Genomic DNA, 54491 nt, shown 5'->3' with positions numbered 1-54491 from the left:
GTTGATCGGTCGTCCGACAACGCCGCTTTCTGCATCAGTGGCCGCTGCGCTTGCTGAAGCCAAAGGCTGAAGGTATGGCTGGACTAGACCTATCGAACGCGAGTGCTGTCGGGGCGATTTAATAGTCAGATCAGCGCTGCAGCTATTTGCAGGGCTGGCCTTTATGACAACGCGCTAGGAGCGCGTTGCCTGAATCGAAATCGCAAGCAGCCGTCAATGTCTGCTTGCGATTTGTGTGGTGCGACAGAGCGATCGGCCGCTTGCGGCCAAAAGGTAAATCGTCTGCGTCGTTGCCCAACGTTCGCCTCCCCCCCAGAGCGGAACACGGGGTGCGCCACCCGATAACGGTCACTCACCGAAGCCCGCTCCTGGCCCAAAGCAAGCACAGAGGTGGTGCACCAATATTCAGGTGCTCTCTCAGAGCATGGTCTACCAGCACATGATCGAGCGACCGCAATCGCCGGTCTAAAAACTCACAGGGGGTAGTGCTTCAATCCCCACAGCAGCGCATTCAGCGTGAAGAACGAAGCGATCGTGGTCGCCAGCAGTGCCGCGGCGCTCACGTCTTCGTGGCCATGGCGCTGCGCCAGGATGGGGTAGATGCCCAGCATGGGCATGGCAGCAAACAGCAGGGCTGCGGTGCGCAGCTGCGGGTCACTGATGGGCACCACCCACAGGAGTGCGATGAACACGCACAGCGGGTGCAGCAGCAGCTTGCCGATCACGATCTTGCCCACCATGCGGCGTTTGCCCTGCATGCGCAAGCCGACCAGCGCGCCGCCAATAACAAACAGCGCCACGGCGGTGGTGGCCTGCGAAAACAGCGTGACCGTGCGCCCGAACGGCCCGGGCAAATGCCACTCCAGCACAGAGAACGCAAAGCCCGCCACGATAGCCACCAGCATGGGCGTGCGCAACAGGCCCAGCAGCGTGGCACCCAGCACACGCCACACGCTGCGGCGTTGGCCCGTGGAACTGGCTTCACTGGCGTCGGCCAGTGACATGAGGATGGGCAGCTTCACCAGGTTCTCCACCACCATGTTCAGGGCCAGCGCCACGGGGGCGATGGCCCCCAGCGTGAGCGAGACCACGGGGTAGCCCACGTAGCCACTGTTGGAGCAGCACATGCCCATGGCGAAGTAGGCGCGGTAGGTCTTCTCACCTTTGTCCACCCAGCGCGCCCAGGCGTAACCGCCCACCAGCATGGTGCACGAGCCCAGGCCGTAGGCCAGCAGGTAGTCGGTGTGCATGACCTCGCGCAACGGGCGTTGCGACACAGCGCTGAACAGCAGTGCGGGTAACGCAAAGTTCAGCACAAACTTACCCAGCACGCGCATATCGGCCTTGCTGAAGACCCTAAAACGGGTGGCGAGAAAACCTGCGGCAATGCACAGGTAGATGGGGCCGGTGATGGCCAGGATATCGAGCATCGGAACCTAGAGAAGAATTGGGAAAGTGGGAGTGTGCCCGTCAGGCTTTGCGTGCGGCCAGCAGGGCGTCAGCATAGTCTTGCCACGCCGCGCCCTTGCCCACGCCGGCAAACACCCCCGCACGGGCCTGATCGGCCACCCGCTGGTGTTTCTCGGCAATCGCGCTGGCCATGGTGGGAGCGAAGCCCGCTTCGCCCACGGTGCGGGCCGACTCGCGCATTTCTTCCGCGCGGCGCTGGCCGTGCTGCACTACGCGGCTGAAGAAGTAGGCGCCCTGCGTCTCCCAGTCGATGCTGGGAAAGGTCTCGGCCAGCGTGGGCAGCACATGGTCTTCCACGCCGTAGGCGCGCGCGGTACTGTAGCTCTCGATCACCAATGCCTCCAGGCCCTTGATCATCACGCTGCGGCACATCTTGATGGCCGATGCCACGCCGATCTCGGGCGCCACGGCCTTGGTGTCCATGCCCATGGCGTTCAGCACCTGTGCCAGCTCGGCCGCCAAGGCACCGCCCAGCAACATGGGCACGCGAATGCCATAGGGTGGCACCGAGGTCATGACGCCAGCCTCCACATAGCGGCCGCCAGCGGCCTCGATCACTTGGGCCGCCTGCTGCTTGGTGCCGGGCGACGCGGAGTTCAGGTCCAGAAACACGGTGCCAGGGCGCAGATGCGCGGCTGCGGCCTGCGCCACGGCCAGCGTGTTGGAGGCGGTGACCGCGGACATCAACACATCACTCCGTGCACACACCGCTTGCAGCGAATCTTCGGGGTTGAGGTGCGCCGCCAGTGCCTGCGCGTGCAGCGCATCGCGCGTGGGTGCAGCCGTCGCCAGTTTCAGGTCCCACACCTGGGTGGACTGAAAATGCGTGCGCAGCCCGGCGGCAAAGGTGTGCCCTACTTCGCCGTAGCCAACCAGCCCCAGATGCTGCAACGACAAGGCCATGGCGTTGTTCCCTGGCCCTAGAGTTTGGGCACGCCAGCCTTGGCGATCACGTCGCCCCAGCGCTTGATTTCGCTGGCCAGCAGCTCACCCAGCTTCTCGGGGGTGGAGCCACGGGCTTCCACGTTCAGCTCATACAGTTTCTTCTTCACATCGGGCGAGTTCACCGCAGCCTGCACCTCCTTGTTCAGGCGGGCGATGACGTCCTTGGGCGTCTTGGCCGGGGCGGCCAGCGCATTCCACGAGGACACGTCAAAGTCCTTCACGCCGCTTTGCATCAGTGTGGGCACATCGGGCAGTTGGCTGGCACGCGTGTCGCTCAGCACGGCCAGCGCGCGGATCGCCTTGGATTGCACCTGGCCCATCATGGGGCCCAGAATTTCCACCGCCACGTCAATCTGCCCACCGCGCAGCGCCGTGGTCAATGCGGGGGTGCCGTTGAAGGGCACGACCAGAAAGTCCACGCCTGCACGGGTCTTGAGCAGCTCGGCGGCCAGGTTTTGCGTGCTGCCGATGTTGACCGTGCCCACGTTGAGTTTGCCGGGGTTGGCCTTGGCATAGGCCAGCAGGTCCGCCATGGTCTTGTAGGGCGCGTTGGGCGAGGCCAGCACGGCCAGGTCAAAGTAGCCCATGGTGGAGATAGGCGCAAAGTCACGCTGCGCGTCAAACGGCAGGCTCTTGAACAGGCCCGCGCTCACCGCAGTACCGTTGGACATGAGCAGCAGCGTGTAGCCATCGGGCTCGGCCTTGGCCACGGCATCGCCCGCCACCACGCCACCCGCGCCCGGCTTGTTGTCCACCACGATGGGCTGGCCCAGCGATTCGGACATCTTCTGCGCCACGGTGCGCGCGGTCAGATCGGCCACGCCACCGGCGCCAAACGGCACCACCAGGCGGATGGGCTTGGACGGAAAGGTGTCGGCCCGCGCAGGCGCTGCGCTGAGCGCGCCTGCCAACACGGAGACCAGCACGGAGGAAAGCAGTTGGCTCAAGGTTTTCATAAGTTTCAGGCTTCTAGCCCCCGTCAATATTGCGCCAACAGCTATTAAATTAATAGCACTACCGAGCCACACCCAGCAATTTGTCCAAGAGCGCAGGCTGCTCCTGCAACCCCTTGGCCGTACCGCTGTGCACCACCGTGCCGCGGTCCAGCACCGCTGCCGTATCGCTGATCGCCAAAATCGCCTGCGGGTGCTGCTCCACGATGATGGCCGAGAGGCCTTCTTCGCGTGTGATGCGGCGAATGGCCCGCAGCAGCTCCTGCACGATGATGGGTGCCAGCCCTTCGCACGGCTCGTCCAGCAACAGCAAGGTGGGGTTCAGCACCAGCGCGCGGCCCACGGCCAGCATTTGCTGCTCCCCCCCCGAGAGTTGCGTGCCCAGGTTGGTCTTGCGTTCGGCCAGGCGCGGGAACAGCTCGTACACGCGGGCAGGTGTCCACATCGCCGCCGTACGCCCCGCACGGGCCGGCCGCGCCACCGCCGTCAGGTTCTCGTCCACGGTCAGCGACTTGAAGATGTTGCGCTCCTGTGGCACCCAGCCAATGCCAGCAGCAGCCCGCTCAAACTGCGGCAGCTTGTGCAGGGCCGCACCGCCCAGGGTGATGGTCCCGCCGTGCTGGCGCGTGGCGCCGGCCAGGGTGTTCATGAAGGTGGTCTTGCCCGTGCCGTTGCGCCCCAGCAGGGCCAGGGTTTCGCCTTCGTTGATACGGACGGACACCCCATGCAGCACCACAGCCTCGCCATAGCCGGCAGAGAGGTTCTCGACGTTAAGCAGCTCAGCCATGGTGGACCTCCTCACCTTCGGCATGGCCGAGGTACACCGCCTTGACCTGCGGGTCGTTGGCAATCTGCGCGGGGTCGCCCTCGGTGAGCACCGTGCCGTTGACCAGCACCGTCATGCGGTTGGCAAAGCTAAACACCAGATCCATGTCATGTTCAATCAAAAGGATGGACACATCGGCCGGCAGGGCCGCTACGGTTTGCAGCAGCTCCTCACGCTCGCCCGCGGGCACACCGGCCACGGGTTCGTCCAGCAGCAGCACGCGCGGCTCGCAGGCCAGCGCAATCGCAATCTCCAGCAGGCGGCGCTTGCCGTAGGCCAGCACCCGGGTTTCCTGCGCCATCACGCTGGTCAGGTGGAACTGCTCTAGCAGCTGTTCGCAGCGCTCGGTCACGCGCGGGTTGGCGCCCAGCGCCTGCCACCACTTGCCGCCCAGGCCCTGGTGTTGGCTGACCACCATGGACAGGGTCTCCAGCGGGCTCAACGTGTCAAACAGCTGGTTGATCTGGAAGGTACGCACCATGCCGCGGCGCACGCGCTGGTGCGGTGCCAGGTTGGTGATGTCCTGGTCTTCCAGAATGATCTTGCCCTCGGTGGGTTGCAACACGCCGGTCAGCAGGTTGATCAGCGTGGTCTTGCCCGCACCGTTGGGGCCAATCAGTGCGTGGCGGGCCCCTTGCTTCAGGTCCAGCGTGACGTTGTTGGTGGCGGTGATGCCACCAAACTTCATCACCAGGCCCTGGGCACTGAGGACGGTCGCTGCAGCGTTGCTTGTGGGGTTGCTCATGCGGCACCTCCCGTCTTGTTCTTCTTGGCACCGAACCAGGTCCAGGGCCGCACCAGGCGTTCGCGCCCGACCAGCACCAGCACCACCAGAAACAGGCCAATCCAGAAGGTCCAGTACTGCGGGGTGATGTTGGAAATGAAGTCCTGCATGAGTTTGAAGACCAGGGCCCCTGCCACGCCGCCATACAGCCAGCCCACCCCGCCGATGACCAGCACCAACATCACATCGGCCGAGCGGTGAAACTCAAACACGTCCAGCGAGGCAAAGCCCGAGGTCTGCGCCAGCAAGGCACCGGCCGCACCGGCTGCACCGGCGGCCACCGTGTAGGCCACGGCCAAGCGCTGCGACACCGGAATTCCAATGGCCATGGCACGCAGGCGGTTGTCGTGGATGGCCTTGAGCGTGGCACCAAAGGGTGAGCCAACAAAGCGGCGCGCCAACACAAACAGGATGAGCAGCACGGTGAGCGAATACCAGGCCGCGGTCTGGCCGGCGAGGTCGAACTCGAAGCGCCCCAACAGCGGCCCCATGACCACCCCCTGCAGGCCGTCGGCACCGCCGGTCAACCAGTCCAGCTTGTTGGCCAGTTCCATGAGGATGAGCCCAACACCCAGAGTGACCATCAGCCGGGTCAAGTCGGTGCCACGCAGGATGGTGACGCTGCAGACGGCCCCCAGCACCGTGGCAATGGCAATGCCCACCACCAGGCCGACCAACGGGTCCGGCATGATGAACTTGGCAAACAGCGCGGCCGAGTAGGCGCCCATGCCAAAGAAGGCGGCGTGACCCAGTGAGACGATGCCGGTGTAGCCGAGGATGATGTCCAGCGAGAGCGCAAACAGCGCCACGATGGCGATCTCGTTGATGATGAGCGCATGGGTAGACAGCAGCCAGGGCGAGGCCAGGGCCGCGGCCCACAGCACGACTTCCCACCAGCGCCAGCGGCGCGCGGCCAACAGGATGTTGGGCTTGGAGGTTTCGGTGGTCATGCCTTGCCCCCTTTGCGCACAAACAGGCCTTGCGGGCGCCACACCAGGATCAGGATCATCAGGCTGTAGACGATGAAGGCACCGAGTTTGGGGATGTAGTACTTGCCGGCCACGTCGGCAATGCCCAGCAGCAGAGCGGCGAGCAGCGGGCCGGTGATGCTGGAGGTACCGCCCACGGCGACCACAATCAAAAAGTAAATCATGAACTTGAGGGGAAAGGTGGGGTCCATGCCCAGCACGTCGGCACCCAGCGCACCGCCCAAACCGGCGAGGCCCGAACCCACGGCAAAGGTGGAGAGGAACACCACGTTCACGTTGATGCCCAGGCCGGCGGCGACACGCTGGTCGTCTACCGATGCGCGCAGGCGGCTGCCAAAGCGGGTCTTGGTCAGGATGTACTGCAGCCCAACCGTGAGCGCGGCACACACGGCAATGATGAACAAACGGTAGTGGCCCATGCCCAGCATCCAGGCGCCCTCACCCAGTTCGGTGCGGCCCTTGAGCCATTCGGGCAGTTGCAGGATTTGCTGGGTGGAGCCGACAAAGTAGTCCACCGCGGCCACGGCCATGAAGGTCAGGCCGATGGAGAACAGCACCTGGTCCAAATGGGGCTTGTGGTACAGCGGGCGGTACAGCGTGCGTTCCAGCACACCGCCCAAGAGCGCAGCACCCAGAAAGGCGGCGGGCAGGCACAGCAGGAAGGGCACATTGAGGCGCTGCATCAGCAGCACGGTGATGTAGCCCCCCACCATGGCAAAGGCGCCGTGGGCCAGGTTGATGAAGTTCATCAGGCCCATCGTCACCGCCAGGCCGACGGCCAGGATGAAGAGCAGCATGCCATAGGCAATGCCGTCAAAAAGCAGGGTCAACATAATTTACCTATCCATATCTCGCGGGGCGGGCCCTACGGTAGCGCGCGGGCAACAAAAAAGCGAGGGGAGTGCCATCGCTTTTTTGCCTGGGAGTGAACGCCGGGTTACTTGGTTTTGCCCGGATCCTTGACGTCCTTGATCACATCGAATTCGATGTTGTAGAGTTCGCCGTCTTTCTTCTCGACCTTGCGCAGGTAGATGTTTTGCACCACGTCACGGGTTTGCGCGTCGATGAACATGGGGCCGCGGGGGCTCTCGAAAATCTGGCCCTTCATGGCGGCCAGCAGCGCATCGCCACCGCCAGCGCCCTTGGTGACCTTGAGCGCTTCGTAGATCACGCGCATGCCGTCGTAGCCGCCTACGGCCATGAAGTTGGGGCGCAGGTTGTTGTTGGCCTTCTTGAAGGCTTCGACAAACTTTTTGTTCAAAGCAGATGGGTGGGCCGTGGAGTAGTGGTGCGAGGTGACCACGCCCAGGGCGCCATCACCCATGTCGTTCAACTGGTCGTCATCGGTCACGTCGCCGGTACCAATGAGCTTGATGCCAGCCTTGTCCATGCCGCGTTCCAGAAACTGCTTCATCACCGCTGCGCCTGCGCCGGACGGCACAAACACAAACAGCGCATCGGGCTTCAGGTCACGCACCTTTTGCAGGAAGGGGGCGAAGTCGGGGTTGCGCAGGGGCACGCGCAAGCTCTCGGTGATCTGGCCACCGTTGAACAGCATGCGCTCCTTGAAGTACTTCTCGGCATCGATGCCGGGGCCGTAGTCGGACACCAGGGTCACAACCTTCTTGATGCCGTTCTTGGGCGCCCAGTCGGCCAGGGCCACAGAGGCCTGGGGCAGCGTGAAGCTGGTGCGCACCACATAGGGTGATGCCTCGGTGATGCTGGAGGTCGCCGCGGCCATCACCACCAATGGGGTCTTGGACTGGGTGGCAATCGCGGCGGTGGCGAGGGCGGAAGGCGTGATGCCCATGCCGGCCAGCACATTGACCTTGTCGTTCACCACCAGCTCTTGCGCCAGACGCTTGGTCACGTCAGGGATGCTGGTGTCGTCCTTGATGATGAGCTGGACTTTTTTGCCTCCAATCATGTCGCCGTTTTGCGCCATGTAGAGCTTGGCCGCGGCTTCGATCTGGCGGCCGGTGGTGGCCTGTTGGCCGGTCATGGGCAGGATCAGGCCAATCTTGAAAGTGTTGTCCTGCGCGAGGGCTGCGGTGCCCACCAAAGCCAGGCTGGCCAAGGCGGTGGCGCGAAGGAAGTGGCGCTTGTTCATGTGCTGTCTCCTGTTGGGGTTTTGTAATCTCACACTGGCCGAAATATCGCCGCTAAACGGGACTTGTGCAATCGAGAATCCCCACTCTTTGATATAGCATTTTGCAATATCCCACCGAAAAACTACGCCGGTATTGCAGTTTTCTCGGGGCGGTAGGCGCTGTCCAGCGTGATGCAGCCCACCACCCGCGACACGCACACGCAAATGCGCTGGTTCGCCTGCTTCTCATGCGGGCTGAGGAACACATCGCGGTGGTCAATCTCGCCCTCCAGGGCCAGCACATTGGTGGCGCACAAGCCGCATTCGCCCTTGCGGCAGTTGGAAAGCATGGGCACACCGGCCATCTCCAGCGCCTCCAGCAGGCTGCCGTCTTCGGGCACCTGCAGCGCCAGACCCTGAGGCGCCACGCGCACACTGAAGGCTTGGGCCGGCAGGCGGCCGCTGTTGCCAAAGGTCTCGAACCGCAGGTCCACCGCCGGGCGGGCCGCCTGTGCCCAGGCCAGGCGCGCGGCCTCCAGCATGCCGCTGGGGCCACACACCACCATCTGGGCGCCCGGGGGCAGCGCGGCAATCTCGGCCGCAAAGTCCACATGCTGGCCCTGGTCGGACGCCAGGGTGTTCAGACGCTCGCCCAGCAGCGCGCGCAGCGGCTCGGCGTAGGCCAGCTCAGCCGTGGTGCGTGCTGCCAGCAGCATGCGCAGGGGCGTGGCACGGGGCGCCAGCTGTTGCGCCATGCCCAGCAGGGGCGTGACGCCAATGCCACCGGCCACCAGCAGCGTGGCGCTGGCCTGTTGGCTGGCGGCAAACTGGTCCACCGGCGTGCTGATGCGCAGGCGGTCGCCCACCGCCAGGCGCCACATGGCGTGGGAGCCACCGCGGCTCTGTTCTGCGCGCTTCACGGCAATGCGATAGCCACTGGCATCGGGCAGGCCCACCAGCGAGTACGAACGCGCTTGTGGGCGGCCCTGCAACAGCAGCTCCACCTGCAGGTGGGCGCCAGGCGTGTAGGACTGCACGGCATCGCCCACCGCGGTGGGCACCAACACAAATTCACGCACCGTGGGAGTGATGTCCAGCACCGACTGCACGGTGGCGGTGGACCAGGAAAGATGGCTGTGCATAAAGGGCTCTTGGATCGGGATGGGGTTAGCTGCGTTTGCGAATCAGGCGCACGCCGGGCATGGCGTGCAGGTGCTGGCTGTGCACGGCCTCGCGCAGGTTGCGCTGGGCCAGGCGCGAGTGCTCGCGCATCAGGCTCTCGGCGCGACTGCCCTCGCGGCGCTCAATCGCGTCCAGTACCTGGCGGTGCTGGTCCTGCGCAACGATGAGCATGTCGCGCGCACTGGGCGAATTGGCCTGCACCACCACAAAGCCCGAGGGCGAGGCGAACGGCAGGCTGTAGACGCGCTCCAGCTCGCGTGCGACCACGGCGCTGGCCGACATCTCGCCCAACAGAGCATGGAAGCGTGCGTTCAGGTCCACATAGCGGGAGAACGCCGCCTCGTCCAGCGCGGGCTGGGCCAGCACGCTGTCAATCGCGTCCAGGCACCCACGCGCCTCGGCCAACACCAAAGGGGCCACACCGCGCTCGGCACACAGGCGGGCCGACAGCCCTTCCAGCGTGCCGCGCAGCTCGATGGCGTCCGACACATCGCGCTCGGAAAAGGTTTTGACCGCATAGCCACCATGTGGCAACGCGTCCAGCAGGCCCTCCTGCTCCAGCCGCATCAGTGCGGCGCGAATGGGCGTGCGGGAAAAACCCAGCTTCTCCACGATGGTGAGTTCGGCAATGCGTGCACCAGCAGGCAGTTCACCGGCCAGAATCATCTCGCGCAGGCGCAGCAAGGCTTGCACCTGCACGCTACTTTGGGCATTGTTTGTGCCGCTAGCCCCCGTAGAATCTGCGCTAGCAGCTATCAAAACAGGAGCAATCTGCGGGCGTGGATGGGGTGCCGTCATCATTTCAACCTGCCACCGCACGAATCGGAATCACCGCCTTCGCGGCCGGCACGCCGCCCACCTGCTCTTTGGCCACCATGCCGTCGATCAGGCGGCGTGCCCACATGGAGCCAGCGTCTATGCTTAGGTTGTAGAAGCTGTAGCCGGGGTGGTCGTCGATGGCTTTTTGCTGGGCTTCGAGCACCAGCTCGTCCTCGCGGAAGATGCTGGCCACGCCCTCGCGCAGCTTGTGCGTCAGCGCCTGTTCGCCCAGGCAGTAGTTGCGCGCAAACGCCCAGAAGTACAGACAGCTGCCATCGGTCTCGGGGGTGATGGTGTTGAGCACAAAGCCGTTCACGCCACGCTGGCGCTGGCTCAGGCTGGCATCGCCCTGGTTGCCACCGGGCGGGATGGCGCCGGTGCCTGCCTGGGCCACGCCCACGTCGATGGACACGGTGCACGGCGCCTCGAAGCGGATGATCTGCCAGCGGTCCACCGGCCCCTCGTAGCCCAGCGCGTGCTTGATTTGCCCGGCCCAAAACGGGGGCGCGTCGATGTTCTCCATCCAGCGCGTGACCGTGGCGGTGCGGTCGCCGTGGGTGGCCACAAACGGAGCCTCTGCCACGGCACGCTGGCCGATGCTGGAGCCGTGCACAAAGGTCTCGTGCGTCAGGTCCATCAGGTTGTCCACCACCAGGCGGTAGTCGCACTGCACGCGAATCATCTTGCCGTCACCCGCCCAGGCGGGGTCGTCGTTCCAGTGCAAGTCAGGCACCAGCGCGGGGTCAGCCTTGGCCGGGTCGCCGGGCCAGATCCAGACAAAGCGGTGCTTTTCCACCACCGGGTAGCTGCGCACGCAGGCCGACGGGTTGATGCTCTCTTGGCTGGGCATGTGGGTGCAGCGCCCCTCGGCGTTGAACACCAGTCCGTGGTAGCCGCAGGTCACCTCGTCACCGTCCAAGCGCCCCATGGACAAGGGCAGCAGGCGGTGCCAGCAGGCGTCTTCCAGCGCGGCCACCGCGCCGCCCAGCGTGCGGTACAGCACCAGTTTCTGGTTGCAGATGGTACGCGGCAACAGCGTGCGGGCCACTTCCACGTCGTAGGCGGCGGCGTACCAGGCGTTCAGGGGAAAGGAGGATTTGGCGGTCTTCATAGATACCGAATGTATACATTGAAGACGTTTTTGTGCGGTTTTTTGGCTTATTCCGCCTTCTTTCTGATATTCCTGTATTCAATACCAGCAGCACACCCTGAAAATTTCTACCCCTGACAGCGCTTAAGCCGCCTGCAGTTGTGCCAATTGCTGGCGCAGGTCGGCGTTTTCAGCTTCCAGCGCGGCCACGCGTTGCTGCAGTGCCTGCAAGGGGTCGGCCGGGTGGGCATCGGCGTCGGCCGACAGATCGGCCCGCGCCGCCCGTTTGGCGTCGCGCACGCGCTTGGCGGCTTGTTTGAGCTGGTCTTTGCCAGCGGTGGCCGCAGCCACCTGCTCTTCCGCCGGCAAGGTGGCCACGGCGGCGGCGGCATTGATGGAGATGGTTCCCGACTTGACAGCGGCCACCAGTTCGGGCGCCGCCTGCTTCTGGATCTTCTCGATCATCACCACTTGGTTGCTGCTCAGGCGAGCAGCCTTAGCAATGTCTTCGCGGCTTTGGCGGGGCTCCGGCGCTGCAGTGCTCGTGCTGGCAGTGCCCTCGTTCGTCACCGCATCGGCGCCAGATGCTGCAGCCTGCGCGCGGGCACGGCGCTCAGAGATGATTTCCCGCTTGCGCAAGGCCAGCACACCGCGCTGAAAGTCCGACACGCTGCGCCGCCCCAGGTGTTGGTCGATCATCCACAGGTGCACATCGTCCATGGACCGGAACAATGTGCTCTGCAGTGTCTGGAACGGCAGGCCGTGTTTTTGGCAAATGCCATAGCGGTTGTGGCCATCCACCAGCACATCGCCCCACAGTACCAGGGCATCCCGGCAGCCTTCCGCCAGAATGCTGCGTTCCAGCGCTTCGTACTCCTCAGGGGTCAGCGGATCAATATAGGCTTTCAGGGTTTCGTTGACGACGATGTGCATGGATGGTTCAAGGGAAAAAGATGGACTAAAAAAAAGGCGCGTGGCGCACAGAGGTCAGCTTGCGTAGTGCAGCAGGGCCTTGGCGGCCTCGATCCTGTCTCTCAACGCAACAGCAGGGTCATTCATCACCTGGGTCAAGAACGCCTTGGGGGTCATCGTGGCGGAGTTGTAGCCCGATGGCGCAACGGCACCGCCCTTGGGCTCACCGGCTACTGGTTCGGCTGGCTGTGCACTCTGGTTCAATGCTGCACGCAAGCGGGTGAGAACCTCGCGAAACTCGGACACCTTCATGGGCTTCAGTCGCGAGAGGATGTCCGCTTGTTGATCCAGATTGGGCGGTATGTCCAGCCAGGGCTCGTCGCCAAATACCGACGCCAGGTCGGGGCTCACGAATGCAGACCAATTGCCGGTGCGCTCTTGCAGGGCCGGCACTTCCCTGGCGTGAACGACAGCCTTCGTAGTTGCCAGCGCAGGCGATGGATACAGGCGAATCCTTTTGGCAGGCAGGGCACTGAGGTATTTGCTTTGCAACGCCACCAGAAAGTCATCGGCGTCCGCAGCACTCACCGGCTCTGCTACAGAGAACCACAACTGCAGTCCGTCCGTGCCCGACACTGCAATGGCCGCTGCGGGCAGCTCCCAATCACTTTGCGTGGCGTGCCATACGGTAGACAGCTCTGACCAATCTGCGGGCCCAGCTACCCCCATCACCATCGCTTTGACCGTGCCATCGAAGGCTACCAAGCGCCCTCGCGCCGGGTGTGCCTCGTCAGGCACCAAGTACAGGCGAGAGAATTCTGCGGTGAAGCGGCTCATAGACTTTGTTGGGTAACGATGCGTGGGAGATCACGGTCTTCAAAGCGACGAGGGCCCCATAGTGGGGCCCTCGTCATGGGTACATATTGTGGAATTCAGCCACACTTGGGGTCACACACGGCTTGGGATTTTCCGATGAACTTGCGAGATTTCAATTCGCTACGTGGGCGGTGCTTGCCACACAGGAAGCAGGACATCGTGGTGGCGCTAGGGCTGGACGCAGTGAGGAATGGGGATCCGCCTACCTTGGACTTGTAGCGTAAGCCGTCTTCCAGGATCTTGGTTTTGTCTGTTGGCTTGCTCATACCTCTATTTTACGTTGTTGGTGGCCCAGATACTGCTTGCCAGTCAGCAGTAAATCCGTCAAAAACCCTTGCTACTATGGGTCTGACTTTGAATTGAACCGAGAGGTGATACCGAATGCAGCCAATGTCTCCATCAGCCAGCGTAAACGCCACGCCTGAGAACGCCAGCCAAAACTTGCGGGATTCAGCGCGTTTTCGCTTTTGCTCGGGAAGATGCCAAGGCGAGCGCCCCCCGGAAGGTGGAGTGGAGCTGGCGCCAGGAAGATGGCGTTGCAGTACTTGCTGGATGGAGATGGCCAGAAAGCGAAGCTAAACATCGGAGCCGCCGTTGTAGCGAACGGCGGATGTGCTCTTCAAGGGATGAGCCCCGGTCTCGTGCCGCTAATGGTCACACACGCAAACTTTGTTTCCTCGCAAACTTTGTTTCCTGAGACTACAAGAAACTCGACACAAAACAAAAAAGGCTCACCGAAGTGAGCCTTTGCTGCCGTGGAATCCCACGTGTCTATTGGTTGCGGAGGCTAGATTTGAACTAACGACCTTTGGGTTATGAGCCCAACGAGCTACCAGGCTGCTCCACTCCGCGTCAAGACTTAAATTATAACCTATTAAGCTTGTGCTGCGTCAGAAGTTTCAACAACTTCTTCAGCACGGTCCACCAATTCGACCAAAGCCATGGGTGCATTGTCGCCAACGCGGAAACCCATCTTCAAGATGCGGGTATAGCCACCGGGACGGGCTTTGAAACGGGGACCCAGCACGTCGAACAGCTTGGTCACGCTATCGCGGTCGCGCAGGCGGTCAAATGCCAGACGGCGGTTGGCCACAGTGGCTTCTTTGGCCAAAGTGATCATGGGTTCAACAACGCGGCGCAGTTCCTTGGCCTTGGGGACCGTGGTCTTGATGACTTCGTGTTCAATCAACGAATTCATCATGTTGCGCAGCATTGCCAAGCGGTGCGAGCTTGTGCGGTTGAGTTTACGTAGTCCGTGTCCGTGACGCATGGTAGTTTTCCTTCAGTTTTTAGACAGGCAGCCGGATCAGGTACTGCCCGTGGCACGGAACCCCTGCGGGGTTCAATTCAAATTAACGCTTTTCCAGAGAAGCGGGAGGCCAGCTTTCCAGCTTCATTCCCAATGTCAGACCACGAGAGGCCAACACTTCCTTGATTTCGTTGAGAGACTTACGACCCAGGTTAGGAGTCTTCAGCAGCTCGTTCTCGGTGCGCTGGATCAGATCACCGATGTAATAGATGTTTTCTGCTTTCAGGCAGTTGGCAGAACGCACGGTCAATTCCAGCTCGTCCACGGGGCGCAGCAAGATAGGATCGAACTGCGTGTTGCCGCGTGGTGCAGGAGAATCGAATGCAGCCAATTCGCTGCCTTCCAACTGTGCGAACACAGCCAGCTGTTCCACCAAAATCTTGGCCGATGCGCGCACAGCGTCTTCTGCAGACACGGCACCATTGGTTTCGATCTCGACGACCAGCTTGTCCAGGTCAGTACGCTGCTCGACGCGAGCGCTTTCCACGGTGTAGCTTACGCGCTTCACTGGCGAGAAAGATGCGTCCAGAACGATACGGCCAATGGACTTATTGGGTTCATCGGCGTAACGGCGCATGCTGCCGGGCACATAGCCACGGCCTTTTTCAACCTTGATCTGCATGTCCAGCTTGCCGCCGTGCGACAAATTGGCAATCACGTGGTCGGGGTTGATGATTTCCACATCGTGCGGTGTCTGAATATCAGCAGCCGTCACCAAACCTTCAACGTCTTTGCGCAGGCTCAACGTCACTTCTTCGCGGTTGTGCAGTTTGAAAACCACACCCTTCAAATTCAGCAGAATGTTGACCACATCTTCTTGCACACCGTCAATCGACGAGTACTCATGCAGAACGCCCGCAATCGTCACCTCGGTGGCTGCAAATCCGGGCATGGACGACAACAACACGCGACGCAAAGCGTTGCCCAGAGTGTGTCCGTAACCACGTTCAAAGGGCTCGAGAGCAACCTTGGCGCGGTTTACACCGATCTGTTCAACACTGATGGACTTGGGCTTCAGCAAATTATTTTGCATGCAACTTCCTCTCAATACCCCCGACTCGTTACGTCAGTAAGGCTGGTGAAGCACCTATATCGCGGTGCCCCGCGATATAGGAACGATTTCAACGACAGTTGTAATTAGCGTGAATACAGTTCGACGATCAACGATTCGTTGATGTCAGCACCGAATTGGTCGCGGTCTGGAACCGACTTGAAGGTACCTTCGGCTTTGTCAATGCTCACGTCCACCCAAGCTGGCATACCAACTTGTTGGGCCAATTGCAGAGCTTCGACGATGCGGTTCTGCTTCTTGGATTTGTCGCGCACACCAACCACATCACCGGCCTTGACCATGTAGGAAGGAATGTTCACGGGGCTACCGTTCACGGTGATCGCTTTGTGAGACACCAGCTGACGTGCTTCTGCACGTGTGGAGCCAAAACCCATGCGGTACACAACGTTGTCCAAGCGGGATTCCAGCAAGAACATCAAATTGGCGCCGGTGTTGCCCTTGCGACGATCAGCTTCAGCAAAGTAGCGGCGGAACTGACGCTCCAGCACGCCATACATGCGCTTGACCTTCTGCTTTTCGCGCAGTTGCAGACCGTAATCGGAGGTGCGTGCGCCAGAGGTGCGGCCATGTTGACCGGGCTTGGAGTCAAATTTGGCCTTGTCACCGATCGAGCGACGAGCGCTCTTCAGGAACAGGTCCGTGCCTTCACGGCGAGAGAGTTTGGCCTTGGGGCCTAGATAGCGTGCCACTTGAACTTCCTTTTATGTCATCTGCCGCACAGAAATGCGGGAGCCGTCAACGAAAGTTGACGGCGGTGGGCTTGTTAAAAACTTAGATACGGCGGCGCTTTTGAGGGCGGCAACCGTTGTGCGGCACGGGTGTCACATCAGCAATCATGTTGATGCGGATGCCCAGTGCTGCCAAGGCACGAACCGAAGATTCGCGACCAGGGCCGGGGCCCTTGATCTCGACGTCGAGGTTCTTGATACCTTGTTCCAGAGCTGCACGGCCGGCCACTTCGGATGCTACCTGGGCAGCAAACGGGGTGGATTTACGTGAACCCTTGAAACCTTGACCACCGGAAGACGCCCAAGACAAAGCATTGCCCTGGCGATCGGTGATGGTAATGATGGTGTTGTTGAACGACGCATGCACGTGGGCAATGCCGTCCGCAACGTTCTTGCGGACTTTCTTGCGCACGCGTTGCGCGGCGTTATTGGCGGGAGCTTTTGCCATAGTGGTATCTCAATCCCTATTATTTCTTCAAGGACGCAGCAGCCTTACGTGGGCCTTTGCGAGTGCGGGCGTTGGTGCGTGTGCGCTGACCGCGCATAGGCAAACCGCGGCGATGACGGAAGCCACGGTAGCAACCAATGTCCATCAAACGCTTGATGTTCATGGTTGTCTCGCGACGCAAATCACCTTCGATTGTAAATTGCGCGATTTGGTCGCGAATTTTTTCCAGGTCTCCATCGGTCAAGTCTTTGACCTTCTTGGAGTAAGCGATGCCACAAGCTTCGCAAATTTTGCGTGCGCGGGTGCGACCGATACCAAAAATAGCTGTCAAGCCAATTTCGGAATGCTGATGCGGCGGAATGTTGATGCCAGCGATACGTGCCATTTTCGTCCTCTAAAACTCTTGCAATTAACCCTGACGCTGCTTGTGACGTGGATCTGTACAGATCACACGCACAACGCCCTTGCGACGGATAATTTTGCAGTTACGGCAAATTTTCTTGACCGAAGCCGAAACTTTCATATTTCTCTCCTAAAACTCTTCGCCCCGTTCCGACTTTGAATCGCGCGGAACATGCGCTGTTACTTTCGTTCTAAACACCATGCGCGTACGACTTCAGTCGTACGACTTCATCTCTCTTCAAGAAGCCTTGAAGTTTGCCTTCTTCAGCAGTGACTCGTATTGCTGCGACATCATGTAGTTCTGAACTTGTGCCATGAAATCCATGGTCACCACCACAATAATCAACAGCGACGTGCCACCGAAGTAAAACGGGACGTTGTACTTCAAGATCAAAAACTCAGGCAAGAGACATACAAACGTGATGTAAATCGCACCAGCCAATGTCAGGCGGAGCAGTATTTTATCGATGTATTTGGCTGTCTGGTCACCAGGACGAATCCCGGGGATGAAAGCACCACTCTTTTTCAAGTTGTCTGCGGTCTCGCGGCTGTTGAATACCAAGGCCGTGTAGAAGAAGCAGAAAAACACAATCGCAGCGGCATACAACATGACATACACAGGCTGCCCAGGACTCAGTGTGCTGGCGATATCTTTCAACCAGCGCATCGACTCACCAGAGCTGAACCAATTTGCAACCGTTGCAGGCAACAGAATGATCGACGAAGCAAAGATGGGAGGAATTACACCTGCCATATTCAACTTCAGTGGCAAGTGCGACGACTGACCACCATACACCTTGTTACCTACTTGGCGCCTGGCGTAATTCACCAGGATCTTGCGCTGACCGCGCTCGACAAACACCACAAAGTAAGTGACCAAGGCAATCAGGACCACCACCAACAATGCCACGATGATGCTCATGGATCCGGTACGCACCAGTTCCAGCAAGCCACCAACGGCATTGGGCAATCCAGCGGCGATACCACCGAAGATCAAGATCGAAATCCCGTTGCCCAAGCCGCGCTCGGTAATTTGCTCACCCAACCACATCAAAAACATGGTTCCTGCTGTCAACGTGACCACAGTGGTCATGCGAAAGCCAAACCCTGGTGCAATCACCAAACCCGCGGACGCTTCCAAAGCCATGGCAATGCCCAGCGACTGAAACAGTGCCAGACCCAGTGTGCCGTAGCGGGTGTACTGGGTAATCTTGCGACGCCCAGCTTCACCTTCTTTTTTCAGCTGTTCAAATGCAGGCAGCACGTAACCGAGCAACTGCATGATGATCGACGCCGAAATGTACGGCATGATTCCCAGCGCAAAAATCGTGAAGCGCGAGAGTGCACCACCCGAAAACATATTGAACAAACTCAATATGCCGCCTTGCTGACCTTTGAACAGCTGTTGCAGCTGAGCAGGGTCAATGCCAGGCACCGGGATGTGCGCACCCAAACGGTACACCACCAAAGCGAGCAGCAAAAAGACGAGTCGGCGACGCAGATCGCCGAACTTACCTGTTTTTGCTGTTTGAGCCGCGTTTGTTGCCACGTGCTAACTTTCGCTTCGCAGAACTTAAGCTACGCTACCACCAGCAGCTTCAATAGCTGCTTTGGCACCGGCTGTTGCACCAATACCGGTGAGCTTGACTGCCTTGGCAATAGCTCCGGTGTTGATAACTTTCACCACTTTGGCGATTTCGCCCACGGCACCGGCTTGCTTCAGAGTCAGCAGATCGACTTCTGCCAAACCCAGAGCTTCCAGCGCTGTCAAAGTGATTTCAGCATTGAACTTCAGCAAGTGCGATTTGAAACCGCGCTTGGGCAAACGACGATGCATAGGCATCTGTCCGCCTTCAAAACCGACTTTATGGTAGCCACCTGAACGGGACTTCTGACCTTTGTGTCCACGGCCAGCAGTTTTACCCAGGCCAGAACCGATACCACGACCCACGCGACGCTTCGCGTGCTTAGCACCGTCAGCGGGCTTGATGTTATTGAGTTCCATCATCAACCTCTTAGAGCACTTTGATCAGGTAGCTGATCTTGTTGATCATTCCGCGCACAGCCGGTGTGTCTTGCAACTCACTGGTGCTGTTGAGCTTGCGCAGACCCAGACCACGCACAGTGGCGCGATGCGATTCTTTGGTTCCAATGGGGCTACGCACCAATTGGATTTTCACGGTTTGTTGTGTTGTCATTTTGAAATCCTCGATTAAGCGAAGAGTTCTTCAACGGTCTTGCCGCGCTTGGCTGCAACCTGAGACGGTGTCGTAGACACAGACAGGGCATCCAACGTGGCACGAACCATGTTGTAAGGATTGCTGGATCCGTGGCTCTTGGCCACGATATCGGTGATACCAATCACTTCAAAAACTGCGCGCATTGGGCCGCCAGCAATGATGCCGGTACCCTTGGGAGCTGGTGCCATCATGACACTGGCTGCACCATGGTGACCCATCACCTTGTGGTGAATGGTTCCGTTTTTCAACGACACCTTGAGCATGTTGCGACGGGCTTCTTCCATCGCTTTTTGAACTGCTGCAGGCACTTCCTTGGATTTGCCCTTGCCCATGCCAATGCGACCATCGCCGTCACCCACTACTGTCAAGGCTGCAAAACCGAGAATACGGCCGCCCTTCACCACTTTGGTGACGCGATTGATCGCGATCATTTTTTCGCGCAGACCGTCCTCAGGACCCTCGGCCTTACCTTGCATTTTTGCTTGAACTTTAGCCATCTTTATTTCCGATCTGCTTAGAACTGCAAGCCAGCTTCACGCGCGGCATCAGCCAACGCCTTGACGCGTCCGTGGTAGGCAAAACCTGCGCGGTCAAACGCAACTTTTTCCACACCAGCGGCTTTGGCTTTTTCAGCCACACGCTTGCCAATGATTTGGGCCGCGGCGACGTTGCCGCCCTTGCCACTAGCACCCAAGGACTTGCGCACTTCTGCTTCCGCAGTGGAGGCGCTTGCCAACACCTTGCCACCGTCGCCAGAGATAACACTGGCGTAGATGTGAAGGTTGGTGCGTGTCACGGTCAAACGTGCAACGCCTTGCGTAGCAATGCGAATGCGAGTCTGACGGGCTCTGCGAAGACGCTGCTCTTTTTTGGTCAACATGTTGCAGCTCCTTATTTCTTCTTGGTTTCTTTGATCGTGATCTTCTCATCCGCATAACGGATGCCCTTGCCCTTGTAAGGCTCTGGGGGACGAATCGCACGAATCTCAGCCGCGATCTGGCCAACACGTTGGCGATCAGCACCTTTGATCAAGATTTCAGTGGGGGTGGGAGTGGCCACGGTAATGCCAGCAGGCATATCCACGTTCACAGGATGGGAGTAACCCACCGCCAAGTTCAACTTGGCACCAGTGGCTTGCGCCTTGTAACCCACACCAACCAGGCTCAGCTTGCGCTCAAAGCCTTTGGTCACACCAACCACCATGTTGTTGACCAACTGGCGAATCGTGCCAGTCATTGCGTCAGCTTCACGGGAGTCGTTGGCAGGCTGAAAGCTCAGCTTGCCAGCGTCGTTAGCGATTTTCACCAGGCTGTTTTGAGCCAAGTGCAAGGAGCCGCCAGTACCCTTCACGCTGATTTGATCAGCCTTGATGGACACCTCGACACCTGCAGGAATGGTGACAGGAAGTTTGCCTACACGGGACATTGTTTATTACTCCTCAATGCAGTGTTAAGCGACGTAGCACAGCACTTCGCCACCGACACCGGAGGCACGCGCTTTGCGATCAGTCATAACACCCTTGGGGGTGGTCACGATGGCAACACCCAAGCCGTTTTGGACTTGAGGAATTGCTTCGCTGCCACGGTATACACGCAGGCCAGGGCGGCTAACGCGCTCGATACGCTCAATCACGGGGCGACCGGCGTAATATTTCAAGGCGATTTGGAGTTCAGACTTTCCACTTTCGGTAGAAACTTTGAAGCCGTCAATATAGCCTTCATCTTTCAACACTTGGGCAATAGCAATCTTCACTTTGGAAGAAGGTACCGAGACAGTTGTCTTGGCAACCATTTGCGCATTGCGGATGCGTGTCAACAGGTCGGCGATGGGATCACTCATGCTCATGTTTTGTTCTCCTATCGCTTACCAGCTGGCTTTGACAATGCCGGGGATCTCACCAGCAAAAGCCATTTCACGAATCTTTGCACGGGCCAGACCGAAGTGCTGGAACGTTCCACGGGGACGACCCGTGATCGCACAACGGTTACGTTGGCGTGTGGGGTTTGCGTTGCGAGGCAACTTTTGCAGACCCAAACGGGCTGCAGCGCGCTCTTCATCAGTACGCTTCACGTCACCAGCGATAGCCTTGAATTCCGCGTATTTCTTCGCGTACTTGGCTGCCAACTTGTCACGCTTGTTTTCGCGTTCGATTAATGCCATCTTAGCCACAGGTCACCTCAATTCTTGAAAGGGAAACGGAAGCCAGCGAGCAGTGCCTTGCACTCTTCGTCGGTCTTGGCCGTTGTGGTGATGCTGATATTGAGGCCGCGCAAGGCATCAACCTTGTCATATTCAATCTCAGGGAAAATGATCTGCTCTTTGACGCCGATGTTGTAGTTACCACGACCATCGAACGCACGACCAGAAATGCCGCGGAAGTCACGTACACGAGGCAGAGCCACGGTCACGAAACGATCCAGGAATTCATACATCTGAACGCCACGCAGAGTCACCATGCAACCAATTGCTTGGCCTTCACGGATCTTGAAGCCGGCAATCGCCTTCTTGGACTTGGTCACCACAGGCTTCTGGCCTGCAATCTTTGTCAAGTCGCTCACAGCGTTGTCCATGACCTTCTTGTCGGCAACGGCTTCGCTCACACCCATGTTCAGGGTGATCTTGGTCAGACGAGGCACTTGCATGGGCGAGGTGTAACCAAACTTGGTTGTCAGCTCAGCTGCCACTTTTTCGCGGTAGTGTTGTTGGAGACGTGCCATGGTTATGCCACCTTGATTTCTTCGCCGCTGGACTTGTAAACGCGAACGCGTTTGCCGTCAGCCAGCACCTTGATACCAACACGGTCAGCCTTGCCAGTCGCGGCATTGAAAATAGCCACGTTGGATTGGTGAATAGGCATGGTCTTTTCAACGATGCCGCCGGTTGTGCCCTTCATGGGGTTTGGCTTGGTGTGCTTCTTCACCAAGTTAATACCATCGACAACTACGTGAGAGTCGTCTTTGCGCAGAGAGATAACTCCGCGCTTGCCCTTATCGCGACCTGCGATAACGATGACTTGGTCGCCTTTGCGAATCTTGTTCATGGCGGGTCCTTACAAAACTTCAGGAGCCAAGGACACGATCTTCATGAACTTTTCAGTACGCAGCTCGCGCGTCACTGGTCCAAAGATGCGGGTGCCGATGGGCTCCAGCTTGGCGTTGAGCAACACTGCTGCGTTGCCGTCGAATTTCACCAAAGAACCGTCGCCACGGCGGATGCCCTTGGCAGTACGAACGACCACAGCACTGTAAACCTCGCCTTTTTTGACGCGGCCACGGGGAGCGGCTTCTTTGATGCTAACTTTGATGATGTCGCCAACACTTGCATAGCGACGCTTAGAACCACCCAGCACCTTGATGCAAAGGACGGACTTAGCGCCGGTGTTGTCGGCAACTTCCAATCGAGATTCAGTTTGGATCATTTCAATATTCCCAACTTGCACCAGAGATTGCATTTGCCACTATGGCAAACACCCTCGTCCAGTCAGTCTTGGGCCCGCTGTCTGCAGCACAAACCACTCATGCTGCATTCATTTGGGCAGAACCTTCATACTTTTTCAAGCGAAGCCCACGATTGTGCCAGTGCTTGATAGGCCTGTCAACAGCTATTCTGGTCGAATTAGCAAATATTGTTGTGCCAAGGCCTTAAATTCGGCCTCTTGGGGTGGCAAGCCGGTCTCTTCCGCAAGGATTGCGGCAACCCGGGGCGCCAAAGAGCTGGCCAGGGCCGCATCGAGGAACAGCAGGCGCGAGCGGCGGGCCAGCACATCTTCCACCGTCACCGCATATTCATAGCGCGCGGCAAACCGCACCATGCCCTCGGTCAGTCCTGGCGCTAGCTCGACGTTGGCACCCGGCATATGGGCCACCACGCTTTGCTCATCGCCATAGCTTGGCAAGCCTGGAGGCAAACAAATCGACTGGACGGCCGTGCCGCCCTTCATGGCTCCCACCAGCTTTAGATGTACCGTGGCACCCTGCGGACGCTGGGGGAGCAGCTGTTTTTCGGCACATTTTTCAAGAACATCTTCTGCCATGGCCCGGTAGGTGGTCCATTTGCCGCCTGTCACCGTGACCAGCCCACTGCGGCTCACCAGCACCGTGTGCTCCCGGCTGATGCCCTTGGTATTGTTACCTTCGTCATCTTGGGGTTTAACCAAAGGCCGCAGACCTACCCAGATGCTTTTGACATCCGCCCGCGTGGGCGCCCGGCGTAGGTAGCGTGCTGATTCGGTCAGGATGAACTCAATTTCTTCCTCGAAGGCCAGCGGCTCGCGGGCCAGGTCGTGTCGCGGTGTGTCCGTAGTGCCCAAGATGACCTTTCCCAACCACGGCACCGCAAACAGCACCCGGCCGTCGGCCGTTTTAGGCACCATAAGCGCGGTGTCGCCGCCCAGAAACTCACGGTCCACCACGATGTGGACGCCTTGGCTGGGTGCCACCATGGGCTTGGTGGGCTTGCGGCCGTCCCCGGCGTTGGCTTCACCATCTTTTTGCCGTAGCTCATCGACCCACACACCCGTGGCATTGACCACGCAGCGCGCTTTTACCGGGTATTGCCGGCCAGTCAACGTGTCTTCACACAGGACACCCTGCACTTTGTTATCTATATAGAGAAGGTCTGCCGCCCGGCAGTAGTTCACCAGCAGCGCACCCTTGGTGGCCGCCGTGCGGGCCAGAGCCAGGGCCAGGCGGGCGTCGTTGAACTGTCCGTCCCAGTACTTCACCCCCCCCTTGAGCCCCTGGGCGCGGGCCGTGGGTAGCAGCTTGAGCGTCGCATCGCGCCCGAGAAACTGGGTCTTGCCCAAACCAGCCTTACCCGCGAGTGCGTCATAGGCCACCAGCCCAGCGCCATAAAACGGGGTCTCCCACCATTGGTAGGAGGGCATCACAAATGGCAGCGGCTGCGCCAGATGCGGGGCATTGTTCAGCAAGGTGGTGCGCTCATGCAGCGCCTCGCGCACCAGGGAAATATTGCCTTGTGCCAGATAGCGCACGCCACCATGCACCAGTTTGGTAGCCCGCGATGAGGTGCCCTTGGCAAAGTCATGCGAGTCGACCAGCACCACACTGAAACCGCGCGCCGCGGCATCCAGTGCCACCCCCAGACCGGTGGCACCACCGCCCACGATGGCAATGTCGTACGTACGGTCTTGCGCCAAGCGCGCAATCAGGTCTTCACGCAGGGTGGGGAGAGGGGGCGCGTCAATGGCCATAAGTATTTTCTAAATGGACAGCGGGCGGGCACAGCACCCAGAACCCGCTGAAAGAACCTTGTGAACGACGGCCACGCAGGAAGTTCCTGCATGGACGTCGTTCTACTGCTCGCGAATTAGCGAACCTTGCCGTTTTTCCATGCGTTCAACAAAGTGTCGTACGCAATGGTCTCACCCTTGGGCTTCTCGTTGGCCAGCTTCTTCCATGGCGCACCCTTGTCGCTCAGCCACTTGTCGGGGCTGCTCTTGGGGTTGAGTTTGGGCGGGCACACAGCCATGCCGGAGCGCTCCAGGCGACCCATCACGCCGTCCATCTCTTCAGCCAGGTTGTCCATGGCAGCTTGCGGGGTCTTCTCACCCGTCACCGCCACAGCCACGTTCTTCCACCACAGCTGGGCCAGCTTGGGGTAATCAGGCACGTTGGTGCCGGTGGGGGTCCATGCCACGCGCGCAGGGCTGCGGTAGAACTCCACCAGGCCACCCAACTTGGGTGCCATGTCGGTCATGGCCTTCGACTGGATATCGGACTCACGGATAGGCGTCAGGCCCACGGTGGTCTTCTTCAGCGAGGTGGTCTTGGCTGTCACGAACTGGGCGTACAACCAGGCCGCGGCGACCTTGTTGGCATCGTGGTCCTTGAAGAAGGTCCACGAACCCACGTCTTGGTAGCCGTTTTGCATGCCTTGTTTCCAGTACGGGCCGTTAGGTCCGGGGGCCATGCGCCACTTGGGCGTGCCGTCTGCGTTCACCACGGGCAGGCCGGGCTTGATCATGTCTGCAGTGAAGGCGGTGTACCAGAAGATTTGCTGGGCGATCTGGCCTTGTGCAGGCACGGGGCCGGCTTCGCCGAAGGTCATGCCGATGGCTTCCTTGGGCGAGTACTTCTTCATCCAGTCGATGTACTTGGTCAGCGCATACACGGCAGCGGGCGAGTTCGTCGCACCGCCACGGGACACAGAGGCGCCTTGAGGTGTGCAACCGTCAGCAGAAGCACGAATGCCCCACTCATCCACAGGCTTGCCGTTAGGGATACCTACGTCCGCCGAACCAGCCATGGACAACCATGCATCGGTGAAGCGCCAGCCCAGGGACGGGTCTTTTTTGCCGTAGTCCATGTGGCCATAAATTGGCTTGCCATCGATGGTCTTGACGTCTTCGCTAAAGAAGGCGGCGATGTCTTCGTAAGCGCTCCAGTTCAACGGAACGCCCAGGTCATAGCCGTACTTGGCCTTGAACTTGGCTTTCAGCTCAGGCTTCTCGAACAGATCAGCGCGGAACCAGTACAGGTTGGCGAACTGTTGGTCGGGCAGCTGGTACAGCTTCTTGTCGGGGGCTGTGGTGAAGCTGGTGCCGATGAAATCCTTGATATCCAGACCCGGGTTGGTCCACTCTTTGCCCGAACCGCTCATGTAGTCGGTCAGATTCAGGATCTTACCGTAGCGGTAGTGGGTACCGATCAGATCGGAGTCGGTGATCCAGCCGTCGTAAATGGACTTGCCGGATTGCATGGAGGTTTGCAGTTTTTCGACCACATCGCCTTCACCGATCAGGTCGTGCTTGACCTTGATGCCGGTGATTTCTTCAAAGGCCTTGGCCAATGTCTTGGATTCGTATTCGTGGGTGGTCAGGGTTTCGGACACCACCGAAATTTCTTTCACGCCCTTGGCTTGCAGTTTTTTGGCGGCTTCGATGAACCACTTCAGCTCCGCAGCCTGCTGGTCCTTGCTCAGGGTAGAAGGCTGGAACTCGCTGTCGATCCATTTCTTGGCAGCCGCTTCATCCGCCCACCCTTGGGTTCCCATGGCGCACGCCATGGCGACGGCCAATACGGAATATCTCAATTTCATTGTCAATCTCCTCGGTCTGATTAACCCCTGTTTGAAAGAATGGCGCGGCCCCAGGGGAGATAAGCCGAACCTTTTGAAAAGAGAGTCAGCCCTTGCGCATCATCAGCCCTAGCAGGGCCATGGAGAGCACGAAGCTGATCCAGATCGAGGGTTCGGCCTCCAGGCCCATCCACTCGACCAGGCGCCCGCTGATGCCCACAAACGCCAGATTCACATAGGCCGCACTCAGCAGCCCGACAAACAGACGGTCACCGCGCGTGGTCTCCATGGGCAGGAAGCCCTTGCGAGAAATGGTGGGTGATTTGATTTCCCACACGGTCATGCCCACCAACATCAGTGCGATGCAGCAAAAAAATACGGCCACCGGCGTGGTCCAAGCCATCCAATCAAACATCGTGGTTTCCTCTTAAACACGGCCCATCGCGAAACCCTTCGCGATGTAATTGCGGACAAACCAAATCACGATGGCACCTGGCACGATGGTCAGCACCCCCGCCGCGGCCAGCGTCGCCCAGTCCATTCCCGCGGCAGACACCGTACGGGTCATGGTGGCGGCAATCGGCTTGGCATTCACACTGGTCAAGGTGCGTGCCAAGAGCAGCTCCACCCAGCTGAACATGAAGCAGAAGAACGCGGCCACGCCCACACCGGCCTTGATCAGCGGGATGTAGATGCGGATGAAAAAGCGCGGGAACGAATAGCCGTCGATGTAGGCGGTCTCGTCAATTTCGCGCGGAATGCCACTCATGAAGCCTTCCAGAATCCACACCGCCAACGGCACGTTGAACAGCAGGTGCACCAGCGCCACCGCAATGTGGGTGTCCATCAGGCCCACCGAGGTGTAGAGCTGGAAAAACGGCAGCAGGAATACCGCGGGCGGCGTCATGCGGTTGGTCAACAACCAGAAGAACACATGCTTGTCACCGAGAAAGCTGTAGCGCGAAAACGCATACGCTGCGGGCAAGGCCACGGTCAAGGAGATGACCGTGTTGATACCCACATAGATCAGGCTGTTGATGTAACCCGAATACCAGGCCGAGTCCGTCAGGATGGTCTTGTAGTTGTCCCAGGTAAAGTGGTCCGGGAACAGCGTGAAGCCCGCGAGGATTTCGTTGTTCGTCTTGAACGACATGTTGACCATCCAGTAAATGGGCAACAGGGCGAACACGATGTACGCCAGCATGAACAGCGAGCGTTTCTGGAACTTCGGCTTATTCATGGCCACCCTCCTTAGCCTGGGTGCCGACGCGCTGCATCCAGTTGTACAAAATGAAGCACATCAACAAAATAATCAGGAAATAGATCAACGAGAACGCAGCGGCAGGTCCCAGGTCAAACTGGCCCACGGCCTTCTGTGTAAGGAACTGCGACAGGAAGGTGGTGGAGTTGCCTGGACCACCGCCCGTGAGCACAAAGGGCTCGGTGTAGATCATGAAGCTGTCCATGAAGCGCAGCAGCACCGCAATCATCAGTACACCGCGCATTTTGGGCAGCTGCACATAGCGGAACACATCGAGCTTGCTGGCACCATCGATGCTGGCGGCCTGGTAGTAAGCATCGGGGATAGAGCGCAGTCCTGCATAGCCCAGCAACGCCACCAGCGGCGTCCAGTGCCACACATCCATCAGCAGCACCGTGAGCCAGGCGTGGGTCGCGTTGCCGGTGTAGCTGTACTCCAGGCCCAGCCCCTGCAGCGCTGCGCCCATGAGGCCGATGTCGGTGCGGCCAAAAATCTGCCAGATGGTGCCCACCACGTTCCAGGGAATCAGCAGGGAGAGTGACACGATCACCAGCACGGCAGATGACTTCCAGCCCTGGGCGGGCATGGACAGTGCCAGCAGAATGCCCAGGGGCAGTTCCACCGCCAGCACCGCAAACGAATAGGTGATCTGGCGCAAGAGCGCGCCGTGCAGCTCTTCATCGCGCATGATGGCTGCGAACCACTCGGTGCCCACAAACACGCGACGCTCGGGCGAGATGATGTCCTGCACCGAATAGTTCACCACCACCATCAGCGGCACGATGGCCGAGAAGGCCACGCAAATCAGCATGGGCAGAATCAAAAACCAGGCGCGCTGGTTGACCGGTTTGGTCGTCGTACTCATGCCACGATCTCCTCGTTTTGGTAGAAGCAGGTGTGTTCACCCATCACCTGCAGCCATACGCTGTCACCGGCGGAGAGCTGTGCGGCGTCGGCGGCCAGACGGGCCTTGATGGTGTGGCCTTCGCGGACCGCACTCACGATCACATGCGTCCCCACGTCCTGCACCTGGGTCACAGTCATCGGCAGAGCGCCGGGCGCATTCGCACCGGCCACACTGACGTACTCGGGGCGCACACCCAGCTTGAACTCGCCATTGGCCAACGGCCTGGCGTGCGGCAGCGCTACCACCGCGCCGGCAGTATGAAAGTCGCCATCGGCATTGCGACCGGGCAGAAAGTTCATGCCGGGTGAGCCAATGAAATGGCCTACAAAGGTGTGGCTGGGGCGCTCGAACAAATCGGCCGCCGAACCCACCTGTACCGCGCGACCGCGCGTCATCACCACCACCTGCTCGGCGAAGGTCAGGGCTTCCACCTGGTCATGGGTCACATAGATCAGCGTGAGCTTGAGCTCGTGGTGAATCTGCTTGAGCTTGCGGCGCAGCTGCCATTTCAGGTGCGGGTCAATCACTGTGAGGGGCTCGTCAAACAGCACGGCCGATACATCAGGCCGCACCAGGCCGCGGCCTAGGGAAATCTTTTGCTTGGCATCGGCCGCCAGACCGGCAGCGCGCTGGTTGAGCTGGCCGCTCATCTCCAGCATCTCCGCGATCACACCCACGCGCTTCTTGATTTGGTCTGCCGGCATCTTGCGGTTGCGCAGCGGGAAGGCCAGGTTCTCAGCCACCGTCATGGTGTCGTAGATCACCGGGAACTGGAACACCTGCGCGATGTTGCGCTGCTGCGGCGTGGCGCGCGTGACATCCTGGCCATCAAAAAGCACCGTGCCTTGCGAAGGTGTAACCAGGCCCGACATGATGTTGAGCAAGGTGGTCTTGCCGCAGCCCGAGGGGCCCAGCAGCGCGTAGGCACCGCCATCGTCAAAGGTCATTTTCAGCGGCAGCAGCGCGTAGTCGCTGTCCTGCTGCGGGTTGGCCCGGTAGGCATGGGCCAAGTCAAGTTCTATGCGTGCCATATCAGCGTCCTTTGCCGCGCACGGGGGCCAGCAGCAACATGCCCTGCGCGTCAAACACATAGACCTGCGCGGGATTGAAAAAGAAAGTGCAAGGCTGGCCCAGGTCAAAGTGGTGCACACCGGTCAGCTGTGCCACCAGTTCGCCCAAAGGCGTCTCGAAGTGCACAAAGGTGTCAGTGCCCGAAATTTCGGCCAGCTCCACCGTACCCACCAAGGCCACATCGCCCTCCTGAGCGCGCACGCGCAGTGCGCTGGCGCGCATGCCCACCGTGAGCGTTGCCGATTTGGTGGTCGGCAAAGCCAGCGCAATCTGCGGGCCCTGGGCCAGTTGCACGCCGGTAGGTGCGAAGCTGGCGGCCAGCAGGTTCATGGGGGGGTCGCTAAAGGCGCGCGCCACGCGGATCGACTGGGGCGCATGGAACACCTCGGCCGTGGGACCGTACTGCAACAGCTCACCCGCATCCAGCACCGCGGTATAGCCGCCCAGCAGCAGGGCTTCGCCGGGTTCGGTGGTCGCATAAATCACCGTGGAGTCGCCCGCGGCAAACAGTGCGGTCAGCTCATCGCGCAATTCTTCGCGCAGCTTGTAGTCCAGGTTCACCAGTGGCTCGTCCAGCAGCATCAATGGTGCGCCCTTGGCCAGCGCACGGGCCAGGGCCACGCGCTGCTGCTGGCCGCCCGACAGCTCGGCCGGGTAGCGGTCCAGAAACATCTCGATGTGCAGCTTGGCGGCCAGCTCGTGCACGCGCTGGTTCACATTTTTTTCGCCGCGCAGCTTCAGTGGCGAGGCAATGTTGTCGCGCACCTTGAGCGAGGGGTAGTTGATGAACTGCTGGTAGACCATGGCCACATTGCGTTCACGCACGGGCATGCCCGTCACATCGGCCCCATCCACCCGCACCTGGCCGGCACTGGGAGCGTCCAGCCCCGCCATGATGCGCATCAGGCTGGTCTTGCCGGCCTGGGTAGCACCCAGCAGCACGGTCACCGCACCACTGCGCGGCGCCAGGCTCATGTCATACAGCCAGGTCTGCGGCCCTACTTTTTTGCTGATGCCTTCCAGAGTCAACTGCATCACGCCACCTTTTCTTGTTGCATAGAGAACCGAGATGATTTTCGAATCGGCGAATTATTGTTCGTTTTGATTCGTTTTATCTTGGTATTAACCCTATGAATGTTCCTTTTGATTCGTTTTACAGTCTGGCCGTCCCGGCGATTCGGGGTAAAAACACACCATGCACCCAAACCCCCGACAACTCACCCTGCTCTCGGTCGTCCAGGCCCAAGGCTCCGTCACCGTGGAGCAGCTGGCGGAAACACTGGGCGTGACCCTGCAGACCGTGCGGCGCGATGTGCAACGCCTGGCCGACGAAGGCATGCTGGCGCGCTTTCACGGCGGGGTTCGGGTGCCCAGTTCCACCACCGAGAACATTGCCCACCAGCAGCGCGAGAGCCTGAACGCCGACGGCAAGTCGCGCATCGCACGCGCCGTGGCGGCTGTAGTGCCCAATGACTGCTCGCTGATCCTCAACATCGGCACCACCACCGAAGCCATTGCGCGCGCGCTGCTGCACCACACCGGCCTGCGCGTGATCACCAACAACCTGAACGTGGCCAGCATCCTGAGCACCAACCCCAAGTGCGAGGTCATCGTGGTGGGTGGCGTGGTGCGCGGGCGCGACCAGGGCATCGTGGGCGAAGCGGCCGTGGACTTCATCCGCCAGTTCAAGGTGGACCTGGCGCTGATCGGCATCTCGGGCATTGAGGCCGACGGCACGCTGCGCGATTACGACTACCGCGAGGTGAAGGTGGCGCAAACCATCATTTCGCATGCACGCGAAGTCTGGCTGGCCGCCGACATCAGCAAGTTCAACCGCCCCGCCATGGTGGAGGTAGCCACGCTGTCGCAGATCGACCGGCTGTTCACCGACGCCCCGCCCCCCGAACCCTTTGCCGCCCTGCTGGCCGAGGCCCAGGTGCGCCTGGCGGTGGCCCTGCCTTGATCTGCTCACTCTGATTTTTTGAAACCCTGATTGCCATGACCTACCTGCTTGCCCTCGACCAAGGCACCTCCAGCTCCCGCAGCATCGTGTTCGACCCCAGCGGCCGCACGGTTGCCATGGCGCAAAAGGAGTTGACCCAGATTTACCCCCAGCCCGGATGGGTGGAGCACGACGCGCTGGAGATCTGGCGCATCCAGCTCGCCACGGCGCGCGAGGCGCTGGCCAAGGCCGGCATCACCGCGGCACAGGTGAAGGCCGTGGGTATTACCAACCAGCGCGAAACCACGGTGGTGTGGAACCGCAAGACCGGCCAACCCATCCACCACGCCATCGTCTGGCAAGACCGCCGCGCCGAGCCCACCTGTGTAGAGCTGCGTGCGCGCGGCCTGGCCGACACCATCCGCGACAAGACCGGCCTGCTGGTGGATGCCTATTTCTCGGGCACCAAACTCAAGTGGATCCTGGACCAGGTGCCCGGCGCGCGCGCGCAGGCTGCCAACGGCGAGCTGGCCTTTGGCACCATCGACAGCTGGCTGATCTGGCAGCTGACCGAGGGCCGCGTGCACGCCACCGACGTGAGCAATGCCTCGCGCACCATGCTCTTCAATGTGCACACCAACCTGTGGGACGAAGACCTGCTGGCCGCGCTGGACATTCCTGCAGCCCTGATGCCCACGGTGCAGCCCTCGGCCTCGCTGTTCGGCGAAGTGAGCCCTGCGCTGCTGGGCCATGCGATTCCGATTGGCGGTGTGGCGGGCGACCAGCAAAGCGCGCTGTTTGGCCAGGCTTGCTTCAAGGCCGGCATGGTGAAGAACACCTATGGCACAGGCTGCTTCATGCTCATGCACACCGGCCACAACTTCCAGACCTCCGAGAACGGCCTGATCACGACCAGCGCGGCGCAGACGACCACCAAGCCTGAGTTCGCGCTGGAAGGCAGCGTGTTTGTGGGTGGCGCGGTCGTGCAGTGGCTGCGCGACGGGCTGCATGCCATTCAGGGCAGTGGCGAGGTTCAGAGCCTGGCGCAAAGCGTGCCCGACTCGGGTGGCGTCATCGTGGTGCCGGCCTTCACCGGCCTGGGCGCGCCCTATTGGAAACCCGACGCACGCGGCTCGATTACAGGCCTCACCAGGGGCTCAACCCTCGCCCACATTGCGCGGGCCGCTCTCGAAAGCATAGCATTCCAGAGTGCCGCGCTGCTGCAAGCCATGAGCCGCGACGCCGTGCGCGCGGGTGGCGCGCAGGTGTCTGAACTGCGCGTGGATGGCGGCGCCTGCGTGAACGATTTGCTCATGCAGTTCCAGGCGGACCTGCTGGGCATACCCGTGGTGCGCCCCGAGATCACCGAGACCACGGCCCTGGGTGCCGCCTACCTGGCCGGCCTGACGCTGGGCGTCTACAACGGGCTGGACGAGATTGCGGCCCAATGGCGTGCCGAGCGGGTCTTCCGCCCCACCATGCAGCGCACGCAAGCCGAAGAGCGCATGGCGCAATGGGAGCACGCCGTGCGCCAGGCCACCGCCGCCTGATGATGAAGACCTTTTTGTACCTGAAAATCGGCACCCGCCTGGCCCTGGCCTTTGGCATCTTGATGGGCCTGCTGGTCTTGCTCAGCGTGGTGGCAGCACTGCAAGCGGGGCGCCTGCAGGCAGACAGCAGCTACCTGCGCACGGACGTGGTGCCCTCGCTGGGCATGGTGCACACCATGGTGGCCGAAACTGGCCGCCTGCGCAGCCTGGAGGCCCAGCACATCCTGATGGACGACATCAACCGCCAGAAAGAGGTGGACCAGGCCATCGCCAAAAGCCGCGCACTGCTGGACGCCCAGCTCAAAGCCTACGAGGCCGTGCTGTCGGGCGACGCCGACCGCCAGCTGCACCAGGCCGTGGCCACCCAGGCGCAGGCCTACTACCAGACGCAAAACCGTGTGCTGGAGATTTCGCGCCAAGCCGCGGCCGCCGACTCGAAAGAGATGGCCACCATCCAGAAAAACGTGGCACGCGAGGCCTTGCTGGGCGATTCACAGGCCGCGTTTGACAAGATGGACGCGGCCACCGTGGCGCTGTACCTGCACAACGAGGCATCTGCCGAGACTGTGAGCCAACGCTCGGTGGCCACCTACGGCAGTGCGCTGTGGATTCTGGCCGGAGTGACACTTGCCGCGCTCTTGGTGGGCGTGGTGGCGGCCTTGGTGATCACCCGCTCCATCACTGGCCCGCTGCGCCGCGCCGTGGGCCTGGCCACCGCCGTGGCCGATGGGGACCTGACCCAGCGCCTGGAGGTGCAGGGCAGCGACGAACTGGCCACGCTGCTGCACGCCCTGGTGCGCATGAACGCGGGCCTGGGCACCATCATTGGCGAGGTGCAGCAGGGGGCGGACGCCATTGCCACCGCCTCGCACCAGATCGCCCAGGGCAACCTGGACCTGTCCGCCCGCACCGAAAACCAGGCCTCCAGCCTGCAGCACACCGCGTCTTCGGTGGAAGAAATGGCCAGCACCGTCAACGCCAGTGCCGACAACGCGCGCCAGGCCAGCATGCTGTCCAGCCAAGCCGCCACCGTGGCGGTGCGCGGCGGCGAGGCCGTGGGCCAGGTGGTGCAGACCATGGGCGGCATCCAGGAGGCCAGCCGCAAGATCGTGGACATCATTGCCGTGATCGATGGCATTGCCTTCCAGACCAACATCCTGGCGCTCAACGCGGCGGTAGAGGCCGCGCGTGCCGGCGAGCAGGGGCGTGGCTTTGCCGTGGTAGCCGGTGAGGTGCGGGTGCTGGCCCAGCGCAGTGCCGAGGCCGCACGCGAGATCAAGGCCCTGATCAGCGCCAGCGTGGAGAAGGTGGAGGCTGGCAACGGCCTGGTGCAGCACGCGGGCCAGACCATGGGCGAGGTGGTGAGCCAGGTGCAGCGCGTGGCCACGCTGATTGGCGAGATCACCACCGCCAGCGCCGAGCAAAGCCAGGGCATTGGCCAGATCAACGCCGCGGTGAGTGCGTTGGACCAGACCACGCAGCAAAACGCCGCGCTGGTGGAGCAAATGGCCTCGGCCGCCGACAGCCTGCGCACCCAGGCCCAGCGCCTGAGCACCTCGGTGGCGCGCTTCCGCCTGGCCCGCCCGGCCTGAACACCCCCCTGGCTTGGGTAGACTCTGGCGCTGGACCACAGCACCATTCTCAGAGGAGACACCATGGGCAAGCGCATTGCATTCATCGGCGGCGGCAATATGGCCAGCGCCATCATCGGCGGGCTGGTCCGCCAGGGCTTTGCGGCCAGCGATATCGACGTGGTGGAGCCCTGGGCCGAGGCGCGTACGCGCCTGCAGGCCGACTTTGGCATTGCCGCGCAGGCCGAGGCCGGCGCCTTTTTAGCCAGCGCAGACCTGATCGTCTGGGCCGTCAAGCCCCAGACCTTCAAGGAAGCTGCCGCCGCAGTGGCCACACACAACACCGGCGCCCTGCACCTGAGCGTGGCGGCCGGCATTCCGAGCAGCAGCATTGCCCAATGGCTGGGCAGCGAACGCATCATCCGCACCATGCCGAACACGCCCGCGCTGATCGGCAAAGGCATCACCGCGCTGTACGCCCGCCCTGCCGTCACCCAGGCCGACAAGGACTGGGCCAACGAGGTGATTGCCACCACCGGCGCCACCGTGTGGCTGACCGCCGAGGCGCAGCTGGACGCGGTGACCGCCATCAGCGGCTCGGGCCCCGCCTATATGTTCTATTTCATGGAAGCCATGACCGAGGCTGGCGCCCAGATGGGCCTGGCGCGCGAGCAGGCCTACCAGCTGGCCGTGGCCACCTTCATTGGTGCGGGTGAACTGGCCCGTGCATCGACCGAACCACCCGAGAGCCTGCGCGCCAAAGTCACCTCCAAAGGCGGCACCACCTATGCGGCCATCACGTCCATGGACGAAAGCGGCGTGAAAGCCCTGTTTGCCAAGGCCCTGTTTGCCGCGCAGAAGCGCGCGGGCGAGCTGGGCCAGGAATTTGGCGGGGCCTGAACATGGCCATCGAGATCTCCAAGGAGGCGCGCACGCAGGCCATCACCTCCATCGAACGCTACTTCCGCGAGAACATGGACGAGCCGATTGGCAACATGGCCGCTGGCGCGCTGCTGGGCTTCTTCCTCGAAGAACTGGGCCCCATGGTCTACAACCGGGCCGTGACCGATGTGCAAGACCGGCTGCAGGCCCGCGTGATGGAGGTGGACGTGGAAGTGCACGAACCCGAATTCACCTACTGGCGCAAGTTCGACAAGAAGCGCTAAAGACGCCACCGGCCCCCGCTGGCCGGTTTACACTGATTCCCAACAACGCCACTCTGGGAGGCACGTTTTTTGGGACAGGTTGACATCACGTTGTTCTACATGGACATGGTGCTCACCGCCATGTGGGCGTTTTCATGGGGCGTCATTGGCGGCGCCATGAAGATGGCGCCCAAGGCGACGGCCCGCTTCTGCGCCGCCAACCTGCTGTTTGCCGCCACCATGGCCCTACTGATCCAGCGCACGGCAGAACCCAGCTACCTGCACTACCAGCTGGTGGAGTGGATGGTGTTTGCGGGCCTGGCAGCGTTCCACAGTGGCATCGTGTTTCTGGTGCGGCTGGACGCGCTGCCCACGCTGGCCCGGCGCATCGGCCCGATTCTGGTGGCCATGCTGATCACGCTGCAGGTAGCGCCCGACTCCAGCTCCTTCGTCATTCGGGCCGTCGTGTTCTCGGTCACCGTGGCCATCCTCACCTTCAACTGCTTTTGGGACTGCTACCGCGGCCTGCGCAACGACCAGTTTTCGCTGGCGGTGCGCTGGGCCATCTGCGGGCCGTTTTTGCTGGCCACCGTGGCCATGCTGGTGCGCGCCGTGATGGTGGTGGTGCAGGGCGCGCCGCCCCTGAGCGCGGGAGAATTTGTACCCGTGCCACGCTTCACCGCCATTCTCTGGCTGCTCACCGTCATCGTGATGGCCATGAACATCACCATGGCGGGGCTGACCGCGGGTCGGCTGGTGATGCGCTTTCGCAACCTGGCCGAGCAGGATTACCTGACGGGCTGCTTCAACCGCGCCTCGCTGGAGGGGCGGCTGGACATTGAGTTTGAGCGCACCCGGCGCAACGGCGAACCCGTGGCCTGCGTGTTCTTGGACCTGGACCACTTCAAGGCCATCAACGACCGCTTTGGCCACGCCGTGGGCGACCAGGCGCTGTGCCATGTGGTGTCGGTGGTGCAGCGGCGCCTGCGCATGGTGGATGCACTGGGCCGCTTTGGCGGTGAAGAGTTTTTGGTGCTGATGCCCGGCACCCATTTGACGGGTGCGCGCGAGGCCGCCAACCGCATGCGCCAGGCACTGGAAGACACGCCGCTAACGCTGCAGGGCGAGCTGGTCACCCTCACTGCCAGCTTTGGCGTGGCCGTTTTGGGCACATCCGAATCCAAGGCCAGCGTGCTGCGCCGCGCCGACGCCGCCATGTACCAGGCCAAGCGCAACGGACGCAACCGGGTGGAAGTGTCCACAGAGCCGGTTTAGCGTCAAACAGGTCGCTAGCCCCTGTATCCATTGCGCGAATAGCTCCTATTTTTGTAGCGCCTGCCAAAACCCTGGCGAGCTGTAGCGCTCCTTGATGAAGTCGATCCACAGGCGCACGCGCAGCGGCAGGTGCTTGCGCTGGGGGAACACGGCGTAGATGCCGTTGGGTGGGGCTGCGTAGTCTTCCAGCACGGCCACGAGCTGGCCGGCGGCAATTTCGGCTTCCACCTCCCAGGTGCTGCGCCAGGCGATGCCCAGGCCGGCCAGGCACCAGTCGTGCAGCACCTGGCCGTCGCTGCAGTCCAGCGGGCCGGCGGGCTTGAGGTAGGTCACCTCCGCGTTCGGCGGCTTGAAGGCCCAGCCCCGGGTTTGCGAGGCATCGCTGGACAGCGTGAGGCAGTGGAACTTGGCCAGGTCCGCCGGCGTCTGCGGTGTGCCATGGCGCTTCAGATAGGCCGGCGTGGCCACGCAGAGGCGGCGGTTGTCCGCCATGCGCACGCTCACCAGGGACGAGTCGGGCATGTCACCCACGCGCACGGCGCAGTCAAAGCCCTCGCCCGCAATGTCCACCACGCGGTCGGACAGGTTGAGCGACACGGTGACCTCGGGGTGCAGTGCGCGGAACTTGGGCACCAAGGGCGCCACGTGGCGGCGGCCAAAGCCGGCTGGTGCGGTGATGCGCAGGTGGCCGCTGGCCTTGACGCCGCCCGCACTCACACTGGCCTCGGCATTGGCCACGTCGGCAATGATGCGCTGGCAGTCTTCCAGAAACGCGCTGCCCTCGTGCGTGAGGGTGATGCGCCGCGTGGTACGCAGCAAGAGCTTCACGCCCAGGCGCTCCTCCAGCCCATCCAGGCGCCGCCCCATGATGGCCGGGGCCACGCCCTCGGCGTTGGCGGCAGCGGTCAAGCTGCCGCGGGTGGCGACGGACACAAAGGATTCGAGTTGCTTGAGCTTGTCCATGGTTTCAGCCTCCAGCCCCCGTAAATATTGTGCTAGCAGCTACTTTTTTCATAGCACCACGCCTTCTGCATGCAGGGCCGCCACTTCCGCCCCGGAGTAGCCCAGGCTTTGCAGCAGCGCGTCGGTGTGCTCGCCCAGCTTGGGCGGGTCCAGCCGCAGGCCCAGGCGTTCGCCGTCAAGCGTGATGGGCAACAGCGGCACCTGGGTCTTACGGCCATCGGGCAGCTCCATGGGGGCCAGGCCACCGGTTTGCTGCAGGTGCGGGTCGTCAAACAAATGCTGCGGATCGGTGATGGGCGCAAACGGCAGGCCCACCTGTTCAAAGCGCTGCGAGAGTTCCGCGCGACTGAACTGGGCCAGGCGCGTGCGCAGTTCGGGGATCAGCCAGCTGCGCGCCAGCACGCGGTCGTTGTTGGTGGTGACGCGCGGGTCGGCAAACAGGTCGGCGTAGGCGAAGGCCTCGCAAAAGGTCTTCCACTGCCCATCGCCCACCACCGCCAGGAAGATCTGCTCGTTGCCCTTGACGCTGAACACGTCGTAAATGCCCCAGGGCGAGATGCGCTCGGGCATGGGTGCGGCGGCCTTGCCGGTCACCGCGAACTGCATCATGTGCTGGGCCACCAGGAAGATGTTGTTCTCGAACAGCGCGCTTTGCACCTCTTGGCCCTTGCCCGTGGTGGCGCGCTGCATCAGCGCGGCCATGGCGCCAATGGCACCGAACATGCCGCCCATGATGTCGTTGACGCTGGACCCCGCCCGCAGCGGGTCACCGGGCCGCCCGGTCATATAGGCCAGGCCACCCATCATCTGCACCACCTCGTCCAGCGCGGTGCGGTGGTCGTAGGGGCCGGGCAGAAAGCCCTTGTGGCTCACGTAGATCAGGCGCTCGTCAAGCTTGCTCAAGGACGCGTAGTCCAACCCCAGCTTCTGCATGGTCTCGGTCTTGAAGTTCTCGCTCACGATGTCGGCCGTGGCGATGAGCTTGAGCACGATCTCACGGCCCCTGAGGCTTTTCAGGTCCACCGCAATGCTTTTCTTGTTGCGGTTGAACAGCGGGTAAAAACCGGCGCCGCTGCCCAGCAGCTTGCGCGTGCTGTCGCCGGCCAGGGGTTCCACCTTGATGACCTCGGCACCCAGGTCGCCCAGCGTCATACCGCAGGTGGGGCCCATCACCATGTGGGTGAACTCCACCACGCGGATGCCGGCCAGCGGCAGGGCTTTGGTGTCACTCATGGGCGCTTAGACCGTGTAGTCCAGCACCAGCACATCGTCCAGCGTGGGTTTCAAAATCTCCACAAACGCCAGGTGGTCCGGGTGCGGCAGGTAGACCGCGCGCGCTGCATCATCGGCAAAGCTGAGGTTGAAGCAGTGCGTGAAGCCCTTATCCAGGCCTTCGGGGCTGTTGTTGGTGCCCCATTCCAGGCTTTGCACGGCACTGATCTTGCTGCGCAAATCGACAAATCCGGCTTCGATCTTCTGGATCTCGGGCGCGGTCACAGAGGCTTTGAACTTCAGCAGGACCAGGTGGCGGATGGACATGTAATACCTTTGGTTTTGTCACAAATAGATTGATATTCTTCCATATAGTGGCCTGCAAAGGATGGAATACAGTAGCTGATCCGCATCAGGCCTGTTGTGCCGGCGCCCCATTTTTCTTTTCCCCGAAAGGCATTTCCCATGTCCAACGCGTCTTCCACACCCCGCACCACGGTGCACCGCCTGCAGGTGGCCACCAGCCTGCACCAGTTCATCGAAGAGAAGGTGTTGCCCGGCACCGGCATTGCGCCCGAGGCGTTCTGGAAAGGCTTTGACGCCATCGTGGCCGACCTGGCGCCCAAGAACATTGCGCTCTTGGCCGAGCGCGACCGCCTGCAAACCGAGCTGGACACCTGGCACAAGGCCAACCCTGGCCCCATCACCGACATGCCAGCGTACAAGGCGTTTCTGGAAAAGATTGGCTATCTGGTGCCTAGCCCAAAGAAGGTGAAGATCAGCACGAAGAACGTGGACGCCGAACTGGCGACCCAAGCCGGCCCGCAACTGGTGGTACCCGTGCTGAACGCCCGCTATGCGCTGAACGCCGCCAATGCGCGTTGGGGCAGCCTGTACGACGCGCTGTATGGCACCGATGTGATTTCGGAAGAGAACGGCCAAGAGAAAGTGGGCCAGAAAAATGGAAAAGTCATAGGTTACAACCCCAAGCGCGGCAAGAAGGTCATCGAATACGCACGCCATGTGCTGGACCGCACCGCGCCGCTGAAGAAGGGCTCGCACGTGGGCTCGACCGGCTACGCCATCAAGGGTGGTGACCTGGTCGTCACGCTGAAGGATGGCAGCACCTCCAAGCTGGCCGACAAGGCCCAATTCATCGGCTTCCAGGGCGCGGCCAAGACCCCATCCAGCGTGCTGGTGCAGCACAACGGCCTGCACCTGGACATCATCATCAACCGCGCCACGCCCATCGGCAAGAGCGACGCTGCCGGTGTGAGCGACCTGGTGCTGGAAGCGGCGCTGTCCACCATCCTGGACCTGGAAGATTCCGTGGCCGTGGTGGACGCCGAAGACAAGGTGCTGGCCTATGGCAACTGGCTGGGCATTCTGCAAGGTACCTTGGTGGAAAGCTTTGACAAGGGTGGCAAGACGCTGACCCGCGGCCTGAACGCCGACCGCGTGTACACCGCGCCCGACGGCAAGAAGGACGTGAAGCTGCACGGCCGCAGCCTCATGTTTGTGCGCAACGTGGGCCACCTGATGACCAACCCGGCCATCACCTACACCGCCGCCGATGGCACCACCAAAGAAATCCCCGAAGGCATCATGGACGCCGTGGTCACCACCACCATCGCCCTGCACGACCTGAAGAAGACGAAGAAGGACGCCATCCGCAATTCGCGCAAGGGCTCGGTCTACATCGTCAAGCCCAAGATGCACGGCCCCGCTGAGGTGGCCTTTGCCGCCGAGCTATTCACCCGCGTGGAGAAGATGCTGGGCCTGGCCGACAGCACCGTCAAGCTGGGCATCATGGACGAAGAGCGCCGCACCAGTGTCAATCTGAAGGCCTGCATTGCCGCTGCCGAGAGCCGCGTGGCCTTCATCAACACCGGCTTCCTGGACCGCACGGGCGATGAGATGCACACCAGCATGCACGCCGGCCCCATGGTGCGCAAGGCGGACATGAAAGCCAGCGCCTGGATCCATGCCTACGAGAAGAACAACGTGTTGGTCGGCTTGAGCTGCGGGCTGCGCGGCAAGGCGCAAATCGGCAAGGGCATGTGGGCCATGCCCGACCTGATGAAGGCCATGATGGAGCAGAAGATTGCCCACCCCAAGGCCGGTGCCAACACCGCCTGGGTGCCCAGCCCCACCGGCGCCACGCTGCACGCCCTGCACTACCACCAGCTGCTGGTGAGTGATGTGCAAAAGGACATCGAAGCCACCCACGCCAAGCGCAATGCAAAGCAGGAGCACGACGCCCTGCTCGCTGGCCTACTGCACATCCCTGTGACCGCCACCCCGAACTGGACAGCGGCCGAGAAGCAGCAAGAGCTGGACAACAACGCGCAAGGTATCTTGGGCTACGTGGTGCGCTGGGTCGACCAGGGCGTGGGTTGCTCCAAGGTGCCCGACATCCACAACGTGGGCCTCATGGAAGACCGCGCCACGCTGCGCATCAGCAGCCAGCACATGGCCAACTGGCTGCACCACGGCGTGGTGACCAAAGAACAAATCACCGAAACGTTTGAGCGCATGGCCGCCGTGGTGGACAAGCAGAACGCCGGCGACACGCTGTACCAGAAGATGGCCGGCAACTTCAGCACCTCATCGGCTTACAAGGCCGCGACGGAGCTGGTGTTCAAGGGGTTGGAGCAGCCCAGTGGCTACACCGAGCCGCTGCTGCATGCGTGGCGGTTGAAGGTGAAGGCGGCGGCGTAAGCAGCCAAAGGCGAGCAACTCACTATCAATTTAGGAGCTGCTCGCACATATTTCATAGGGGCTAGCGGCCCATTTGGCGCTTAACCTTCGATCTGCATTGCCGGCCGCGCCTGGACAAGGCCCAGCCACCGCTGCACGTGGGCATGGTTGGCCACCGGAGCGCCGACATAGGCGCTGTAGCCCATCACCGAGCCCACCAGCAGGTCCACCAGCGAATACGCCTCGCCCAGCATCCACGGCTGGCGCGCCAGCCGGGCATCGAGCAGGGCCAACAGCCCATCCAGCTCGGCCCGGGCCGCGTCGGCATGGGCGCTGCTGCGCAGCGCCTCATCCAGCGCGGTGCAGGTCGCGCGGTGCAGCCGCGTCAACACCGCACCATAGCTGACATAGGCCCAGGCACACCACGAGAGGGCTTGCAGGCGCTCGGGCGTGCCGGCCGCCGGCCACAGCCCGCGCTCCACCCCAAAGGTCTCGCCCAGCCACAGCTGGATGGCCAGCGCCTCGAACATTGGCGCGCCGTCGACCGTCAGCGTCGGCACCTTGCCATTGGGGTTCAGGGCCAGGAAGTCCGGGCGGTGCTGCTCGCCAGCCCGGATATCGATCTTGACCTTCTCATGCGGAAGGCCCAGCTCGGCCAGCGCACAGGCAACGGGGGTGGCGCTGGACATGGGGTGCCAGTACAGCTGGACATGGGGCGCCTGTACAAAACGATTGAAAACGATGGACATCGTGTGTTCTCCTTGTTGATGCATCGACACAGCGCCGATGAGGGAGCCACTGTAGAAAGCATTGCGGACAGATTCGGCCCTCAATGGCCGCTATAGTGGCCCGATGTTGAGTGCTTCCTCGCGACTGCTGCGCCTGCTTTCCCTGCTGCAGGCCCGGCGCCACTGGGCCGGGCCCGAGCTGGCCGAGCGCTTGGCCGTGCATCCGCGCACCCTGCGGCGGGATATCGACCGGCTGCGCGAGCTGGGCTATCCGGTTGCGGCCAGCAGCGGCGTCGCGGGTGGCTATGCCTTGCGGCCGGGCCAAGCCCTGCCGCCGCTGCTGCTGGACGACGACGAGGCGCTGGCGGTCGCCATCGCGCTGCGCACCGCCGCCTCCGGCCGGGTCGGCGGTATCGAGGAGCCCGCGCTGCAGGCCATGGTCAAGCTCGAACAGTTGATGCCGCTGCGCTTGCGCCAGCGCGCTGATGCGCTGCGCTCGGCGGTGCACGCCATTGACGGGTTCGGGCCCAGCGTCGATGCCGGCCTGCTGACCGACCTGGCCGGTGCGTGCCGCGACCAGTTGGGCCTGGACTTCGACTATGTGGACGCGAAGGGCGGGCACAGCCGCCGCACGGTCGAGCCGCAGGGCGTGGTCCACACTGGCAGCCGCTGGTATCTGGTGGCCTGGGACCGGGCGCGCAGCGATTGGCGCACCTTCCGCATCGACCGCATGGCCGGCCCGGCAGCGGTCGGCGGGCATTTTGCGCCGCGCGTCGGCCCCGAGGGCGGCGATCTACGTGCCTTTGTTGCACGCTCCGTGGTGCTTGGGCCCCATGCCGAGCAAGCCCGGGTGATCCTGCACGCGCCGCTGGCCCAGATGGCCGCCCGCATTCCGGCCACCGCCGCGCGGCTGGAAGCGGTCGACGGCGATGCGCAGCGCTGCCTGCTGCAATGCGGCACCCATGCCCTCGATTCGCTGGTCTACTGGCTGCTGGTGCTGGATGTCGAGTTCGAGGTGCTGGAGCCGCCAGCCTTGCGGGAACGGCTAGCGCTGGCGGCGCAGCGGATCACTCGCAGCTTGGCCAGGGGCTGATGCCGCCGCAGCGCCAAACAGGCACTGCCGTGCCTGCGCATCAAAGCTCGCCCGCGAATCGCCCAGCCATTGCTCGGCCAAGGCATAGGCGCGCCACACGGCGGGGCGGGCCTGCATGGCGGTGAACCAGCGGGCCACATGAGGCGTGTCTTCCAGCTGCTGGCGCTGCAGCGCATATTCCACAATCCACGGGTAGATGGCGATATCGGCGATCGAGTACTCCCCCGCCACCCATTCCTCGCCAGCCAGCGCCGTGTCCAGCACGCGGTAGAGGCGGCGGGTTTCATTCACATAGCGGTCGATGGCGTAGGGCACAGGCTGCGGTGCGTACTTCACGAAATGGTGGTTCTGCCCCGCCATGGGCCCGAGCCCGCCCACTTGCCAAAACAGCCACTGAATGACGCGCAAGCGCGCGGCGCCCGCTGCGGGCAAGAAGCGCCCATGCGTGTCCGCCAGGTGCATGAGGATGGCGCCACTCTCGAACAGTGCAAACGGCGTGCCTTCGGCATCGGTGTCCTGCAGGGCGGGAATCTTGTTGTTGGGCGACACCTGCAAAAACGCCGCGTCAAACTGCTCACCGCGGCCGATGTTGATGGGCTTGACCTCGTAGGCGATGCCCAGCTCTTCGAGCAGGATGACCGGCTTGTGGCCGTTGGGCGTATTCCAGTAGTACAGCGTGGGGGCCATGGTCTGTCCTCAGTGCACCACGGTGTAGGGATCGGGGCCACCAAAGTCGGCTTTGCCAATCGGTATGCCGTTGGCGCGCAGCAGCGCATAGACCATGGAGAGGTGGAACAGCGCGTTGGGCACGGCATAGCGCTCGGCGAACGTGGTGGCCACAAATTGCCGCGCGTTGCCGGGGCGGCGCACCATCAGCACCGCATCGGGCAGCACCCAGTGTGCAGACGTCACCAGAGCCTGCGCCTCACTCTGCGCGGTGGCAACGCGAGCCATCGCGTCATCCAGCCTGCGCCAGGGCAAGAGGGGCAGCAGGTCTTCGCCGCGGTTAAACACTTTGCCGGTGGCGGCGTGGTTCGCGCCTGCCAGCAGGGCCACGCTGCCCAGCACGCCATCGGTCAGCACCTCCACCTGGTGCGCCAGGTGCAGCATGTCGGGCGCCAGCCGCGCCGCCAGCAATGCGCTGTGCGAAGGCGTGCCACCCGTGGACACGTGGCGCTGCGCGATGCGCAACAGATGGGTGGTGCGATCCAGGCTGTGCAAGAGCTGCCACACGCAGGGGGCAAAGGGCGAGGTGTTCATAGTGCTTGCCATTGTGGTGCAAACCGTCTTCAATAGGGCTTGAACCAACTACAACGAATTTTTGTAGATGAGCTACTCCATCCATGAAATGCGCACCTTTGCGGCCGTGGCCGAAACTGGCAACCAAAGTGCTGCGGCCAAGCGCTGCGGGCTGACACCGGCGGCCGTCAGCGCCATCGTCAAGCGGCTAGAGGGCGCGCTGGGCGTGCGCCTGTTTGAGCGCACCAGCCGCACCACCACGCTGACGCCCGAGGGCGAGGCCTTTCTGGCCTCGGCCCTGCGCGCACTCGAAATCCTGGACCAAACACAGGCCGATATGCAGGGCGCGCGCAAAGCGGTGTCGGGTGTGGTGCGCGTGGCCGTGCCGTCGGATCTGGTGCGTACCGCGTTGGGGCGGCACTTGAAGGCCTTTCAGCAGCAGCACCCGGACATCGTGCTGTCGCTGCATTCGTCAGACGCGCTGCACAACCTGCAGGCCGACGCCATGGACCTGGCTGTGCGCTACGGCGAGCTGCCCAACTCCGGCCTGGTGGCGCGCAAGCTGTGCGACACCCGGCGCATCACCTGCGCCGCCCCCGCCTACCTGGCCGCAAATGGGACACCACGCACGCCGCAAGCGCTGGCGCAGCACGAGTGCCTGACGTTCTGGGTCGGCGGGCGCGTGGAAAGCAGCTGGCGATTTTGGGTGAAGGGCGGGTGGCTACGTGTGCCGGTGCAGGGGCATTGGCGCAGCGACGACAGCGCCCTGGTGCGGCAGTGGGCCATCGAAGGTCGTGGCCTCATCAACAAATCCGACATCGACCTGGCCGACGACATCCAGGCCGGGCGCCTGCTACCGGTGCTCGGCAAATACAAGGGGCCGGACATTCCGCTCAGCCTGGTGCTCGGCACGGCCAAGCCGCTGCCGCAGCGCACGCGGGCGCTGGCGGATTTTTTGATCGAGCAGTTTGCCGCAAAGGCGTGAGCCCCTAGCCACAGCTTCAGGGCTTTGCTGGCCCCAGGCCGAGGGCCGCCTCAAAGAAATCGGCCACCGCGTCTTGGTAGGTACTTCCAAAGCGCGGGGTGAAGGCCTCAATATGCCCGCCGCCCTCCACGGTGATGAGCTGCTTGGGCTCTTTGGCTTTGCCGAACAGCTGCACCGCGTGCGCATAGGGAATCACCGGGTCGGCCGTGCCGTGGATCAGCAGCAGCGGCAGAGGCGCGAGTTGGTCCACATAGGTGGCGGCGCTGTAGGTATCGTTCATCAACATGCCGGCGCCTGACACCTTGTCGCTGGCGATGCGGCTGTAGGAGTAGAACGTGGCCTCGATGGCCACGGCGCGCACGCCGGCCCGGTTGCCACTGCCCACGGCGGCGATGGCATTCGTGCCGCCCAGACTCTGGCCCAGCACCAGCAGGCGCTCGGGGTTCACATCCTTGCGGGTGCGCACGTAGTCCAGCGCGCTGCGGGAATCTTCAAACACGCCCTTCACCTCGGGCTCACCCTGCGACGCACCGTAGCCCCGGTAGTCAAACACAAACACGTTGTAGCCGCGACGCGGCAGCCAGGCCACGTACTCCCAGTGGGCGGTCATGTTCTGCGCATTGCCGTGGAAGTGCACCACCGTGCCCTTGGCGTCGCGCGGGTTGGCGTAGCCGGCGGCGGGGATGAACCAGCCGGTGAGCGGCGTGCCGTCCTGGCTGCGAAAGTTCACGGCCTCAAACCGCAGGCCCAGATCGGCGGGCGTGCTGTAGAGCACGCGGTCTGGGTGGTAGAAGACGCTTTGCACGCCGCAGCCGCTGAGCAGCAGTGCCAGGCACAACAACAGGTTATGCAAGCCGCGGATAGACGAGTGGGTGTTCATGGAGGCCCAGTGTAGCGCTCCTGATTTAAGAGCTACTTGCGCATATTCCACGCGGGCTAGAGACCTATTTACCTCTTAAACCTGCCTGTTAGTTAGTTGGTTGGCTTGGGCGGTGGCTTGCCCTGGCCGTCGCCCTGGGGTGGTTGCGCGGGGCGGCAGGCCAGGGGCTTGCCTTCGGGGCCACCGCAGGTGCCGGTCAGGGTGCCGCGCGGGGTGGTCATGCTGCAGGCGGCACCGCTGGCCAGCGACTTGCAGGCCGCCAGTGCTTCGGGCGGAGGGCCGCGATGGGTGGAATCCTGGCCGTTGCTCTGGCCTTCGGGCGGCTTGGGCGGTGCGCTCTGTTGGGCCAGCGCTGCGTAGCACAGCAGGGCGGCGCAGATGGCCAGCGAGGGTGGAAGGGTGCGCATGGTCGGTCTCCAGTGATGCAGACCTCTACTGTGCACCAGCCATATTGCAGAAATGTAAAGTTTTGGGCCCGTGTGTCACCACTTGGTAAAGGGATGGCTCGCCAAGTTGGAGTTGAAATAGCGCGCGTCCTGCTTCACCTCCTCGCCCAGCCAGTCGGGCCGGGCAAAGGGCTGGCCTTCGGACTCCAACTCCACCTCGGCCACGACCAACCCGGCGTTGTCACCCGCAAACGCGTCCACCTCCCACAAGGTGCCTTCAACCGTCAACACATGGCGGGTTTTTTCGATCAGCGGGCCGTCGCACAGCGCCAGCAGCGCCTGGGCATCGGCCACGGGAATCGGGTATTCAAACTCGGCCCGCGTGGCGCCCACGCTCACACCCTTGATGGTCAGAAACGCGGCCTCGCCGGCCACCCGCACGCGCACCGTGCGGGCCTTGTCGCGGTTCAGGTAACCCTGCCGGTACAGCACGCCGGGCGCCTGCTGCCAGGCGTTGCTGGTGACCAAAAATTTGCGTTCAATCTCGATGGCCATGGGGGCAGGTGTCCTTGCTAAAAAAATGAAAGGGGGTGGCTACACTGGGGGTATGTCCACGCCACGCCCCACCAACCCTGAAGTGTGCCCGCTGTGCGGCCAGGGCAACCAGTGCGCGATGGAGGTAGAGCGCGCCACGGGCCAGAAGCAGCCGCCCTGCTGGTGCACCCAGGCCAGCTTCAGCGTCGACTTACTCGCCCGCGTGCCCGCCGCCGACCGGGGCAAGGCATGCATCTGCGCCGCATGTGCGGCGCTACAGCCCACGACTATTCCAGCCGGTGCAAGCCCGCCAGGTTGATCAGGGCGGACAACACTTCGGGTTTGAAACCCACCCGGTTGCGGCTGGTGTCGCTGTAACCGCCGCTGAGCACCAGCGTCTGCAGGTACTCCACACAGTCGCGGTGACCCCAGAATTTCTCGATGGCCAGGGCGATGCGGATGTGGTGGTGCGCGATGATGGCCATCTCGTGGTCGATGCGGGCCTGCAGCGGCCGCTCGTGGAACGGCATGGGACGCGTGGGCAAATCCTCCTCTTCCCACTGCAGCGAGGGGAAACCGGTTTCCTGGAAACGAGAGTCTTTGGGATCTTTGGGATCTGGCACCACGGCCCTTGGTTAGCGTCTTGCCCATCACTCTACCGCATACCGGCGCAACAATCACGGGGCACAATAAGGCCATGTCCAGCCTGCCCCCCTTCATCGCCCCCGCCCGTTTTACCGACCCGGCCGCCGCCTTGGCCCAGGTACAGCGCATTTACGACAGCAGCATCCAGCATCTGCGCCAGGCCATGCAGCGCTTTGTGGCGGGCGACGACAGCGCTGGCCACGTGCGGGCCTGCTACCCCTTGGTGCGCATCCATACCGACACCGTGTCCCGCGCGCCCACGGCCGACAAATCCCTGCTGAGCTACGGGTTTGTGGCCGGGCCCGGCCGGTTTGAGACCACGCTGACCCGCCCCGACCTGTACAGCGGCTACTACCTGGAGCAGTTCAACCTGCTGCTGCAAAACCATGGCGTGGAGCTGGAGATTGGCACCAGCAGCCAGCCCATTCCTGTGCACTTCTCGTTTGCCGAACACGACCACGTGGAAGGCAATATGTCGACCGATCGCCGCACGCTGATGCGCGACATGTTCGACCTGCCCGACCTGGCCGCCATGGACGACGGCATTGCCAACGGCACCTATGCGCCCAAGGCGGGCGAGGCACTGCCGCTGGCCCTGTTCACCGCGCCGCGGGTGGACTACTCATTGCACCGCCTGCGCCACTACAGCGGCACCGGGCCCGAGCACTTCCAGAACTTTGTGCTGTTCACCAATTACCAGTTCTATATTGACGAGTTCGTGCGCATGGGCCATGCGGCCATGGCCGACCCCAACAGCGAGTACTGCGCGTTTGTGGAACCCGGCAACGTGGTCACCCGCCGAGTTGGCCTGGCCGCTGAGCCCAACGACGCACTGGGCGCCGCCCCACCCCGCCTGCCGCAAATGCCGGGCTACCACCTGGTGCGTGCCGACAACGCGGGCATCACCATGGTCAACATTGGCGTGGGCCCGGCCAACGCCAAGAACATCACCGACCACATTGCCGTGCTGCGCCCGCATGCCTGGATCATGGTGGGCCACTGCGCCGGCCTGCGCAACAGCCAGCAGCTGGGCGACTACGTGCTGGCCCACGGCTATGTGCGCGAAGACCATGTGCTGGACGAAGAGCTGCCGCTGTGGGTGCCCATTCCCGCCCTGGCCGAAGTACAAATGGCGCTGGAAAAAGCTGTGGCCGAGGTGACCCAGGTACAGGGCGCGGCGCTCAAAAGCATCATGCGCACCGGCACCGTGGCCAGCACCGACAACCGCAACTGGGAGCTGCTGCCCGACAACCAGCCCCAGCGTCGCTTCAGCCAAAGTCGCGCCGTGGCACTGGACATGGAGAGCGCCACCATTGCGGCCAACGGTTTCCGCTTCCGCGTGCCCTACGGCACCCTGCTGTGCGTGAGCGACAAGCCGCTGCACGGCGAGATCAAGCTGCCCGGCATGGCCAACCACTTCTACCGCGAACGGGTGGACCAGCATTTGCGCATCGGCATCCGCGCGCTGGAGCTGCTGCGCGCGCAAAGCCTGAACAAGCTGCACAGCCGCAAGCTGCGCAGCTTCGCCGAAGTGGCCTTCCAGTAGGCGCATGGAGCACCTCAGTGTCCTGACCATCATGGTTCTGACGGCGCTCAACCTGAGCACCGTCTCCATCGCCCTGCCTACCATCATGGGCAAGGGCATCAGCCGTGCGGCCCGCCTGGCGCAGCTCAGTTTGCTGAGCCAGACTATTGGCTGGATGGCTATCATCAGCTCCGGCTTCTTCGGTGGCCACTGGCTGGACCTCGTGCTGTCCACCCTCTCCATGGCGTTTGGTTCGCTGGCCAATTGCCTGATGTTCTTTGCCCTGCGCGAGTGGCTGGGCCCCCGCCCCTTCCCGCGCCTGCTGGTGGGGTTGTCCATTGCCATGCCTATTGGCTACGCCTTGGTGTTTGGCCACTACAGCTGGCGCGTGGGGTATGCCAACCTGCTGTTTGGCATGCAGCTGCTCATCGTTGCGCGTGCGGCCCTCTTCCCCAAAGGCGATGCCAGCCTGCGCTGGCGCACGCTGATCGCGCTGTGCTACACGGCCTTTGCTGTGGCCAATCTGGCGCGCGGCGTGCTGGGCGCATTCTTTCCCGATCTGTACCCCAGCTTCGACGCCCCGCACGTCGTCAACATCGTGGCCCAGATCACTGCCAACGTGGCGCTGGTACTCACCACCGTGGCCATCCTGGTGGCTTGGCGCGAAGAAGCCGAAGCGCAGCTGCGCGAGCAGGCCTTCACCGACAGCGTGACCGGGCTGCTGAACCGCCATGGCTGGGACGACCGGGCCACGGCCCTGTTCGACCAGGCGCGGCGCCACCGCACACCGCTGGCTTTGATTTTGCTGGACCTGGACCACTTCAAACGCATCAACGACACCCAGGGCCACGAAATGGGCGACCAGGTGCTGCGCATGACCGGCGCTGTGCTGGAAGAAAACCGGCGCAGCAGTGATTTGGCCGCGCGCATTGGCGGCGAAGAGTTCGCCCTGCTGCTGCCGCAGACCGACCGATCCGCCGCCCTGCATGTGGAGCAGCGCCTGCGCCTGGCGCTGCGTGAAGAGGGTATTCAGGAGCCGCACATGCGCGTGAACTACAGCGCCGGCCTGGCGCTGTTGCAGCCGGGTGACCTGAAGCTGACCGACCTGATGGCGCGTGCCGACAGCGCGCTATACCAGGCCAAAGCACAAGGCCGCGGCCGCCTGCTGCAAGCCGACTGAGGGCCCCTGCGGCACAATGGCCGCATGAATGCAAAACTGTTTGAAGTGCAGCATTTGCACAAGCGCTACGGCGACGCCGACGTGGTCAAAGACCTGTCTTTCGAGATCGCGCCGGGCGAGTGCCTGGGCGTGATCGGCCCCAACGGCGCGGGCAAAACCACCACCATTCGCATGTGCCTGGGCCACACCGCGCCCGATGGCGGCAGCATCCACGCGCTGGGCTGGGAAATGCCACGCGACGCGCTGGCCATCAAGGCCCAGCTGGGCGTGGTCACCCAGTTCGATACGCTGGACCCCGACTTCAGCTGCGCTGAAAACCTGCTGGTCTACGGCCGCTACTTTGGCATGAAGGACGCCGCCATCCGCGCACGCATTCCACAGTTGCTGGAGTTTGCCGCCCTCACCCATAAAGCCAACGCCAAACCCGGTGAACTGTCGGGCGGCATGCGCCGGCGCCTGAGCCTGGCGCGCGCGCTGGTGAACGACCCCAAGTTGCTATTGCTGGACGAACCTACCACCGGCCTGGACCCGCAGGCCCGCCACCTGATGTGGGAGCGTCTACAGGTATTGCTGCAACAGGGCAAGTCGATTTTGTTAACCACCCACTTCATGGACGAGGCCGAGCGTCTGTGCAACCGACTGCTGGTGCTGGACCACGGCAAGAAGATTGCCGAAGGCACCCCGCACGCGCTGATCGCCCAGCACCTGGAGCCCGACGTGGTGGAGGTGTTTGGCGTGGGCGCACTGGCGCTGGTGGACGGCCCGCTGCGCAGCCTGGCGGCGCGCGTGGAAGTGAGCGGCGAGACCGTGTTTTTCTACACCCAAGATGCCGGCGCCCTGCTGCAGGGCCTAGCGGCCCACCCGCAGTTGCGCACCCTGCACCGCCCGGCCAACCTGGAAGATTTGTTTTTGAAACTGACCGGACGCCAGATCCGCGAGGAGGCCTGATATGAGCACCGCATCCACCTACACCCCGCCCAAGCCCCAAAGCATCTGGCGCGCGCCTGAAGTGTCGCTGCGCTTCTGGCCTGTGTTTCTGCGCAACCTGCTGGTCTGGCGCAAGCTGGCCATCCCCAGCCTGGTGGGCAACATTGCCGAACCGCTGATGTGGCTGGTCGCCTTTGGCTACGGCATGGGCGCACTGGTTGGCCAGGTCACCGTCGTTGGCCCCACGGGCAGCGTGCAGGTGCCTTACATCCTGTTCCTGGCCAGCGGCTCCATCTGCATGAGCGCCATGCAGGCCGCGTCGTTCGAGGCGCTGTACTCCGCCTTCAGCCGCATGCATGTGCAAAAGACCTGGGACGGCATCATGAACGCCCCGGTGGCACTGGACGATGTGGTGCTGGCCGAGATGCTGTGGGCCGCGTTCAAGGCCCTGTTCACCGTCACCGCCATCATGGGCGTGATGCTGGCGCTGAGCATCAGCCATTCCCCCAAGCTGTTCGTCGCCTGGCCCATCCTGTTTGGCGTGGGCGTCACCTTCAGCTGCATCGCGCTGATCTTCAACGCGCTGGCCAAAGGCTACGACTTCTTCACTTACTACTTCACGCTGTTCCTCACGCCCATGATGTTCCTGAGCGGCGTGTTCTTCCCGCTGGAACAACTGCCTGTGGTGGTGCGCGTGGTGGCCGACTGGCTGCCGCTGTCGAATGCCGTGGCGCTGATCCGGCCGCTGTTCATGGACCAGTGGCCTGCGGAGGCTGCACGGCATCTGGCGGTGCTGGCTGTGTACGCTGTGGGGTCGTTCTGGATTGCGCTGGCTTTGACGCGGAAGCGGTTTGCGAAGTGAATTGACGGCCGTTTTGCGGCGGAAGCAGACGTTCCTTTCAGCTTGCCAACGCATGTTCTAGCGGATGAGTTTGCGTGGTTTGCAAGATTGTTATTTGTGATCCATCCACCCAAAGCGGAAAAATACCGATACAGATCAATCGTTTAGTAGACTGAAACTACAACGATCGCACTGCAGCCCCCCATGTTATTACGCGGTTTTGCGGGGTTTCAAGGTTTGTTAATAGATTGCACATCAGGCAATATACTGATGGAAAATCAAGTAAAAACAACCACTTAGCTGCTGCAAGGGAGACGCGCACCATGACAAATGAGCCATGTTATTCCGCACTTTTGCGGTCTATATCAAGTTAGGCGTCATCAAGAGAAGCTATGGCGTACATAAAAGGGTCGACGTATATCTGGTCCGATGGAGACAATCTCCATCTCTGGTCCGAAACAGGACTGGACAACTGGCAGTCAATGGAAGCGTACCTGGGCAAGCCCAATGCCTCTGGCGTTCAAGTCTCTGAGGGGGTGGCAGACGAGTTTGCGGTCATGCGCTTCGCAGAACTGGTCAAGCTCGGTACAGTCCATGAGGTTATAGAAAGGGCGCTCGCGCATGGCAACTTTGGCGGCGCGGCATTGACGGAGTTGGCGCCAGTTCTCAAGGTTCTTCGCCCTGCCAAAAAATGACGCCTAACCCGTTGGTCAACCGGACACGCTGCGGCTGGCCGCACCAGGCTGCCATTTCATTCTTCGCCCGGCCAGCCACAGCGTGCCGTTTACCGCCAGCGTTAACGACTGCTTCGGAGCGCTTCGAAAGTCCGCAAACAGTCTGAAGCCGTCGTCTACACCTCAGCGACATCTAGTGACGCCACACTGACGATTCAAGCAAAAAATAGGCCTCTAACCCCCGTCATCATTGCACTACTAGCTACTAAATCAATAGCACTTTAAGCCGCGGCCCGCCACGCCGCCTGAATCAAATCCGCCGCCTTCTCCGCAATCATGATGGTCGGCGCATTGGTATTGCCGCTGACAACGCGGGGCATGATGGAGGCGTCCACCACGCGCAGGCCCTGGATGCCGTGAACGCGCAGTTCGTGGTCCACCACATCGAGCGGGCCGGGGCCCATGCGGCAAGTGCCTACCGGGTGGTAGACGGTGTCCGCGTTGTCGCGGATGAACTGTTCGATTTCGAAGTCGTTGCGCGCTGCGGCGGACTTGGTGCCTTCTTTGCCACCTAACGCGGCCAGGGCGGGCTGTTGCAACACGGTGCGCATCAGCTTGAAGCCGCGCACCAGGCGCTCCACGTCATCACGTTCACCCAAGAAGTTCGGATCAATCAGTGGCGCAGCCATTGGGTCTTTGCTGGCCAGGCGCACGCTGCCACGGCTGACCGGGCGCAGCAAGCACACGTGGCACGAATAGCCGTGGCCCAGCACGGTGCTGCGACCGTGGTTCACCAGCTTGGCGATGGCGAAGTGGAATTGCAGGTCGGGCGTGCGTTCGTCGGGTTGGCTCTTGATGAAGCCACCGGCCTCTGCAAAGTTGGTGGTGAGCATGCCGGTGCGCTGCTTGCGCCACTCAAAGATGCCGCGCAGCGCGTTGGCCAAGCCGATGAAGGACACGCCAAAGGTCTCGGTCAGCTGCGGGGCGTTCACCATCTGCACCACGTCGATGTGGTCGTGCAGGTTTTGCCCCACGCCGGGCAGGTCGTGCAGCGTGGCAATGCCCTTTTCCACCAAATGTTGGTG

General features: G+C 62.0%; 65 protein-coding genes and 1 tRNA gene (2 of these 66 running past the window's edge). 16 read left to right on the top strand and 50 right to left on the bottom strand.

The features are described from left to right. A protein-coding gene (locus AC097R_RS04090) for an SDR family oxidoreductase (RefSeq protein ID WP_479596341.1) crosses the window boundary here: on the top strand, positions 1-70 show its 3' portion. The gene continues 797 nt to the left of window position 1, outside the view; 70 of the gene's 867 nt are visible here — the last part of the coding sequence; its start codon lies beyond the left edge, outside the window; it ends in the stop codon at positions 68-70. Positions 71-473: 403 nt separating this feature from the next. Here the strand turns inward: AC097R_RS04090 and AC097R_RS04085 are convergent, their stop codons facing one another. The 39 genes from AC097R_RS04085 to AC097R_RS03895 all read right to left on the bottom strand — a co-directional run bounded on the left by AC097R_RS04085 (position 474) and on the right by AC097R_RS03895 (position 30446). Beyond that, the gene (locus AC097R_RS04085) at positions 474-1430 is read right to left on the bottom strand and encodes an AEC family transporter (RefSeq protein ID WP_479596340.1); all 957 of its coding nucleotides are present in this window, start codon (positions 1428-1430) and stop codon (positions 474-476) included. A 40-nt stretch (positions 1431-1470) separates the two neighbouring features. After that, positions 1471-2373 carry an NAD(P)-dependent oxidoreductase gene (locus tag AC097R_RS04080; protein ID WP_479596339.1) on the bottom strand — a complete coding sequence of 301 codons (903 nt, stop codon included), beginning with the start codon at positions 2371-2373 and terminating at the stop codon, positions 1471-1473. A 17-nt stretch (positions 2374-2390) separates the two neighbouring features. Then, positions 2391-3371, bottom strand: a complete 981-nt coding sequence (locus AC097R_RS04075) for a Bug family tripartite tricarboxylate transporter substrate binding protein (RefSeq protein ID WP_479596338.1) — start codon at positions 3369-3371, stop codon at positions 2391-2393. 58 nt (positions 3372-3429) lie between these two features. Continuing rightward, positions 3430-4155: an ABC transporter ATP-binding protein gene (locus tag AC097R_RS04070; RefSeq protein ID WP_479596337.1), complete on the bottom strand. Its 726-nt coding sequence runs from the start codon at positions 4153-4155 to the stop codon at positions 3430-3432. Further along, positions 4148-4939, bottom strand: a complete 792-nt coding sequence (locus AC097R_RS04065; RefSeq protein ID WP_479596336.1) for an ABC transporter ATP-binding protein — start codon at positions 4937-4939, stop codon at positions 4148-4150. The genes AC097R_RS04070 and AC097R_RS04065 overlap by 8 nt, the downstream gene beginning before the upstream one ends. Then, positions 4936-5928, bottom strand: a complete 993-nt coding sequence (locus tag AC097R_RS04060) for a branched-chain amino acid ABC transporter permease (protein ID WP_479596335.1) — start codon at positions 5926-5928, stop codon at positions 4936-4938. The genes AC097R_RS04065 and AC097R_RS04060 overlap by 4 nt, the downstream gene beginning before the upstream one ends. Further along, positions 5925-6800 carry a branched-chain amino acid ABC transporter permease gene (locus AC097R_RS04055; protein ID WP_479596334.1) on the bottom strand — a complete coding sequence of 292 codons (876 nt, stop codon included), beginning with the start codon at positions 6798-6800 and terminating at the stop codon, positions 5925-5927. Before AC097R_RS04055 ends, AC097R_RS04060 begins: the two co-directional genes overlap by 4 nt. Positions 6801-6904: 104 nt before the next feature. Further along, complete coding sequence (locus AC097R_RS04050; RefSeq protein ID WP_479596333.1) at positions 6905-8077, bottom strand: ABC transporter substrate-binding protein; 1173 nt, start codon at positions 8075-8077, stop codon at positions 6905-6907. A 122-nt stretch (positions 8078-8199) separates the two neighbouring features. Then, a complete protein-coding gene (locus tag AC097R_RS04045; RefSeq protein WP_479596332.1) occupies positions 8200-9198 on the bottom strand; it encodes a PDR/VanB family oxidoreductase in 999 nt (332 codons plus the stop codon). Positions 9199-9223: 25 nt separating this feature from the next. Continuing rightward, a complete protein-coding gene (locus AC097R_RS04040) occupies positions 9224-10036 on the bottom strand; it encodes a GntR family transcriptional regulator (protein WP_479596331.1) in 813 nt (270 codons plus the stop codon). 4 nt (positions 10037-10040) lie between these two features. Further along, the gene (locus AC097R_RS04035; RefSeq protein WP_479596330.1) at positions 10041-11168 is read right to left on the bottom strand and encodes an aromatic ring-hydroxylating dioxygenase subunit alpha; all 1128 of its coding nucleotides are present in this window, start codon (positions 11166-11168) and stop codon (positions 10041-10043) included. Between the two features lie 123 nt (positions 11169-11291). Then, a complete protein-coding gene (locus AC097R_RS04030; RefSeq protein WP_479596329.1) occupies positions 11292-12080 on the bottom strand; it encodes a ParB N-terminal domain-containing protein in 789 nt (262 codons plus the stop codon). 54 nt (positions 12081-12134) lie between these two features. Next, positions 12135-12896, bottom strand: coding sequence for a hypothetical protein (locus tag AC097R_RS04025; protein WP_479596328.1), 762 nt, complete (start codon positions 12894-12896; stop codon positions 12135-12137). A gap of 95 nt (positions 12897-12991) precedes the next feature. Continuing rightward, the gene (locus AC097R_RS04020) at positions 12992-13201 is read right to left on the bottom strand and encodes a hypothetical protein (RefSeq protein WP_479596327.1); all 210 of its coding nucleotides are present in this window, start codon (positions 13199-13201) and stop codon (positions 12992-12994) included. Positions 13202-13710: 509 nt separating this feature from the next. Continuing rightward, positions 13711-13787 (bottom strand) — tRNA-Met (locus AC097R_RS04015). A gap of 22 nt (positions 13788-13809) precedes the next feature. Next, the gene (gene rplQ, locus AC097R_RS04010; protein ID WP_479596326.1) at positions 13810-14205 is read right to left on the bottom strand and encodes a 50S ribosomal protein L17; all 396 of its coding nucleotides are present in this window, start codon (positions 14203-14205) and stop codon (positions 13810-13812) included. An 82-nt stretch (positions 14206-14287) separates the two neighbouring features. Further along, positions 14288-15277, bottom strand: coding sequence for a DNA-directed RNA polymerase subunit alpha (locus AC097R_RS04005; protein WP_310340888.1), 990 nt, complete (start codon positions 15275-15277; stop codon positions 14288-14290). A 104-nt stretch (positions 15278-15381) separates the two neighbouring features. Further along, a complete protein-coding gene (rpsD, locus tag AC097R_RS04000) occupies positions 15382-16005 on the bottom strand; it encodes a 30S ribosomal protein S4 (protein ID WP_479596325.1) in 624 nt (207 codons plus the stop codon). An 82-nt stretch (positions 16006-16087) separates the two neighbouring features. Beyond that, positions 16088-16492 carry a 30S ribosomal protein S11 gene (gene rpsK / locus AC097R_RS03995; protein ID WP_029706489.1) on the bottom strand — a complete coding sequence of 135 codons (405 nt, stop codon included), beginning with the start codon at positions 16490-16492 and terminating at the stop codon, positions 16088-16090. 19 nt (positions 16493-16511) lie between these two features. After that, on the bottom strand, positions 16512-16877 hold the full coding sequence (rpsM, locus tag AC097R_RS03990) for a 30S ribosomal protein S13 (protein WP_105259338.1): 366 nt from the start codon (positions 16875-16877) through the stop codon (positions 16512-16514). Between the two features lie 24 nt (positions 16878-16901). Further along, positions 16902-17015: a 50S ribosomal protein L36 gene (gene rpmJ / locus AC097R_RS03985; protein WP_012348927.1), complete on the bottom strand. Its 114-nt coding sequence runs from the start codon at positions 17013-17015 to the stop codon at positions 16902-16904. 117 nt (positions 17016-17132) lie between these two features. Beyond that, positions 17133-18443 carry a preprotein translocase subunit SecY gene (gene secY, locus AC097R_RS03980; RefSeq protein ID WP_310340923.1) on the bottom strand — a complete coding sequence of 437 codons (1311 nt, stop codon included), beginning with the start codon at positions 18441-18443 and terminating at the stop codon, positions 17133-17135. A 24-nt stretch (positions 18444-18467) separates the two neighbouring features. Further along, complete coding sequence (rplO, locus tag AC097R_RS03975; protein ID WP_477888555.1) at positions 18468-18899, bottom strand: 50S ribosomal protein L15; 432 nt, start codon at positions 18897-18899, stop codon at positions 18468-18470. A 10-nt stretch (positions 18900-18909) separates the two neighbouring features. Next, a complete protein-coding gene (gene rpmD, locus AC097R_RS03970; RefSeq protein ID WP_310340925.1) occupies positions 18910-19092 on the bottom strand; it encodes a 50S ribosomal protein L30 in 183 nt (60 codons plus the stop codon). 14 nt (positions 19093-19106) lie between these two features. Further along, positions 19107-19631 carry a 30S ribosomal protein S5 gene (rpsE, locus tag AC097R_RS03965; RefSeq protein WP_310340927.1) on the bottom strand — a complete coding sequence of 175 codons (525 nt, stop codon included), beginning with the start codon at positions 19629-19631 and terminating at the stop codon, positions 19107-19109. A 17-nt stretch (positions 19632-19648) separates the two neighbouring features. Then, positions 19649-20014, bottom strand: a complete 366-nt coding sequence (gene rplR, locus AC097R_RS03960; protein WP_310340929.1) for a 50S ribosomal protein L18 — start codon at positions 20012-20014, stop codon at positions 19649-19651. A gap of 11 nt (positions 20015-20025) precedes the next feature. Next, positions 20026-20559, bottom strand: a complete 534-nt coding sequence (rplF, locus tag AC097R_RS03955; RefSeq protein ID WP_479596324.1) for a 50S ribosomal protein L6 — start codon at positions 20557-20559, stop codon at positions 20026-20028. Positions 20560-20583: 24 nt separating this feature from the next. After that, positions 20584-20979, bottom strand: coding sequence for a 30S ribosomal protein S8 (gene rpsH, locus AC097R_RS03950; protein ID WP_310340935.1), 396 nt, complete (start codon positions 20977-20979; stop codon positions 20584-20586). 18 nt (positions 20980-20997) lie between these two features. Continuing rightward, a complete protein-coding gene (gene rpsN / locus AC097R_RS03945; protein WP_310340938.1) occupies positions 20998-21303 on the bottom strand; it encodes a 30S ribosomal protein S14 in 306 nt (101 codons plus the stop codon). A gap of 8 nt (positions 21304-21311) precedes the next feature. Then, entirely contained in the window at positions 21312-21851 is a 540-nt protein-coding gene (gene rplE / locus AC097R_RS03940) for a 50S ribosomal protein L5 (RefSeq protein WP_310340943.1), read from the bottom strand. A gap of 2 nt (positions 21852-21853) precedes the next feature. Then, positions 21854-22174, bottom strand: coding sequence for a 50S ribosomal protein L24 (gene rplX, locus AC097R_RS03935; RefSeq protein WP_310340946.1), 321 nt, complete (start codon positions 22172-22174; stop codon positions 21854-21856). 9 nt (positions 22175-22183) lie between these two features. After that, a complete protein-coding gene (gene rplN, locus AC097R_RS03930) occupies positions 22184-22552 on the bottom strand; it encodes a 50S ribosomal protein L14 (protein WP_007861702.1) in 369 nt (122 codons plus the stop codon). Positions 22553-22735: 183 nt separating this feature from the next. After that, the gene (locus tag AC097R_RS03925) at positions 22736-24346 is read right to left on the bottom strand and encodes a glycerol-3-phosphate dehydrogenase/oxidase (protein WP_479596323.1); all 1611 of its coding nucleotides are present in this window, start codon (positions 24344-24346) and stop codon (positions 22736-22738) included. 116 nt (positions 24347-24462) lie between these two features. Beyond that, positions 24463-26193, bottom strand: a complete 1731-nt coding sequence (locus AC097R_RS03920) for an ABC transporter substrate-binding protein (protein ID WP_479596322.1) — start codon at positions 26191-26193, stop codon at positions 24463-24465. A gap of 85 nt (positions 26194-26278) precedes the next feature. After that, positions 26279-26587: a DUF2160 domain-containing protein gene (locus AC097R_RS03915; protein WP_479596321.1), complete on the bottom strand. Its 309-nt coding sequence runs from the start codon at positions 26585-26587 to the stop codon at positions 26279-26281. A 12-nt stretch (positions 26588-26599) separates the two neighbouring features. Further along, on the bottom strand, positions 26600-27412 hold the full coding sequence (locus AC097R_RS03910; protein ID WP_479596320.1) for a carbohydrate ABC transporter permease: 813 nt from the start codon (positions 27410-27412) through the stop codon (positions 26600-26602). Then, positions 27405-28298: a carbohydrate ABC transporter permease gene (locus AC097R_RS03905; RefSeq protein WP_479596319.1), complete on the bottom strand. Its 894-nt coding sequence runs from the start codon at positions 28296-28298 to the stop codon at positions 27405-27407. The genes AC097R_RS03910 and AC097R_RS03905 overlap by 8 nt, the downstream gene beginning before the upstream one ends. Next, complete coding sequence (locus tag AC097R_RS03900) at positions 28295-29371, bottom strand: ABC transporter ATP-binding protein (RefSeq protein WP_479596318.1); 1077 nt, start codon at positions 29369-29371, stop codon at positions 28295-28297. The genes AC097R_RS03905 and AC097R_RS03900 overlap by 4 nt, the downstream gene beginning before the upstream one ends. Before the next feature lies 1 nt (position 29372). After that, positions 29373-30446: an ABC transporter ATP-binding protein gene (locus tag AC097R_RS03895; RefSeq protein WP_479596317.1), complete on the bottom strand. Its 1074-nt coding sequence runs from the start codon at positions 30444-30446 to the stop codon at positions 29373-29375. Positions 30447-30606: 160 nt separating this feature from the next. Between AC097R_RS03895 and AC097R_RS03890 the strand changes: the two genes are divergently transcribed. From AC097R_RS03890 to AC097R_RS03865, 6 genes are all read left to right on the top strand, one after another. Next, positions 30607-31374 carry a DeoR/GlpR family DNA-binding transcription regulator gene (locus AC097R_RS03890; RefSeq protein WP_479596316.1) on the top strand — a complete coding sequence of 256 codons (768 nt, stop codon included), beginning with the start codon at positions 30607-30609 and terminating at the stop codon, positions 31372-31374. A 35-nt stretch (positions 31375-31409) separates the two neighbouring features. Further along, entirely contained in the window at positions 31410-32903 is a 1494-nt protein-coding gene (gene glpK, locus AC097R_RS03885) for a glycerol kinase GlpK (RefSeq protein ID WP_479596315.1), read from the top strand. Next, positions 32867-34495: a methyl-accepting chemotaxis protein gene (locus AC097R_RS03880; protein WP_479596313.1), complete on the top strand. Its 1629-nt coding sequence runs from the start codon at positions 32867-32869 to the stop codon at positions 34493-34495. Before glpK ends, AC097R_RS03880 begins: the two co-directional genes overlap by 37 nt. A 63-nt stretch (positions 34496-34558) precedes the next feature. Next, positions 34559-35374, top strand: a complete 816-nt coding sequence (gene proC / locus AC097R_RS03875) for a pyrroline-5-carboxylate reductase (protein WP_479596311.1) — start codon at positions 34559-34561, stop codon at positions 35372-35374. A 2-nt stretch (positions 35375-35376) separates the two neighbouring features. Further along, entirely contained in the window at positions 35377-35640 is a 264-nt protein-coding gene (locus tag AC097R_RS03870; protein WP_479596309.1) for a DUF2164 domain-containing protein, read from the top strand. 69 nt (positions 35641-35709) lie between these two features. Continuing rightward, on the top strand, positions 35710-36894 hold the full coding sequence (locus AC097R_RS03865) for a GGDEF domain-containing protein (RefSeq protein WP_479596307.1): 1185 nt from the start codon (positions 35710-35712) through the stop codon (positions 36892-36894). 45 nt (positions 36895-36939) lie between these two features. Here the strand turns inward: AC097R_RS03865 and AC097R_RS03860 are convergent, their stop codons facing one another. From AC097R_RS03860 to AC097R_RS03850, 3 genes are read right to left on the bottom strand one after another with little or no spacing between them, the layout of a single operon-like run. After that, positions 36940-37857, bottom strand: a complete 918-nt coding sequence (locus AC097R_RS03860) for a LysR family transcriptional regulator (RefSeq protein ID WP_479596305.1) — start codon at positions 37855-37857, stop codon at positions 36940-36942. Positions 37858-37905: 48 nt separating this feature from the next. Continuing rightward, the gene (locus AC097R_RS03855; protein ID WP_479596303.1) at positions 37906-39090 is read right to left on the bottom strand and encodes a CaiB/BaiF CoA transferase family protein; all 1185 of its coding nucleotides are present in this window, start codon (positions 39088-39090) and stop codon (positions 37906-37908) included. 6 nt (positions 39091-39096) lie between these two features. Continuing rightward, positions 39097-39396, bottom strand: coding sequence for a Dabb family protein (locus tag AC097R_RS03850; protein ID WP_479596301.1), 300 nt, complete (start codon positions 39394-39396; stop codon positions 39097-39099). A gap of 138 nt (positions 39397-39534) precedes the next feature. On the opposite strand from AC097R_RS03850, the gene AC097R_RS03845 reads away from it, so the two are divergent. Then, complete coding sequence (locus tag AC097R_RS03845; protein WP_479596299.1) at positions 39535-41790, top strand: malate synthase G; 2256 nt, start codon at positions 39535-39537, stop codon at positions 41788-41790. Positions 41791-41870: 80 nt separating this feature from the next. Here AC097R_RS03845 and AC097R_RS03840 read toward each other — a convergent pair whose 3' ends face one another. Continuing rightward, entirely contained in the window at positions 41871-42518 is a 648-nt protein-coding gene (locus tag AC097R_RS03840) for a glutathione S-transferase family protein (protein ID WP_479596297.1), read from the bottom strand. A 103-nt stretch (positions 42519-42621) separates the two neighbouring features. On the opposite strand from AC097R_RS03840, the gene AC097R_RS03835 reads away from it, so the two are divergent. Next, entirely contained in the window at positions 42622-43590 is a 969-nt protein-coding gene (locus AC097R_RS03835) for a helix-turn-helix transcriptional regulator (protein ID WP_479596295.1), read from the top strand. Here the strand turns inward: AC097R_RS03835 and AC097R_RS03830 are convergent. Continuing rightward, complete coding sequence (locus AC097R_RS03830; RefSeq protein WP_479596293.1) at positions 43543-44277, bottom strand: glutathione S-transferase N-terminal domain-containing protein; 735 nt, start codon at positions 44275-44277, stop codon at positions 43543-43545. The two genes, AC097R_RS03835 and AC097R_RS03830, sit on opposite strands and share 48 nt — an antisense overlap. A gap of 9 nt (positions 44278-44286) precedes the next feature. Beyond that, positions 44287-44850 (bottom strand): DUF1993 family protein, encoded by a 564-nt coding sequence (locus tag AC097R_RS03825; RefSeq protein WP_479596291.1) that lies wholly within the window; start codon positions 44848-44850, stop codon positions 44287-44289. Positions 44851-44917: 67 nt separating this feature from the next. On the opposite strand from AC097R_RS03825, the gene AC097R_RS03820 reads away from it, so the two are divergent. Beyond that, the gene (locus AC097R_RS03820) at positions 44918-45814 is read left to right on the top strand and encodes a LysR substrate-binding domain-containing protein (RefSeq protein ID WP_479596289.1); all 897 of its coding nucleotides are present in this window, start codon (positions 44918-44920) and stop codon (positions 45812-45814) included. A gap of 16 nt (positions 45815-45830) precedes the next feature. Here AC097R_RS03820 and AC097R_RS03815 read toward each other — a convergent pair whose 3' ends face one another. The 3 genes from AC097R_RS03815 to AC097R_RS03805 form a co-directional block, all read right to left on the bottom strand. Then, positions 45831-46694 (bottom strand): alpha/beta hydrolase, encoded by an 864-nt coding sequence (locus AC097R_RS03815; protein ID WP_479596287.1) that lies wholly within the window; start codon positions 46692-46694, stop codon positions 45831-45833. Positions 46695-46786: 92 nt separating this feature from the next. Next, entirely contained in the window at positions 46787-47101 is a 315-nt protein-coding gene (locus AC097R_RS03810) for a hypothetical protein (RefSeq protein ID WP_479596285.1), read from the bottom strand. A gap of 75 nt (positions 47102-47176) precedes the next feature. After that, positions 47177-47635: a CYTH domain-containing protein gene (locus tag AC097R_RS03805; protein ID WP_479596282.1), complete on the bottom strand. Its 459-nt coding sequence runs from the start codon at positions 47633-47635 to the stop codon at positions 47177-47179. Between the two features lie 52 nt (positions 47636-47687). Between AC097R_RS03805 and AC097R_RS03800 the strand changes: the two genes are divergently transcribed. After that, positions 47688-47933, top strand: a complete 246-nt coding sequence (locus AC097R_RS03800; RefSeq protein WP_479596280.1) for a cysteine-rich CWC family protein — start codon at positions 47688-47690, stop codon at positions 47931-47933. On the opposite strand, the gene AC097R_RS03795 is transcribed toward AC097R_RS03800, so the two are convergent. Next, the gene (locus AC097R_RS03795) at positions 47902-48237 is read right to left on the bottom strand and encodes a hypothetical protein (protein WP_477888489.1); all 336 of its coding nucleotides are present in this window, start codon (positions 48235-48237) and stop codon (positions 47902-47904) included. The two genes, AC097R_RS03800 and AC097R_RS03795, sit on opposite strands and share 32 nt — an antisense overlap. A 74-nt stretch (positions 48238-48311) precedes the next feature. Between AC097R_RS03795 and AC097R_RS03790 the strand changes: the two genes are divergently transcribed. The 5 genes from AC097R_RS03790 (at position 48312) to AC097R_RS03770 (ending at position 53427) form a co-directional block, all read left to right on the top strand. Then, a complete protein-coding gene (locus AC097R_RS03790; RefSeq protein ID WP_479596277.1) occupies positions 48312-49805 on the top strand; it encodes an AMP nucleosidase in 1494 nt (497 codons plus the stop codon). A 4-nt stretch (positions 49806-49809) separates the two neighbouring features. Beyond that, positions 49810-50964 carry a GGDEF domain-containing protein gene (locus tag AC097R_RS03785; protein ID WP_479596275.1) on the top strand — a complete coding sequence of 385 codons (1155 nt, stop codon included), beginning with the start codon at positions 49810-49812 and terminating at the stop codon, positions 50962-50964. Positions 50965-50988: 24 nt separating this feature from the next. Continuing rightward, positions 50989-51912, top strand: a complete 924-nt coding sequence (locus AC097R_RS03780; RefSeq protein ID WP_479596273.1) for an ATP-binding cassette domain-containing protein — start codon at positions 50989-50991, stop codon at positions 51910-51912. A gap of 1 nt (position 51913) precedes the next feature. Beyond that, positions 51914-52753, top strand: coding sequence for an ABC transporter permease (locus AC097R_RS03775; RefSeq protein WP_479596271.1), 840 nt, complete (start codon positions 51914-51916; stop codon positions 52751-52753). Between the two features lie 371 nt (positions 52754-53124). Then, entirely contained in the window at positions 53125-53427 is a 303-nt protein-coding gene (locus AC097R_RS03770; protein WP_479596269.1) for a hypothetical protein, read from the top strand. Positions 53428-53687: 260 nt separating this feature from the next. On the opposite strand, the gene AC097R_RS03765 is transcribed toward AC097R_RS03770, so the two are convergent. Continuing rightward, a protein-coding gene (locus AC097R_RS03765; RefSeq protein WP_479596267.1) for a GMC family oxidoreductase crosses the window boundary here: on the bottom strand, positions 53688-54491 show its 3' portion. The gene runs 798 nt beyond the window's last position; 804 of the gene's 1602 nt are visible here — the last part of the coding sequence; its start codon lies beyond the right edge, outside the window; its stop codon occupies positions 53688-53690.

This window comes from Rhodoferax sp. ZS1R25, from assembly GCF_056521335.1.
Note: the sequence above shows the minus strand (reverse complement) of the source record. Positions and strands in the feature narration are given on the sequence as shown.

Coding starts and splice junctions, on each gene's coding strand:
- AC097R_RS04045 (WP_479596332.1), bottom strand. CDS start 9,198: ATGCACAGCCATCTTTCCTGGTCCACCGCCACCGTGCAGTCGGTGCTG.
- AC097R_RS03900 (WP_479596318.1), bottom strand. CDS start 29,371: ATGGCACGCATAGAACTTGACTTGGCCCATGCCTACCGGGCCAACCCG.
- AC097R_RS03910 (WP_479596320.1), bottom strand. CDS start 27,412: ATGAATAAGCCGAAGTTCCAGAAACGCTCGCTGTTCATGCTGGCGTAC.
- AC097R_RS03835 (WP_479596295.1), top strand. CDS start 42,622: ATGTTGAGTGCTTCCTCGCGACTGCTGCGCCTGCTTTCCCTGCTGCAG.
- rpsM (WP_105259338.1), bottom strand. CDS start 16,877: ATGGCACGTATCGCTGGCATCAACATTCCGCCGCATCAGCATTCCGAA.
- AC097R_RS04075 (WP_479596338.1), bottom strand. CDS start 3,371: ATGAAAACCTTGAGCCAACTGCTTTCCTCCGTGCTGGTCTCCGTGTTG.
- AC097R_RS04060 (WP_479596335.1), bottom strand. CDS start 5,928: ATGACCACCGAAACCTCCAAGCCCAACATCCTGTTGGCCGCGCGCCGC.
- AC097R_RS03905 (WP_479596319.1), bottom strand. CDS start 28,298: ATGAGTACGACGACCAAACCGGTCAACCAGCGCGCCTGGTTTTTGATT.
- AC097R_RS03780 (WP_479596273.1), top strand. CDS start 50,989: ATGAATGCAAAACTGTTTGAAGTGCAGCATTTGCACAAGCGCTACGGC.
- AC097R_RS04030 (WP_479596329.1), bottom strand. CDS start 12,080: ATGCACATCGTCGTCAACGAAACCCTGAAAGCCTATATTGATCCGCTG.
- rpmD (WP_310340925.1), bottom strand. CDS start 19,092: ATGACAACACAACAAACCGTGAAAATCCAATTGGTGCGTAGCCCCATT.
- AC097R_RS03775 (WP_479596271.1), top strand. CDS start 51,914: ATGAGCACCGCATCCACCTACACCCCGCCCAAGCCCCAAAGCATCTGG.
- AC097R_RS03815 (WP_479596287.1), bottom strand. CDS start 46,694: ATGAACACCCACTCGTCTATCCGCGGCTTGCATAACCTGTTGTTGTGC.
- rplQ (WP_479596326.1), bottom strand. CDS start 14,205: ATGCGTCACGGACACGGACTACGTAAACTCAACCGCACAAGCTCGCAC.
- AC097R_RS03895 (WP_479596317.1), bottom strand. CDS start 30,446: ATGCAGTTGACTCTGGAAGGCATCAGCAAAAAAGTAGGGCCGCAGACC.
- AC097R_RS03805 (WP_479596282.1), bottom strand. CDS start 47,635: ATGGCCATCGAGATTGAACGCAAATTTTTGGTCACCAGCAACGCCTGG.
- AC097R_RS04070 (WP_479596337.1), bottom strand. CDS start 4,155: ATGGCTGAGCTGCTTAACGTCGAGAACCTCTCTGCCGGCTATGGCGAG.
- AC097R_RS03925 (WP_479596323.1), bottom strand. CDS start 24,346: ATGGCCATTGACGCGCCCCCTCTCCCCACCCTGCGTGAAGACCTGATT.
- AC097R_RS03790 (WP_479596277.1), top strand. CDS start 48,312: ATGTCCAGCCTGCCCCCCTTCATCGCCCCCGCCCGTTTTACCGACCCG.
- rpsH (WP_310340935.1), bottom strand. CDS start 20,979: ATGAGCATGAGTGATCCCATCGCCGACCTGTTGACACGCATCCGCAAT.
- AC097R_RS03770 (WP_479596269.1), top strand. CDS start 53,125: ATGGCGTACATAAAAGGGTCGACGTATATCTGGTCCGATGGAGACAAT.
- glpK (WP_479596315.1), top strand. CDS start 31,410: ATGACCTACCTGCTTGCCCTCGACCAAGGCACCTCCAGCTCCCGCAGC.
- AC097R_RS03860 (WP_479596305.1), bottom strand. CDS start 37,857: ATGGACAAGCTCAAGCAACTCGAATCCTTTGTGTCCGTCGCCACCCGC.
- AC097R_RS03870 (WP_479596309.1), top strand. CDS start 35,377: ATGGCCATCGAGATCTCCAAGGAGGCGCGCACGCAGGCCATCACCTCC.
- AC097R_RS04035 (WP_479596330.1), bottom strand. CDS start 11,168: ATGAAGACCGCCAAATCCTCCTTTCCCCTGAACGCCTGGTACGCCGCC.
- AC097R_RS04085 (WP_479596340.1), bottom strand. CDS start 1,430: ATGCTCGATATCCTGGCCATCACCGGCCCCATCTACCTGTGCATTGCC.
- AC097R_RS04040 (WP_479596331.1), bottom strand. CDS start 10,036: ATGACGGCACCCCATCCACGCCCGCAGATTGCTCCTGTTTTGATAGCT.
- AC097R_RS04065 (WP_479596336.1), bottom strand. CDS start 4,939: ATGAGCAACCCCACAAGCAACGCTGCAGCGACCGTCCTCAGTGCCCAG.
- AC097R_RS03820 (WP_479596289.1), top strand. CDS start 44,918: ATGAGCTACTCCATCCATGAAATGCGCACCTTTGCGGCCGTGGCCGAA.
- rpmJ (WP_012348927.1), bottom strand. CDS start 17,015: ATGAAAGTTTCGGCTTCGGTCAAGAAAATTTGCCGTAACTGCAAAATT.
- rplX (WP_310340946.1), bottom strand. CDS start 22,174: ATGAACAAGATTCGCAAAGGCGACCAAGTCATCGTTATCGCAGGTCGC.
- rplO (WP_477888555.1), bottom strand. CDS start 18,899: ATGGAACTCAATAACATCAAGCCCGCTGACGGTGCTAAGCACGCGAAG.
- rpsK (WP_029706489.1), bottom strand. CDS start 16,492: ATGGCAAAAGCTCCCGCCAATAACGCCGCGCAACGCGTGCGCAAGAAA.
- AC097R_RS03800 (WP_479596280.1), top strand. CDS start 47,688: ATGTCCACGCCACGCCCCACCAACCCTGAAGTGTGCCCGCTGTGCGGC.
- AC097R_RS03845 (WP_479596299.1), top strand. CDS start 39,535: ATGTCCAACGCGTCTTCCACACCCCGCACCACGGTGCACCGCCTGCAG.
- AC097R_RS04050 (WP_479596333.1), bottom strand. CDS start 8,077: ATGAACAAGCGCCACTTCCTTCGCGCCACCGCCTTGGCCAGCCTGGCT.
- proC (WP_479596311.1), top strand. CDS start 34,559: ATGGGCAAGCGCATTGCATTCATCGGCGGCGGCAATATGGCCAGCGCC.
- AC097R_RS03830 (WP_479596293.1), bottom strand. CDS start 44,277: ATGGCCCCCACGCTGTACTACTGGAATACGCCCAACGGCCACAAGCCG.
- AC097R_RS04020 (WP_479596327.1), bottom strand. CDS start 13,201: ATGAGCAAGCCAACAGACAAAACCAAGATCCTGGAAGACGGCTTACGC.
- AC097R_RS03840 (WP_479596297.1), bottom strand. CDS start 42,518: ATGTCCATCGTTTTCAATCGTTTTGTACAGGCGCCCCATGTCCAGCTG.
- rplF (WP_479596324.1), bottom strand. CDS start 20,559: ATGTCCCGTGTAGGCAAACTTCCTGTCACCATTCCTGCAGGTGTCGAG.
- AC097R_RS03880 (WP_479596313.1), top strand. CDS start 32,867: ATGGGAGCACGCCGTGCGCCAGGCCACCGCCGCCTGATGATGAAGACC.
- rplE (WP_310340943.1), bottom strand. CDS start 21,851: ATGGCACGTCTCCAACAACACTACCGCGAAAAAGTGGCAGCTGAGCTG.
- AC097R_RS03850 (WP_479596301.1), bottom strand. CDS start 39,396: ATGTCCATCCGCCACCTGGTCCTGCTGAAGTTCAAAGCCTCTGTGACC.
- AC097R_RS03915 (WP_479596321.1), bottom strand. CDS start 26,587: ATGTTTGATTGGATGGCTTGGACCACGCCGGTGGCCGTATTTTTTTGC.
- AC097R_RS03810 (WP_479596285.1), bottom strand. CDS start 47,101: ATGCGCACCCTTCCACCCTCGCTGGCCATCTGCGCCGCCCTGCTGTGC.
- AC097R_RS03890 (WP_479596316.1), top strand. CDS start 30,607: ATGCACCCAAACCCCCGACAACTCACCCTGCTCTCGGTCGTCCAGGCC.
- AC097R_RS03785 (WP_479596275.1), top strand. CDS start 49,810: ATGGAGCACCTCAGTGTCCTGACCATCATGGTTCTGACGGCGCTCAAC.
- AC097R_RS04080 (WP_479596339.1), bottom strand. CDS start 2,373: ATGGCCTTGTCGTTGCAGCATCTGGGGCTGGTTGGCTACGGCGAAGTA.
- AC097R_RS03920 (WP_479596322.1), bottom strand. CDS start 26,193: ATGAAATTGAGATATTCCGTATTGGCCGTCGCCATGGCGTGCGCCATG.
- AC097R_RS04025 (WP_479596328.1), bottom strand. CDS start 12,896: ATGAGCCGCTTCACCGCAGAATTCTCTCGCCTGTACTTGGTGCCTGAC.
- AC097R_RS04055 (WP_479596334.1), bottom strand. CDS start 6,800: ATGTTGACCCTGCTTTTTGACGGCATTGCCTATGGCATGCTGCTCTTC.
- rplR (WP_310340929.1), bottom strand. CDS start 20,014: ATGTTGACCAAAAAAGAGCAGCGTCTTCGCAGAGCCCGTCAGACTCGC.
- AC097R_RS03825 (WP_479596291.1), bottom strand. CDS start 44,850: ATGAACACCTCGCCCTTTGCCCCCTGCGTGTGGCAGCTCTTGCACAGC.
- rpsE (WP_310340927.1), bottom strand. CDS start 19,631: ATGGCTAAAGTTCAAGCAAAAATGCAAGGTAAGGCCGAGGGTCCTGAG.
- AC097R_RS03855 (WP_479596303.1), bottom strand. CDS start 39,090: ATGAGTGACACCAAAGCCCTGCCGCTGGCCGGCATCCGCGTGGTGGAG.
- AC097R_RS04005 (WP_310340888.1), bottom strand. CDS start 15,277: ATGCAAAATAATTTGCTGAAGCCCAAGTCCATCAGTGTTGAACAGATC.
- rplN (WP_007861702.1), bottom strand. CDS start 22,552: ATGATCCAAACTGAATCTCGATTGGAAGTTGCCGACAACACCGGCGCT.